General features: G+C 56.4%; 60 protein-coding genes and 2 tRNA genes (2 of these 62 cut by a window edge). 24 read left to right on the top strand and 38 right to left on the bottom strand.

The features are described from left to right. Positions 1-723: the 3' portion of a D-alanine--D-alanine ligase gene (ddlA, locus tag GIW28_RS06590; RefSeq protein ID WP_017137670.1), read on the top strand. It extends 372 nt beyond the left edge of the window; 723 of the gene's 1,095 nt are visible here — the last part of the coding sequence; its start codon lies beyond the left edge, outside the window; its stop codon occupies positions 721-723. A 179-nt stretch (positions 724-902) separates the two neighbouring features. Here the strand turns inward: ddlA and pgeF are convergent, their stop codons facing one another. From pgeF to GIW28_RS06565, 5 genes are all read right to left on the bottom strand, one after another. Further along, a complete protein-coding gene (pgeF, locus tag GIW28_RS06585; RefSeq protein WP_017137669.1) occupies positions 903-1,625 on the bottom strand; it encodes a peptidoglycan editing factor PgeF in 723 nt (240 codons plus the stop codon). A gap of 25 nt (positions 1,626-1,650) precedes the next feature. After that, entirely contained in the window at positions 1,651-3,480 is a 1,830-nt protein-coding gene (gene ggt / locus GIW28_RS06580; protein WP_050547746.1) for a gamma-glutamyltransferase, read from the bottom strand. 35 nt (positions 3,481-3,515) lie between these two features. Next, positions 3,516-4,295 (bottom strand): PhzF family phenazine biosynthesis protein, encoded by a 780-nt coding sequence (locus tag GIW28_RS06575; protein ID WP_017137667.1) that lies wholly within the window; start codon positions 4,293-4,295, stop codon positions 3,516-3,518. Positions 4,296-4,391: 96 nt separating this feature from the next. Then, complete coding sequence (locus tag GIW28_RS06570) at positions 4,392-5,225, bottom strand: EamA family transporter (protein WP_017137666.1); 834 nt, start codon at positions 5,223-5,225, stop codon at positions 4,392-4,394. A 298-nt stretch (positions 5,226-5,523) separates the two neighbouring features. Then, entirely contained in the window at positions 5,524-5,745 is a 222-nt protein-coding gene (locus GIW28_RS06565; protein WP_236447837.1) for a hypothetical protein, read from the bottom strand. A 787-nt stretch (positions 5,746-6,532) separates the two neighbouring features. Here GIW28_RS06565 and GIW28_RS06560 point away from each other — a divergent pair. The 6 genes from GIW28_RS06560 to GIW28_RS06535 all read left to right on the top strand — a co-directional run bounded on the left by GIW28_RS06560 (position 6,533) and on the right by GIW28_RS06535 (position 14,693). After that, a complete protein-coding gene (locus tag GIW28_RS06560; RefSeq protein WP_053135468.1) occupies positions 6,533-7,183 on the top strand; it encodes a hypothetical protein in 651 nt (216 codons plus the stop codon). Then, positions 7,176-7,934 carry a class I SAM-dependent methyltransferase gene (locus tag GIW28_RS06555; RefSeq protein WP_236447836.1) on the top strand — a complete coding sequence of 253 codons (759 nt, stop codon included), beginning with the start codon at positions 7,176-7,178 and terminating at the stop codon, positions 7,932-7,934. The genes GIW28_RS06560 and GIW28_RS06555 overlap by 8 nt, the downstream gene beginning before the upstream one ends. A 778-nt stretch (positions 7,935-8,712) precedes the next feature. Then, complete coding sequence (locus GIW28_RS06550; RefSeq protein ID WP_236447835.1) at positions 8,713-12,309, top strand: SIR2 family protein; 3,597 nt, start codon at positions 8,713-8,715, stop codon at positions 12,307-12,309. 86 nt (positions 12,310-12,395) lie between these two features. Continuing rightward, on the top strand, positions 12,396-13,304 hold the full coding sequence (locus GIW28_RS06545) for an MvdC/MvdD family ATP grasp protein (protein ID WP_236447834.1): 909 nt from the start codon (positions 12,396-12,398) through the stop codon (positions 13,302-13,304). A 139-nt stretch (positions 13,305-13,443) separates the two neighbouring features. Further along, a complete protein-coding gene (locus GIW28_RS06540) occupies positions 13,444-14,370 on the top strand; it encodes a hypothetical protein (RefSeq protein WP_236465620.1) in 927 nt (308 codons plus the stop codon). Continuing rightward, positions 14,367-14,693, top strand: a complete 327-nt coding sequence (locus GIW28_RS06535; RefSeq protein WP_236448057.1) for a hypothetical protein — start codon at positions 14,367-14,369, stop codon at positions 14,691-14,693. The genes GIW28_RS06540 and GIW28_RS06535 overlap by 4 nt, the downstream gene beginning before the upstream one ends. 93 nt (positions 14,694-14,786) lie before the next feature. On the opposite strand, the gene GIW28_RS06530 is transcribed toward GIW28_RS06535, so the two are convergent. The 11 genes from GIW28_RS06530 to GIW28_RS06480 all read right to left on the bottom strand — a co-directional run bounded on the left by GIW28_RS06530 (position 14,787) and on the right by GIW28_RS06480 (position 23,886). Beyond that, positions 14,787-15,644, bottom strand: coding sequence for a hypothetical protein (locus GIW28_RS06530; RefSeq protein ID WP_236448056.1), 858 nt, complete (start codon positions 15,642-15,644; stop codon positions 14,787-14,789). 86 nt (positions 15,645-15,730) lie between these two features. Beyond that, entirely contained in the window at positions 15,731-18,628 is a 2,898-nt protein-coding gene (locus GIW28_RS06525; RefSeq protein WP_236448055.1) for a DUF927 domain-containing protein, read from the bottom strand. Further along, positions 18,625-18,897, bottom strand: coding sequence for a DUF3077 domain-containing protein (locus GIW28_RS06520; protein WP_236448054.1), 273 nt, complete (start codon positions 18,895-18,897; stop codon positions 18,625-18,627). Before GIW28_RS06520 ends, GIW28_RS06525 begins: the two co-directional genes overlap by 4 nt. Then, positions 18,894-19,178 (bottom strand): hypothetical protein, encoded by a 285-nt coding sequence (locus GIW28_RS06515; RefSeq protein WP_017846196.1) that lies wholly within the window; start codon positions 19,176-19,178, stop codon positions 18,894-18,896. Before GIW28_RS06515 ends, GIW28_RS06520 begins: the two co-directional genes overlap by 4 nt. Next, positions 19,175-19,333 carry a hypothetical protein gene (locus GIW28_RS06510; RefSeq protein WP_003175981.1) on the bottom strand — a complete coding sequence of 53 codons (159 nt, stop codon included), beginning with the start codon at positions 19,331-19,333 and terminating at the stop codon, positions 19,175-19,177. Before GIW28_RS06510 ends, GIW28_RS06515 begins: the two co-directional genes overlap by 4 nt. A gap of 375 nt (positions 19,334-19,708) precedes the next feature. Beyond that, the gene (locus GIW28_RS06505) at positions 19,709-20,014 is read right to left on the bottom strand and encodes a hypothetical protein (protein ID WP_236447714.1); all 306 of its coding nucleotides are present in this window, start codon (positions 20,012-20,014) and stop codon (positions 19,709-19,711) included. After that, complete coding sequence (locus GIW28_RS06500) at positions 20,011-20,292, bottom strand: helix-turn-helix transcriptional regulator (RefSeq protein ID WP_236447713.1); 282 nt, start codon at positions 20,290-20,292, stop codon at positions 20,011-20,013. The genes GIW28_RS06505 and GIW28_RS06500 overlap by 4 nt, the downstream gene beginning before the upstream one ends. A gap of 100 nt (positions 20,293-20,392) precedes the next feature. Then, positions 20,393-21,232 (bottom strand): hypothetical protein, encoded by an 840-nt coding sequence (locus GIW28_RS06495; RefSeq protein WP_236447712.1) that lies wholly within the window; start codon positions 21,230-21,232, stop codon positions 20,393-20,395. 282 nt (positions 21,233-21,514) lie between these two features. Next, a complete protein-coding gene (locus tag GIW28_RS06490; protein ID WP_236447711.1) occupies positions 21,515-22,756 on the bottom strand; it encodes a tyrosine-type recombinase/integrase in 1,242 nt (413 codons plus the stop codon). A 166-nt stretch (positions 22,757-22,922) separates the two neighbouring features. After that, a tRNA-Met gene (locus GIW28_RS06485) sits at positions 22,923-22,999 on the bottom strand. Positions 23,000-23,334: 335 nt separating this feature from the next. After that, complete coding sequence (locus GIW28_RS06480) at positions 23,335-23,886, bottom strand: RNA polymerase sigma factor (protein WP_017137665.1); 552 nt, start codon at positions 23,884-23,886, stop codon at positions 23,335-23,337. 263 nt (positions 23,887-24,149) lie between these two features. Between GIW28_RS06480 and GIW28_RS06475 the strand changes: the two genes are divergently transcribed. From GIW28_RS06475 to sctU, 11 genes are read left to right on the top strand one after another with little or no spacing between them, the layout of a single operon-like run. Next, positions 24,150-25,247 carry a TyeA family type III secretion system gatekeeper subunit gene (locus GIW28_RS06475; RefSeq protein ID WP_236447888.1) on the top strand — a complete coding sequence of 366 codons (1,098 nt, stop codon included), beginning with the start codon at positions 24,150-24,152 and terminating at the stop codon, positions 25,245-25,247. Then, a complete protein-coding gene (sctV, locus tag GIW28_RS06470) occupies positions 25,244-27,337 on the top strand; it encodes a type III secretion system export apparatus subunit SctV (RefSeq protein WP_099549211.1) in 2,094 nt (697 codons plus the stop codon). Before GIW28_RS06475 ends, sctV begins: the two co-directional genes overlap by 4 nt. 37 nt (positions 27,338-27,374) lie before the next feature. Next, the gene (locus GIW28_RS06465; protein WP_026013747.1) at positions 27,375-28,286 is read left to right on the top strand and encodes an FHA domain-containing protein; all 912 of its coding nucleotides are present in this window, start codon (positions 27,375-27,377) and stop codon (positions 28,284-28,286) included. Beyond that, positions 28,283-29,638: a FliI/YscN family ATPase gene (locus GIW28_RS06460; RefSeq protein WP_236447887.1), complete on the top strand. Its 1,356-nt coding sequence runs from the start codon at positions 28,283-28,285 to the stop codon at positions 29,636-29,638. The genes GIW28_RS06465 and GIW28_RS06460 overlap by 4 nt, the downstream gene beginning before the upstream one ends. Continuing rightward, positions 29,625-30,053, top strand: coding sequence for a type III secretion system stalk subunit SctO (gene sctO, locus GIW28_RS06455; protein WP_177033730.1), 429 nt, complete (start codon positions 29,625-29,627; stop codon positions 30,051-30,053). Before GIW28_RS06460 ends, sctO begins: the two co-directional genes overlap by 14 nt. Further along, positions 30,050-30,505: a type III secretion system HrpP C-terminal domain-containing protein gene (locus GIW28_RS06450; protein ID WP_017137659.1), complete on the top strand. Its 456-nt coding sequence runs from the start codon at positions 30,050-30,052 to the stop codon at positions 30,503-30,505. Before sctO ends, GIW28_RS06450 begins: the two co-directional genes overlap by 4 nt. Further along, positions 30,505-31,515, top strand: coding sequence for a FliM/FliN family flagellar motor switch protein (locus GIW28_RS06445; protein ID WP_186618179.1), 1,011 nt, complete (start codon positions 30,505-30,507; stop codon positions 31,513-31,515). The genes GIW28_RS06450 and GIW28_RS06445 overlap by 1 nt, the downstream gene beginning before the upstream one ends. Further along, the gene (gene sctR, locus GIW28_RS06440; protein WP_017137657.1) at positions 31,512-32,165 is read left to right on the top strand and encodes a type III secretion system export apparatus subunit SctR; all 654 of its coding nucleotides are present in this window, start codon (positions 31,512-31,514) and stop codon (positions 32,163-32,165) included. The genes GIW28_RS06445 and sctR overlap by 4 nt, the downstream gene beginning before the upstream one ends. A gap of 7 nt (positions 32,166-32,172) precedes the next feature. Next, entirely contained in the window at positions 32,173-32,436 is a 264-nt protein-coding gene (gene sctS, locus GIW28_RS06435; protein WP_099549214.1) for a type III secretion system export apparatus subunit SctS, read from the top strand. A gap of 10 nt (positions 32,437-32,446) precedes the next feature. Next, positions 32,447-33,235, top strand: coding sequence for a type III secretion system export apparatus subunit SctT (gene sctT / locus GIW28_RS06430; RefSeq protein ID WP_017137656.1), 789 nt, complete (start codon positions 32,447-32,449; stop codon positions 33,233-33,235). Then, positions 33,232-34,329 (top strand): type III secretion system export apparatus subunit SctU, encoded by a 1,098-nt coding sequence (gene sctU, locus GIW28_RS06425; RefSeq protein ID WP_236445796.1) that lies wholly within the window; start codon positions 33,232-33,234, stop codon positions 34,327-34,329. Before sctT ends, sctU begins: the two co-directional genes overlap by 4 nt. Here the strand turns inward: sctU and GIW28_RS06420 are convergent, their stop codons facing one another. The 19 genes from GIW28_RS06420 to GIW28_RS06330 all read right to left on the bottom strand — a co-directional run bounded on the left by GIW28_RS06420 (position 34,330) and on the right by GIW28_RS06330 (position 48,659). Next, positions 34,330-34,701, bottom strand: a complete 372-nt coding sequence (locus tag GIW28_RS06420; protein ID WP_017137654.1) for a hypothetical protein — start codon at positions 34,699-34,701, stop codon at positions 34,330-34,332. Then, complete coding sequence (hrpT, locus tag GIW28_RS06415) at positions 34,698-34,901, bottom strand: HrpT family type III secretion system protein (RefSeq protein WP_017137653.1); 204 nt, start codon at positions 34,899-34,901, stop codon at positions 34,698-34,700. Before hrpT ends, GIW28_RS06420 begins: the two co-directional genes overlap by 4 nt. Continuing rightward, positions 34,898-37,039: a type III secretion system outer membrane ring subunit SctC gene (gene sctC / locus GIW28_RS06410; RefSeq protein ID WP_236458954.1), complete on the bottom strand. Its 2,142-nt coding sequence runs from the start codon at positions 37,037-37,039 to the stop codon at positions 34,898-34,900. Before sctC ends, hrpT begins: the two co-directional genes overlap by 4 nt. Before the next feature lie 14 nt (positions 37,040-37,053). After that, a complete protein-coding gene (locus GIW28_RS06405) occupies positions 37,054-37,464 on the bottom strand; it encodes a type III secretion protein (RefSeq protein WP_236445801.1) in 411 nt (136 codons plus the stop codon). Then, on the bottom strand, positions 37,454-37,687 hold the full coding sequence (locus tag GIW28_RS06400; RefSeq protein WP_099549219.1) for a hypothetical protein: 234 nt from the start codon (positions 37,685-37,687) through the stop codon (positions 37,454-37,456). The genes GIW28_RS06405 and GIW28_RS06400 overlap by 11 nt, the downstream gene beginning before the upstream one ends. A gap of 106 nt (positions 37,688-37,793) precedes the next feature. Next, positions 37,794-38,387, bottom strand: a complete 594-nt coding sequence (gene sctL / locus GIW28_RS06395) for a type III secretion system stator protein SctL (RefSeq protein WP_017137650.1) — start codon at positions 38,385-38,387, stop codon at positions 37,794-37,796. After that, entirely contained in the window at positions 38,365-38,952 is a 588-nt protein-coding gene (locus GIW28_RS06390; RefSeq protein WP_236445804.1) for a type III secretion protein, read from the bottom strand. The genes sctL and GIW28_RS06390 overlap by 23 nt, the downstream gene beginning before the upstream one ends. Continuing rightward, positions 38,942-39,721, bottom strand: a complete 780-nt coding sequence (gene sctJ, locus GIW28_RS06385) for a type III secretion system inner membrane ring lipoprotein SctJ (RefSeq protein WP_017137647.1) — start codon at positions 39,719-39,721, stop codon at positions 38,942-38,944. Before sctJ ends, GIW28_RS06390 begins: the two co-directional genes overlap by 11 nt. 7 nt (positions 39,722-39,728) lie before the next feature. After that, positions 39,729-40,094 carry a hypothetical protein gene (locus tag GIW28_RS06380; protein ID WP_099549220.1) on the bottom strand — a complete coding sequence of 122 codons (366 nt, stop codon included), beginning with the start codon at positions 40,092-40,094 and terminating at the stop codon, positions 39,729-39,731. A 66-nt stretch (positions 40,095-40,160) separates the two neighbouring features. Then, a complete protein-coding gene (locus GIW28_RS06375) occupies positions 40,161-40,373 on the bottom strand; it encodes a hypothetical protein (protein WP_236445806.1) in 213 nt (70 codons plus the stop codon). 111 nt (positions 40,374-40,484) lie between these two features. Then, entirely contained in the window at positions 40,485-41,429 is a 945-nt protein-coding gene (locus tag GIW28_RS06370) for a sigma 54-interacting transcriptional regulator (RefSeq protein ID WP_017137644.1), read from the bottom strand. A 316-nt stretch (positions 41,430-41,745) separates the two neighbouring features. Continuing rightward, positions 41,746-42,846, bottom strand: a complete 1,101-nt coding sequence (gene ychF / locus GIW28_RS06365) for a redox-regulated ATPase YchF (RefSeq protein ID WP_017137643.1) — start codon at positions 42,844-42,846, stop codon at positions 41,746-41,748. A gap of 21 nt (positions 42,847-42,867) precedes the next feature. Continuing rightward, positions 42,868-43,452, bottom strand: a complete 585-nt coding sequence (pth, locus tag GIW28_RS06360) for an aminoacyl-tRNA hydrolase (RefSeq protein WP_010213318.1) — start codon at positions 43,450-43,452, stop codon at positions 42,868-42,870. A 168-nt stretch (positions 43,453-43,620) separates the two neighbouring features. Beyond that, a complete protein-coding gene (locus tag GIW28_RS06355; protein WP_017137642.1) occupies positions 43,621-44,220 on the bottom strand; it encodes a 50S ribosomal protein L25/general stress protein Ctc in 600 nt (199 codons plus the stop codon). A 139-nt stretch (positions 44,221-44,359) separates the two neighbouring features. Then, positions 44,360-45,301: a ribose-phosphate pyrophosphokinase gene (locus GIW28_RS06350; RefSeq protein WP_003208392.1), complete on the bottom strand. Its 942-nt coding sequence runs from the start codon at positions 45,299-45,301 to the stop codon at positions 44,360-44,362. Between the two features lie 46 nt (positions 45,302-45,347). After that, positions 45,348-45,422: transfer RNA gene (locus GIW28_RS06345), tRNA-Gln, on the bottom strand. A 37-nt stretch (positions 45,423-45,459) separates the two neighbouring features. Continuing rightward, positions 45,460-46,263: a 4-(cytidine 5'-diphospho)-2-C-methyl-D-erythritol kinase gene (gene ispE, locus GIW28_RS06340; RefSeq protein ID WP_178110933.1), complete on the bottom strand. Its 804-nt coding sequence runs from the start codon at positions 46,261-46,263 to the stop codon at positions 45,460-45,462. 49 nt (positions 46,264-46,312) lie between these two features. After that, complete coding sequence (lolB, locus tag GIW28_RS06335) at positions 46,313-46,930, bottom strand: lipoprotein insertase outer membrane protein LolB (RefSeq protein WP_017137640.1); 618 nt, start codon at positions 46,928-46,930, stop codon at positions 46,313-46,315. A gap of 4 nt (positions 46,931-46,934) precedes the next feature. After that, positions 46,935-48,659, bottom strand: a complete 1,725-nt coding sequence (locus tag GIW28_RS06330) for a tetratricopeptide repeat protein (protein WP_017137639.1) — start codon at positions 48,657-48,659, stop codon at positions 46,935-46,937. 182 nt (positions 48,660-48,841) lie between these two features. On the opposite strand from GIW28_RS06330, the gene hemA reads away from it, so the two are divergent. The 6 genes from hemA (at position 48,842) to GIW28_RS06300 (ending at position 54,206) form a co-directional block, all read left to right on the top strand. Then, positions 48,842-50,131: a glutamyl-tRNA reductase gene (gene hemA / locus GIW28_RS06325; RefSeq protein ID WP_017137638.1), complete on the top strand. Its 1,290-nt coding sequence runs from the start codon at positions 48,842-48,844 to the stop codon at positions 50,129-50,131. After that, on the top strand, positions 50,128-51,210 hold the full coding sequence (gene prfA / locus GIW28_RS06320; RefSeq protein ID WP_099549221.1) for a peptide chain release factor 1: 1,083 nt from the start codon (positions 50,128-50,130) through the stop codon (positions 51,208-51,210). Before hemA ends, prfA begins: the two co-directional genes overlap by 4 nt. After that, positions 51,211-52,041: a peptide chain release factor N(5)-glutamine methyltransferase gene (prmC, locus tag GIW28_RS06315; protein ID WP_017137636.1), complete on the top strand. Its 831-nt coding sequence runs from the start codon at positions 51,211-51,213 to the stop codon at positions 52,039-52,041. Further along, positions 52,035-52,790 carry a molybdopterin-synthase adenylyltransferase MoeB gene (locus GIW28_RS06310; protein ID WP_099549223.1) on the top strand — a complete coding sequence of 252 codons (756 nt, stop codon included), beginning with the start codon at positions 52,035-52,037 and terminating at the stop codon, positions 52,788-52,790. The genes prmC and GIW28_RS06310 overlap by 7 nt, the downstream gene beginning before the upstream one ends. After that, positions 52,783-53,577 carry a glutamate racemase gene (gene murI, locus GIW28_RS06305; protein WP_236445807.1) on the top strand — a complete coding sequence of 265 codons (795 nt, stop codon included), beginning with the start codon at positions 52,783-52,785 and terminating at the stop codon, positions 53,575-53,577. The genes GIW28_RS06310 and murI overlap by 8 nt, the downstream gene beginning before the upstream one ends. A gap of 110 nt (positions 53,578-53,687) precedes the next feature. Beyond that, entirely contained in the window at positions 53,688-54,206 is a 519-nt protein-coding gene (locus tag GIW28_RS06300) for an acyloxyacyl hydrolase (protein WP_017137633.1), read from the top strand. Positions 54,207-54,338: 132 nt separating this feature from the next. On the opposite strand, the gene GIW28_RS06295 is transcribed toward GIW28_RS06300, so the two are convergent. The 3 genes in view from GIW28_RS06295 to GIW28_RS06285 are tightly spaced (at most 54 nt apart) and all read right to left on the bottom strand, a layout consistent with a single transcriptional unit that may run on beyond the window. Continuing rightward, on the bottom strand, positions 54,339-54,644 hold the full coding sequence (locus tag GIW28_RS06295) for a YkgJ family cysteine cluster protein (protein ID WP_169986814.1): 306 nt from the start codon (positions 54,642-54,644) through the stop codon (positions 54,339-54,341). 54 nt (positions 54,645-54,698) lie between these two features. Beyond that, positions 54,699-55,190, bottom strand: a complete 492-nt coding sequence (locus GIW28_RS06290; protein WP_176991533.1) for a DUF2878 domain-containing protein — start codon at positions 55,188-55,190, stop codon at positions 54,699-54,701. Next, on the bottom strand, positions 55,183-55,638 hold the final stretch of the coding sequence (locus GIW28_RS06285) for an SAM-dependent methyltransferase (protein WP_099549226.1). The gene runs 816 nt beyond the window's last position; only the last 456 of its 1,272 coding nucleotides appear in the window; its start codon lies off the right edge, out of view; its stop codon occupies positions 55,183-55,185. Before GIW28_RS06285 ends, GIW28_RS06290 begins: the two co-directional genes overlap by 8 nt.

Below are 55,638 nucleotides of genomic sequence, written 5' to 3'. Positions count from 1 at the left end.
CTGCCTTTCGTCGGCTCCGACGTGCTGGGTTCGGCGGTCTGCATGGACAAAGACATCAGCAAGCGTCTGCTGCGCGATGCCGGTATTGCTGTCACACCGTTTATCACCCTGACTCGCCGCAACGCGGCGCGTACCTCGTTTGAAGCGGCTGTGAACAAGCTCGGTTTGCCGATGTTCGTCAAACCCGCCAACCAGGGTTCTTCGGTGGGTGTGAGTAAGGTTGGCAACGAGGCCGAGTACCACGCCGCTGTTGAACTGGCCTTGGGCTTCGATGAAAAAGTGCTGGTGGAGTCCGCGGTCCAGGGCCGTGAAATCGAATGCGCCGTATTGGGCAACGACAACCCCATCGCCAGTGGCTGTGGCGAGATTGTGGTGAGCAACGGCTTCTATTCCTACGACAGCAAATACATCGACGGCCAGGCGGCCCAAGTGGTGGTGCCGGCCGATATCAGCGTCGAAGCCAGCGAGCGCATTCGCCACCTCGCCATTGAGGCGTTTGAGGTGCTGGGCTGCGCCGGCCTGGCGCGGGTTGATGTGTTCCTCACCGATGACGGTGAAGTGCTGATCAACGAGATCAACTCACTGCCAGGTTTCACACGTATCAGCATGTACCCGAAGCTGTGGCAGGCGGCGGGGATGAGTTACAGCGAGCTGGTGAGCCGGTTGATCGAGCTGGCGCTGGAGCGGCATGCCGGGCGTAAGGGGCTTAAGATCAGCCGATGAAATGACTCGAGTAACATGTGGCCTCTGTGGCGAGGGAGCTTGCTCCCGTTGGGGCGCGAAGCGGCCCCAACACCAGACAGCACGGTTCTACCTTGAAATAACGTAGTGGCTAAATTGGGGCTGCTGCGCAGCCCAACGCGGGGCAAGCCCGCTCGCCACAAAAGCGCCCTTGGCACTGATCAGGGGTTGCGAGCAATCCACGAATAGATCAACGTCTTCGCTTCTTCAGGGTGATGCGTGCGCCTGCGATAGCTGGCGAAAGTGGAGGATGTGCAATACGTACACACTTCACTGACTTCGATCTGCTCACGCTTAAGCCCTGCTGCTAACAACAACATTACCCCGAAGCCGCTCAAATCAAACCAGGCACTTCCCGTTTGCCTGGCATAGGGCGGAGCAATTTCGGGGGGCAGCAATGGCGCCGGTTGTACGAAGCTCCACGGTGCCCGGTCGTCAGGCCACAGATGGCCTTGATCCGCCTGAAACTGCGCAATAAAGTCCTCGCTCACTTCATAGCAGCACGGTTTGATTGACGGCCCGATTGCCACCTGCAACTGCTCCACGGCGATGCCTTTGTCGGCAAATTGCTGCACGGCATTGGCGATGATCCCGCCTTGCAACCCCTTCCAACCGCCATGCACCGCTGCGACCGTCGCACCGTCTTCAGCCGCGATAAGAATGGGCAGGCAATCGGCTGTGATCACCGCAATCGGCTGATGCTCGCGCGTGAACACGCCATCCGCCGCCACGCTGTTGGTTGCCAACTGCGCCTGCCATTCAATCACCGTCGCGCTGTGTACCTGCTTGCAGATGAACACTGCGTCCGGGCGCTGCGGGTCATTGATCGAGCAAAAACCATGGTCGACGCCGCCAAGGGCGCCGAGGTTATCGGCCTGTTGCACAGCACGCTCTCCGTTCGTAGAACATTCAGTCACCGACCGCTTCGCCTTCACGCCGAGGGTCGGCGCCGCCGCTCAGGGTTACCTTGCCTTGAGCATCGCGCGTGCGAACAATGGCCTGGATGCCGCTGGTCATATCGATTTCGCTCAACGCGTGGCCCTTGTCACGCAGCGCTTGTTTCAACGCAGGGCTGAACAGGCCGGCCTCCAACTCGGTCGCGCCGTTGCGGCTACCAAAGTTGGGCAGGCTGATGGCGGCTTGCGGGTCGAGGTTCCAGTCGAGCATTGCCACCAGGGATTTGCTCACGTATTCGATGATTTGCGAACCGCCCGGTGAACCCACCGTCGCCAGCAGCTCGCCGCTCTTGCGGTCGAACACCAGGGTAGGCGCCATGGCTGAGCGAGGGCGCTTGCCGGGTTCGACGCGGTTGGCCACGGGCTGGCCGTTTTCTTCAGGGAGAAACGAAAAGTCGGTCATCTGGTTGTTGAGCAAAAAGCCCTGAACCATCACGTGGGAGCCGAACGCCGCTTCTACCGTGGTGGTCATCGACACCGCGCCGCCCTGGTCATCCACTGCCACCACTTGCGAGGTGGAGATGCGCAGCGGCGAGCGGTCCGGCGCGTAGGCCACCTGGATGCCCGCTGGTGTGCCCGGCTTGGCAATGCCCATGCTGCGTTCGCCAATCAATGTGGCGCGCTGTGCCAGGTAGTTGGGGGCGACAAGGCCCGCGACCGGTACTGGGGTGAAGTCCGAGTCGGCCACATACAGCGCACGGTCGGCAAACGCCAGGCGGCCGGCTTCGGCGATCAGGTGTACGGCTTCGGGCACAGGCTCAAGGCCGGCAGGCGATGCACTCTTCAGCGGTTTCATCGGCGCGATGGCCAGGCGCGGGTCACGGGCCTCCACTGCCTGCAAGGTGCCGAGGATCTGTGCGACGGCTATCCCGCCCGACGACGGCGGCGGCATGCCGCACACCCGGTATTGCTTGTAGTCGGTGCACAACGGCGTGCGTTCCTTGGCGGTGTAGCCCTTAAGGTCAGCCTGCGAGAGGCTGCCCGCATTGCGATTGCCCTGGACCTTGCGCGCGATTTCATCGGCAATCGGCCCGTGGTACAGCGCGTCTGGCCCTTCCTTGGCGATGCGCTTGAACACAGCAGCCAGCGCCGGGTTTTTCAACAGTGTGCCGGTGGCTTTAGGCGAGCCATCGGCGTTCAGAAAGTAAGCCGCCATTTCCGGCGACTGGGGAATGTAGCGGTCGGCCGCAATCAGTGCGTGCAAGCGTGGGGAAATCGCGAAGCCTTGCTCCGACAGCCTGATCGCCGGTTCAAACAACTTGGACCATTGCAGGTGCCCGGTCTTTTGATGCGCCATCTGCAGTGCCCGCAAGACGCCCGGAGTGCCGACCGAACGCCCGCCAATCTGCGCTTCGGGAAACGCCATCGGCGTGCCGTCGGCCTTCAGGAACAAGCGCTCAGTCGCGCCGGCGGGTGCCGTTTCACGGCCGTCATAGGCGTGTACGTTCTTGCCGTCCCACAGCATGATGAACGCGCCGCCGCCGATGCCGGAAGACTGCGGTTCCACCAGGGTCAGCACCGCCTGCATCGCTATCGCGGCGTCAATCGCCGAACCGCCCTGGCGCAACATCTCCCGCCCGGCTTCGGCCGCCAGCGGGTTGGCGGCGGCGGCCATATGGCGTTCGGCGTGGCGGGTGGTGAGGTCGGTGCGGTAACCCGAGCCCAGTTCCGGTGCCGGAGGCTGTTCGTTGACAGGTGTGTGGCAGCCGGCCAGCACCAGGGCTGCGGCAACCATCGACAGTTGACGGCGGGAAATCGTGAACACGCGCTGAACTCCGTTCATTTTGAGAATGATCTGTTGTCCTTGGGCAATCCCTTTTACAGGTAAATCGTGCCTTGCAGGTAGAGTGCTGCATGGCCTGAGATGATCACGCGGTCACCTTTGAGTTCACACCGCAGTTGCCCACGGCGCCTGCCGCCCTGTTCGGCGCTCAACTGCGACTTGCCCAGGCGCTCGGCCCAGAACGGTGCCAGCGAGGTGTGTGCCGAGCCGGTGACCGGGTCTTCATTGACGCCCACATTCGGGCCAAACCAACGGGAAACAAAATCAAAGCGCGTGCTTTTGGCCGTCACTGCTATCCCGCGTTTGGGCAGGCCCTTGAGGCGTGCAAAATCTGGCGTGAGTGCCGCGACCTGGGCTTCGTCATCAACGACAACGATATAGTCATCAGTGGCATACACCTCGGCGTGTTCGAGCCCCAGCGCGCTCAACATGCCGGCTGGCGGCTCGCAACGCTCGGGCTGTTTGGCCGGGAAGTCCATTGCCAGTTCGTCGCCATTGCGCGTCACGCGAAGCTCACCGCTGCGGGTGGCAAAACGCAAGATCTCAGGGGGATTCGGGAGTTTGTGAATCAGCACCCAGGCAGCGGCCAACGTCGCATGGCCACACAGGTCCACTTCGACTTCGGGGGTGAGCCAGCGCAGCTCATACACCTCGCCACGAGGCACGAAAAATGCGGTTTCGGAAAGGTTGTTTTCGGCGGCGATGTGGTGAAGCTGCTCTGTGGGCAACCACTCGGTCAGCGGGCAGACGGCCGCCGGGTTACCACCGAAGACCTGTTGGCTGAACGCGTCGACTTGATAGATATCCAGTTTCATCACAGGTGCTCCATGTAGGGAGGCAGGACACTAGCAGTGGGTTACGTGGAGCGTCAAAGTACAGATCCTCAGTTTTTTTGCGCGCATGTGTCCTGGTCAGCCCAGGCGCAACACCATCGCCCCGACGGCAATAATGCCGGCGGCAATGATGCGAGCCTGCGTTAAATGCTCTTTGAGCACCCACGCCGAAATCACTACGCCAAACAGGATCGAGGTCTCACGCAAGGCCGAAACCGTCGCGATGGGCGCGTGTGTCATCGCCCACAACGCCAGGCCGTATGACGCCACAGTGCCTGCACCCCCGACGGCGCCAAACCTCCAGTTACGGGCGACATAGCGACAGAACGCTGCACGCCGCGCGGCTAAAGCCCACGCGGCGAGCGGGATGCCGGTCAGCAAAAATATCCACAGAGTGTAAGCCGCGGGGGCGCCGGACTTGCGCACGCCAAGGCCATCAATCAGCGTATAGCCGGCTATCACCAAGGCGTTTATCAGCGCGAGCACCAGCCCTTTTTTATGACCGGCCGAGGGCGCTGCGGCCATGCTCAAGATACCCAGGCAGATCACCCCAATGCCAAGCCAGGCAAACGCCGAGAGTGGCTCGTGCAACACCAGCACACTCACCAACGCCACCAGCAGTGGCGCAGTGCCACGCATGATCGGATAGGTCTGGCTCATGTCGGCAATGCGGTAGGTCGAGGCCACCAGTACGAAATACAACACCTGCAAAACCACCGATGCGCCGATGAAGGGCCAGCTTTCTCTGGCCGGTAGCGCCAGAAACGGGATGGCCGCCAGCGCAATCAATGAAGCGGCGGATGCAATCATGCAGGTGGTCAGCAGCTTGTCGACGCCGCCTTTGACCACCGCATTCCACGTGGCGTGAAGGGCGGCGCCCAGCAGGATGATTGCGAATACGCTCAGGCTCATGGATGGCACTCAAAGCAGCATTTTGGGGTGTTAATCGCAGAGAGTATGCCCGAGCACTTTTGTGCAGGCATAAAAAAACGGCCTACCTTTCGGTAAGCCGTTTTTAGTACTTGGTGGTACGCAGTCATTTGAACTGGTCTTGTAATGCGCTGTATTAAAAGGGTTTCATGCAATGATGATCAGTTAGGCATACATGCAGGCATACACGCTGCATGCTTCTGCCTACGGATGTAGTGGCATTCCCTCTAGGTAAAGCACTACCAGTTGGTAGGTGATGTGTAGACATTCGGCAAGGTAGTCACTTCTTTGTCCGACCTTCTGCCGACAGTGAGGCTAGGGCAAGGGTGATGAATCCTTCATTCCTATCCAGGGTTTCTAGTGCCCCTCGGATGTTCTGTGCCACTTCAGTAGATCCTCTTTGATCAACCCAGTTTGACAGCTCCTCGATAGCTGCCCCCAACGCCAGTTGGTTTTCATTCATGCGCTTGAGTAATGACGCAAGCAAAGGGGTGTCTTCCATGATGTTCTCCCGTCGTGTTGTCAGGTAGTCAATCTACCTCGAGCCAGTGGCATTGCATATCAACTGCCCCCACCACCTGGTGATCTTGATTCTCGAGAGGCCAATAAATGTGGTGCCGGGGCAATTTGGAAAGGCAGCATGAGAGTACATATCCAACCCCCCTCCAAAAACTGGTGTAACCGGTGTTACGAGTGTAACGCCCTTCACCAAACGCCCGGTTTCATTGGCTTTCACGGCTGTTACACAGCAGCGCTGCATCGCGTACATCGGATGTAACGCTGCCCGTGCGTGTAACGCTAAAGTCATCATCGAGGTGTTGTGGTCAGACGCTTTACGCTCCAGCCTACCAAGCGAATTTCGCTGGCTCCGCCTCTCTATGAGAGGAAATTACGCTGGGGACCCTGAGAGGTTTTGCTTCGCACGGGGCATGAAACCCGCGGGATCGAGTTAGTGGGAAGCGTGGGAAGTTACTGAAATTTCAATCGTTGAAATTGAAAGGATTTTGAAGAAAAGAGGGCATCGTTACCGTACTGGTAACGATGCCCTCAGATCGCTCAAACGGTAGGGCAAATGCACAGGTGAACTGGAATTCACCAGGTTCACCTGTTCACTAAGCTGGGAGGCTTCTCGCTAACAAGATTCCGCGGGTTTCATGCCCCGTGTGCGGCCGAATATCTCAGGGGCCCCCGCATATCTAACGCAATGTGCCACTATAGGAACCACCAACCCGCCACAGCTGACGCTCTGTCAAACTGAATAAGGGAAATCATCAAACAGGGATGAAGCGATGGAAGGATTTTGGGACCGCTGGGGAAATCTGATTCAACGCCTTGTTGCTTCAGTAGGATCACAGGCTTCTTTATTAGCACTTGTACTCGTCTTCATGCCGCAGCCAGTAGACCTTTACGGGTGGCCTGGTGCTCTGGCTCTTGCGGCAGGGGTGCTGGCGTTTGCCAGCATCTGCCTTGAGTTTAGGGCTGACAAAAAGGCTCACAACAACAGGAAAACGTACGAAAAGGACGATGTCATTGGCATTAAGGCCTATATGCACAGATGGATTGATGACAGCGGCAGAGCAATCATCTGGACACGCGACCTAAGCTGGGCAGACGATGACTCGACTAAAAAGCTACTCAAGGAGAAGGCGCAAGAAGGGAACTTAACTGTCTGTATGCCAAAAATGACGGAGTTAGGAGAGGTACTTAGAGCAGCCGGAGCCAACGTTTGGATCTACGGAAGACCGAGCTTTCTCGCTCCAGCATCACGCTTCACAATTGCACACTTTGGGAACGGCGGTTCTCAAGTCGCGATTGGTCGTGGAGGGCGTGGTATCCACGTGATTGAAGAAATTGACTCGAGCCATCCTGCACTTCACATGGCGGTTGATCTCGCTAGCCTAGCTGAGCTGCTCCATAAGGAGAACGCCGCCCATGTTTGATGTTCTGAACTCTCAACCAAAACCTCTGGCGGACTTGACCCAGCAATGGGATCAACTGGCGAAGGAAAGAGCGCGACAACTCAGCAGCGGGCTAGACATCAGTTTCAGTAAAGTGGTCGCTCCAACAGCGTTAAGACTCCTCCAGGGCGCAGACCTTTCAGCGCTCTTGGACATTGGCTCTGGCACTGGCCACTTCGCAACCCTTGTTTCCCCACTTGCAGGCTCCGTCATAGGGGTGGAACCTTCAGGTGCGAGCGTCGAAATTGCGATGCATCTCTGTGAGAGCCGCACCAATGTCAGGTTCATTCAAGCGGCCGTGGAAGACGTGACGGTGACTCAACTCAATGGTCTAGCTAGTGCCGCCACCGCAGTAATGGTGATGATGGCAGCTCCGGACTTGGGACGGTTCGCTGCAGCGGTGAATGCTCTACTTCGGAGCAATTCAACGTTCGTAGCGGTGATTCCCCATCCGTGCTTTTGGCCTGAGTACTGGGGCTATGCAAATGCCGAGTGGTATGACTACACCAAGGAGACCTTCGTAGAAGCACCTTTCAAAGTCTCCCGTGATCAAACTTCAATACGAACAACGCACATTCACCGTCCACTCAGTCAGTATCTATCTACCTTCGCAAAGCATGGCTTCAAATTGGTGGCCTTTGAAGAACCAATACCGGAAGAGAGCGTGCAGGCGATGTATCCAGAACCTTGGCATTTCCCTAGGTTCGCCGCGTTAAAATGGATTAAGGAATAGAGGCAAACTCAAAATTATGAATACAGCGCCTTCGTTCGTGTATCCCTACATGTATCCCTAAATGTAAAACCATGCTGTAGGGCACGAACTATATAGAACGCGCGAGTCTCCCAGGACCCTCGCCACCTTGGGGTAACGAGGCACCTGGTAGTTGGTTTTCAACATCACATTTAGCTGTACGGATGTATTCATTGACCAGCCTGAGCTACGTTGCTGCAGGGAGGAGTAACCCGGTGACCTGTTTTCATATTTCCATACGCTCGGTTGGCTTTCGAATTCTCAGTGATGTATTAAGACAAGCGCGCCCGGGTTTCTGTCGCTGAGGGATCCGAGAGAATTGGGCGAGGGGGGATTCCCACTGCCGCTAAAAAACTGTGTAACAGGTGTAATTGGTATAGCAAATTTTAATAGGTCATTGAAAAATATAGGTATTTGTAAGGTGCACCTTGCCAGTCGTGACCATGCGTTAAATGTAGCAGGGGATACGGGTGTAACGTTGTCGAAAGCGAGCAAAAGTTACATTAAATAATTGAATTTAATGGGTTTTTTAGGATTTAAACGTCGTTTAGACGGCTTTTCACTATCGAGCGCGTTGGATTAGGGTCACGTTCCTTAGAGGCAGGGTATTGAACGTTAGCTGATTAGCGTATAGCGTTCTGGAATGCTACTTGTATCGCGCTTGGAACGTTCACCGGCTCCCCGATATGGTCTGGATCCGTCTGTTTAGTGAGAGCATATCCGGTGTCTTAATCAGTTCAACTATGCAGGGAGCATTTTCTTGAGTCTTAGGTTTTCCACAGAAGGTCCAGCCTTTCCCGAGCAACTGGTCGATGCGTTACTTGCAGGGGAGGTGGTATTTCTATGCGGCGCAGGTGTGAGCGCTCCGCAACTACCTGATTTCAAAAGTTTAGTAGAGCGATGCTTTATACGACTAGGATTGGAAAAGAGTGCATCCGAAGAGCAGTCATTTAAAGACGGGCGCTTTGAAGAGGTATTGGGCTCTCTTAGCCGTCGTATTGTCGATCCGGGAGATATGACCAAGGCCGTGGTGGAGTTGCTAAAAGCCCCGGAAGAAGCAGACCTCGCTCACCACCGCACCATTTTGCGGTTATCGCGCAACCTGGAGAACCGTCCAGTAATTGTCACAACCAATTTCGATACAATGCTTGAGAGAGCTCTTCTTAGCTTCGAGGGCGTCGAGCAGGCACGACTACTAAGTTTTGCGGGACAGGATTTACCAACGCCAGGTAGTGCCGGCTTCGGTGGAATCATTCATCTCCACGGCCGTGCATCTGACGAACAAATCGGTCTGGAACAGACGCCGTTCGTTGTGACAAGTGCTGACTACGGAGACGCCTACATGCGTTCAGGGTGGGCATCCCGTTTTTTGTTCGACTTGTGTCGATGTAAAACAATTGTGCTCATCGGCTACAGTGCAGGCGATGCTCCAGTACGTTATTTCCTCAATGTGCTTGAAGCTGATCGACAGAGATTTCCAGATTTACGCGCCGTTTACGCGTTAGATTCGGTCAATGCCCGGGAGGAACCTGATGCGCGTTGGAGCGCACTGGCGGTTCAACCGATTGTGTATGAGGTAATTACCGATCCTATAAGTGGTAAGCGGGACTACAGCGCATTATGGCGTGATCTAGGTTTGCTCGCAGACGTTGTAGAGCGACCTCGTACAACCCGTCGAGCGTGGGCTCAAGCGATTTTGCGTAGAAATTTTTCTGAAGCTCAACCTTCTGACCATGATCGCATTTTGTGGTTGTTGCGAGGACGTCGCGACGTCTGGCCAGTTGCAATCTCCACTATTGACGACGTCTACTGGTTGGATTTTCTTGTAGAGCGAAATGTCTGGAGTAACGAAGATGCTGCTTGGCTCTTCGCTGCATGGCTCGCTCGTGATCTGCAGTCAGCTACTCGGTTTAAAGTAGCCATAGCTTGGCTAAAATGGCTTGGTAAACCCTTCGCGGAAGCTGTTTCTCGCCATGTTCGCCAGGCTAGAGGGCTGCCAGAGTTTTGGTTACGAGCTTGGCTCTTGTTTGCACAATGCCAGCCCCAGCGAGATAGGAGTTTAGAGGAGCAGCCCTTCGTTATACAGGAGAGACTTCGCAGTAAAGTGGTGCTTAGTTCTGATATATATCAAGCTATAGATGTTCTTGCGCCACTGCCCGAGCTGACGTCCCGTATAAGCTCGGTATCTATTCCTCCCACTCGGCTATCCGACTTAGTAAATATCAGATGGTCAGTGCAAAACGAAGGTGAAGCTTCAGATCTGATCGATACCCTTGTAGCGGTCGCGCGGCCGAACGCCATCATGACAGTTGCCACGGCGAAATTTGAAGAAATCGTATGTTCTTCGATTGACTTCGATTTGATTGACGAAGATTACGATAGTAATGAAAGTTCAGTTCCATCAATAGAGCCGCACATCCAAAACGAAAATCACGACGGGTTAGTATTTCTCGTCCAACTACTTGCACGATTACTTCCAGACGCAGCCCGAGCGGATAGAGCTGCGAGTCGATGTTTGGCGGATCGTTGGTACCAACTTCCGGGATTTCTTGGCATTCGGTTATGGTTGCACGCATTACGTAACATTACGCTCTTCACTGCGGATGAGGCTATTGCTGGGGTAGCAGCGCTGTCGCATAACGCTTTCTGGCATATACAGCGTGAGCTTGCGTTAGTTCTATCTGATCGTTCTAAATATGCGAGTCTTGAGATTGTTCGACAAGTAGAGACCCGAATTCTAACAGAAGCCGATACTTATTTTGAGCGGTACACTATCGAAGACGGACAGGTTGATTGGCGTGACCACGCTGCGGATACCGAAGTGTGGCTTCGGCTATCTATGCTGGAAGAGGCTGGAGTTTTGTCTGAGGCTGGACTGGCAAAACTAATTGCGATAAAAGAGCGTCGTGATTATCTTGATCGTAAAGTAGAAGATAGGGATCTCTTTAGATCTTACACGACAGGGGTGCAGATGGTTGTAGGCGATGTCCAACCGATTGTCGACGCTGCAGACGACGAACGTTTGGAGATTGCGAAAGCGGTAAAACAAAGTTCTGATATCAGAAAGCACCTAGGATGGAGTGTATATTGCAGCACTGATCCGAGAGGTGCATTTGATACTATTAGTCAAGCACCACTTGATTCCTCAAATGCTCCACTTTGGGGGGATCTAATTGGTTCATTGTCGTTTCGGCAAGAGGAACCTGACGCAGTCGTTCGCGAGCTTACCATCAGCGTCTTTGAAGCTCTCCTGCCAGCGTCTGACGCTTTTATTACACCGATAGTCAGTCGGCTAGCGGACCTTTATTTCAGCGCTGCAAGACAATCTTCGCCGGGTATTGTGGGCTGGTGGATACGTTTGTTTGATATTGCTGTAGCTCAAGATAGTCAGTCTTTAGATATAAGTCGGGATCTTTTCTCTGACGCTATAAATTCCCCATGTGGGCGCCTTGTCGAAGCGGTATTACTAGATATACGTAAAAATTTCCAGGCTGGAGAAGTGATCGGAAGAAGTCGGCTGGAGTTGATACTTCATGCAGCGTCTGCTGTGGGTCGGCAAGGAGCGTTCAGTCGCGCGATTCTGGTTCGAGATGCCGCTCTAATCTTATCGATGGATGATCGTAGCATTGTTAGGGTACTTGACTCTGCGCTTGATGGCATTTCAAGTGAAGCAAGAGCGTTACGTGAAGTATTAGTTATTCATTCAGCGGGGGGAGTGGTTGTGTCTTCGACATTCAGTCGGCATATTCTGTTAGGTGTAGTCGAAAATAACGGACTGCAACGAGGGGGAGTTGGTGCAGCTGCAAAGATTCTTGCTCCGGCGTTAGCGATCATTCGAAACGAACACAATGCCCACGATTGGGGTATCGGACTTGAGCAAACTGCTTCGTCATTGCGCAATGGAGCATCGGCGTTGCGCGAGGGGGCGATACAGGTACTGAGACAGTGGATTCCCAAATTAGGTGTTGGGCCAGATGATGCATGGAGGACTTGTATAGGACCGTTAATTTCTCGCGTCTGGCCGCGTGAGCGAGTGTTGTGTGACAGCCGATTAACAGTTCACTTTTCCGAACTGGCGATCGCATCTTCAGGTGCATTCCCTTACGCACTAAAACAATTGCTCCCTTACTTGACCCTGGCGGATACGCACTTTAGCCTTCACAGTATCGAGAAATCTGACTTGCCTGAAAAATTTCCTCAGGAAACTCTAGTATTACTTTGGAGGATCTTTGGTCCTGGCTCCACTGGCGTTTATGGATTGCCTAAAATTCTAGAGCGAATGATCAAGGTAGACCCTTCTATTGAGTTGGATCGTCGGCTTCAATGGCTTGATCAGAAAGCCCTGCGCTTTGAATAGAAGCAGCGCGGCCGACGTGCCCGCAGTTAGGTTTTGCTATTGCTTAGCACGAAATAATAGTTGGCTTCAGGTGCAAGGATGTTTACATGCGAAAACAGATATTGATGATTACGTCTACTAATGACTTGACATGTGATTATTTGACGAATGCATATTCTGGTGTTTCATTCTATAGACTGAATTTTGACGAGTTTTCTAAGTACTCCATAGGGGTGGATGAAAGTGGGTTTCAGATAGATTCAAGTGAAAAATCTATAAATTCTCAGTCTTGTCTGTCAATTTATTATCGCAAACCAGTTGTTGAGGATTTGGATGGAATATTTGAAGAGAAATATCATTCATTTGTTCATAAGGAATCGTATTCTCTAGTTGAGGGGATAGCCGAATCTTTCCACGGTCGCTGCTTGACACGCCCATCGGTAATGAGAAGAGCGAATAATAAAGTTGTCCAATTAATTCTTGCGAGAGAAATCGGATTTAAACTCCCGTCATCCTCAATCACTAACTGTCCTTCTAATATAGCCTCTGTCGGCAAAGGGAATAAGATAGTGAAGCCTTTGGCTGTTGGAACTATAGTCAGTGACGGTGTGAAAGAGTTTGTGCAAACTAATGTTTTGGATGAGTGTGTTTCTACGGAGTACCTAAAATATTCTCCTGCGTACTTTCAAGAGTATATAAGTAAGGATTATGAGGTTCGATCGACTTTTGTCAATGGAGAGGAGTTTTCAGTTAAGATTTTATCTGAAAATAAAGTCGACTGGAGGAAGGCAAATAATAATATAAGTTATGATCTAATGCAGCTTCCTAGTGATATTTATAATATGTGTGTTGTGTTCATGAAAAAGCTTGATATGTCGTTTGGATGTTTTGATTTTATCGTTCGGAATGGAGAGTTCTATTTTCTCGAGATGAATGCCAATGGGCAATGGGCATGGCTGGAGAAGGAGTTAGGAGTCCAAATATCAAGAGCGCTTGTGGGGTATTTAAGTGCGTAATTATTTAAATAATTGCTTTCTGTTTCTATGTAAATCTCTAAATTGGTCTCCATTTTTTCATGTTTCTTGTGATGATCTTTATGGTTCTTATAGGCCTAGTTATACAGTAAGATTTTCAGTCTTTGCATTGTCAATTGGCATGTTTAAGATTTATTTTTTAACTATTATAGGTGGAAGGGTTTCATTTTATTCTACATTGTATTTTCGCTCAGTAATGGCGTATCCATCCGCTCAATTAGTTGACCAGAAAGCCGAAAGCTATTTTTTGGAAATGCAGAGAGAGAATCGTTCTGAAGAGGATCTTAAGGTCCAATACGAATTTCTTAAGGAGGCTTATAATAATGCTTGCACAGCTAAATCCTCAATGCTGTCTAAAGTTTCCTCTCATGCTTCAACTTATCTAGTTCTAGCTGGATTTTATGCATTTGTATTTAATGAAATTTGGAAGCTTGACGGTTGGCAAAGAAATTCCGCAGTGGTATTTATTTGCATAGGGGTGTTGTTTTTGCTAACGGCAGGTGTTTTTATATTCTCATTTTTGCAAGTTTCGAGTGAAGTAAGGGCTCGTTTTGCGGAAGTTAGAGCTAAAGGAGGGTCTAGCTATCTCGCTCAAGCTAAGCATGCGTATGTTAATTGGTATGCGTCTAAGTTTGAAAATATGGTATTGGCCTCGAAAATAAAAAATATCGAACTAAACTTCGTTCTTGCTTTTTTGCTGGTTGTGAGTTTATGGATCTTTGTATTTGTCTACGGCGGAAAAGAAGGGGTTTCGAATGAGGCCAAGTATGTAGATGATTTTGAACTCCAAATTCTAAATGGTGATGGTGTATTAGATAAAGAGGGGCTAGGGAAGTTTTTTGATGTTATAAGTAGTTCTAAGGATCGGTCTGTTGATCGGTATGTTGTGCTGAGTAGTGACTCTGTGGATGCTGATATTTACTCCGGATTGGTGAGTGTCGCTAAATCTGTGGTTGGAGATTCTTATGTGTCTGAGCTCCGGCTTTCAAGTTCTTCTGGTTTGAAAAATAGTATTATTATTAAGATAAAAAAAGGAAGGGTGAAATGAAACCTTATGTATTGAATTACAGTGAGTCAGTCGTGTTGTCATCAGCTAGTAATATCAGGCATTTTGCTGATAGTACATTGGTGACAAGTGTTGTGGAATCAAGTGATCCTGACGAGATTTATGCAGATTCGACTTTGGTTACTAGAACTCTAGAGTCGGATGATAGTGATGAAATTTTGTTCGGGTCAACTATTCTTACGAAAACGCTTGAGCCAACAGATGATGATGAACTAATTTCTATGGGGTATGTTAGTAATAATAGTGTTAGTACAATGATAACAGAGACTATAGAGCCAGCCGATCCGGATGAAATTTTCTATTAAGTTGAAAGTCATAACATTGTTATTATCTATATGATTCATAGATTAAGGATAGTCTGTTGGGAAAGCAGCCCGCATGTGCGGGCTGATTCGGAGTTACGCGGCTAGAAGGTCGTCTAGAGAGAAGTTGCGGGCGACCGCTGCCAAATCGGAGCGTTCAAGTCTCGAATGGAAGGGACCGAAGCGGGGCACCTCAAGCCCAGACAACGCATCACCCATTCCGCCTTTTTGATAGCTGACGGCAAGTATCCGTGCGCCTACAGCGAGCAGTTGCTCGGTCGCCGCGTTCCACTCCTCATCCAATGCAAACCCAAGCGCGCTCAATGCTGCTGTCTTGGCTTCATCTCCATGTTGGCGTGCATTCGTGATTTGGATGTCGAGGGTATCAAGCTCGACTTGCAGAGCACCGAGAATCAGGTCTTGCCTTCTGACTTGCTCGTCCGTCGTTGTCAATTGCTTAGCCGCCTTTTGCATTTCGCTGCTTGCTGATTTTTCCCCTTCGGCATCACCGCTCGCGAGGCATTTGGCGTAGGACGTTGCAGCATCGCGCTCAGCTTGTTGCGCCTTTTCCAGGGCTTGATCGGCTTCTGATTGAATTGTCAGAAACCGCTCGCTCAGGTGCGATTTTTTCCGTTCCAGCGCTTCGACTTCAGCGGTTGCATCGGTCATCGCTTGAATAGCGGCAGCTTTGATCTGACCAATTTTTTCTAACCTCTCCAGGTGTTGAAGCTTGCGATCAATTGATGCTAGCTCACCGGGAATTGCATCTATGCGGGCTTTGACGCTTGATAGTTTTTCCATAGCCTCGCGGCTTTCAGGGCTTCCAATTACGTTGCCATTCGCACTGAATCCGCTAGGTGCATTGCGCCATTCGGCTTCCCTTTGTGGCAGGCTTTCTTCCAGTGTTTCCAGTTCTTGAATCAAGGCGGCTTGTTGCTGTTTTAGCTGGTTCATGATGAGATCCTAAAGGCGAAAGGTTGATTTTTTTTCGTTGGCGGGCCAGGCCAAGGTGAGCCTGCATTCCTCATGGTGCAGCCCTGTTAGGCCGCCTGGGCGCCGTGATCACCTTGTTCTGGCACTGCGACAACCACATAGCAGCGCTGCAAGCCCAGTCCGGGTAGTCGCACTGCGGTTGAGGCTTTGCCGTCCTTTCCAGGCTCTAGAACACCCCTCCGCAAAAGCTCTTTGTTGACCGCACTCAGGTTCATGCCTCGGAAGATCTCGGAGCGCCATGCTTCCGGCAGCACGTAGTAGGTGTTGGTGGTGTGAAGGGCGTCGCCCATGCCGTGTTCCATCGTCTTGCGAAAGCCCAACCGATCAATCGTGCGTGGGCCGTGTTCATCGATCTTTGCTGCGGCAGATTCCCAGCGGGTGAAGCGGCTTTCTCCGAATCGTTCGATCACCTGGCGCAGTCGAGCCAAGATCGCATCACCCTCGAAGTTACCGGCGCCGCCACGTTCGGCCAGCCACGCATGCAGACACACCCGTGCGGCGGTCGTAGCCGTGCCATCGGGCCAGCCGGTGACGCCGAAAGCGGTGGCCAACTCTCCGGCCGCTGCTGCGAGGCCAAAGCGAAGGGCTGCACGCTGGGCCTGACCACTGGCCGAGGCGGGCAGGTTTTGGGTGATGAACTGCTCCACCGTGCGGCGAACGATCACCGACCACCTGAGCATTTCTCCAGGCGCGCACAGTGCGTGCAGGAAGGCGGTGAGGGGTGTGCCGTAGTATTTTGCTACACGGGCCTTGAGCGCATCGGAGAGGGCAGCAGCATCCTCAAAACCGTTCAGCACATCGAACATGCCGAGACCTTTGCTCGCATCCGCAGGCACGGCGAGCATGCGCACCTCCATACCTGCTTTCAGCTCCTTGTTGGCATCCGCCATGTGTTGCGCCAACGTCTTCTCGCCCGTCGAGAGAAACAGCAAGCGCCACTCCTGAACCTGTCGGCCCGCTTGTCCTCGATCATTCGCCCGTGCCTTACCAGTACCGTTGCCGAGCATGTAAACCGTCTCGCCAATAATGCGCGGGTCGCACATGCCGATTTCATCCAGGACCAGGAGGCCGTCTGAGTGGGCTGCGGCAATGGACTCCAGGGCGTTATCCGTCGATCGCCATGAGCGCACCAGACGCGGCCCGCCATAGACCGAGGCGGCTACTTGCAAGTGTGTGGTCTTGCCGCCAGAACTGTCGCCGTAGAGGTGGAAGCCGCCCGACTCATGTCCGAGCAGGTTCAGCAACGGGCCTGCAAAGGCCACAGAGACGACAAACGCCAAGCGATGGTTACCAACGCACAGTGCGCCGATTTGCTGCTGCCACTGCCCCAGAGAGCCCGCCTCGCTGATCGGTGGCAGTTGGGCACCGGCCTCATAAAAATGCAGATGTTCAGCGTGCGAGCCGATCTGTTGTTCGGGCAGAAGGAAGGCGTTGTGGTGCCAACCCAAGCGCGTTACCAAACGTGCGCGCTGGGCGCTATCGAAGCCGCCGAGATAACTCTGCAGGTCGTTGCGGGCATTGCGTCCTGATCGGCTTCCGGCGAGGCGCAGCCCCATGTCGACCAGTGGCCCGAGTACGTCTTTGCCGAAGTCGCCAGTCATGGTTCGGGCCGGAATGTTCCAGCGCTTTTTGGCGCCGTCTGGGTCGTCAAATTCGACCAGCAAGCCCCAGTTGTGGCCCTTGTTGTCGCGAGTGCGAGCGATGATTTCGAGAGGCGAACACACGGGACGCGCCTCGCCATCATCGCCGGAATAAAACACCCCTTCAGGCGTCAGGCGAAAGCCGCCCGGAAACAGGTCATTTTTCGATTTCGCAGGACGTTTGGCGGATGCCTTGGCCTTCGGTTGTTGAGGCTCAGTGGGCTCAGTGGGCTCAGTAACACTGCCTAAAAACTCGCCGTTGCGCATCAGCTCGGCGACGTGGTCAGCGGTCCAGCCTTTGGCTAACGCATCCGCTGCATCATCGCCATCCGCCCATTTACCACCCTTGATCAGTGTCGGCTTGCCACCTTTGCCGCTGGGCTTGAGCTTGAACACGTCGAGCGAGATCCGTTGCACTGAAGCGGCGCCCAGGTCAATCAGCTTGAGCTCGATGGCGTCCATGCACGCCGTGCCGCTGGCGTCGTTATCCGGCCACAGCACCACAGCGCGCCCTTTGAGTGGCGTCAGGTCGGCCTTGTGCCACGAGTTGGAGCCGTTGGGCCAGCAGGTGGCTACGTGGTCGGGCATCAGTTCAGCGGCGGCGTCAGCAGCCTTCTCGCCTTCACAAAGCACCACAGGCGCATCTGCACGCTGTGTCAGCTCATCCAGACGCAGCAGTGGCCGAGGCTCGGGCAATCCTTGCCAGCGCCATTGTGTGGTTTGCCCATCGGAGCGCTTGCACCAGGTCAACGGCGCAAAGACCTTCCTTAGTTTGCCGTCTTCGTCTGGGTCCAGGTCGAAGCGATACAGCGTCATGACTGGTTGGCCCTGTGCATCGCGATAGATCCACGCCTTGGATGGAGCGCCGTGTTGCCGGTGTTTGGCTGGGCACTTGTTCATGGCCTCGGTCGGGATCGGCTGAATTGCGATCCACTCCGGCGTTGCGCTCTTGGCCGGTGTGCTTTTAGTGGTTGCAGATCCTGCGGAAACGCTGAGCAGATCTGCCAGCTTTTTGCAGGCCTCAACGTCCGTGCCGCCATCGATGTAACGCACCAGGTCGATCAGGTCTCCGCCCTTATCGCCGGTGGCAAAATCCGCCCAGGTGCCTTTGCTCAAATTGACCTTGAGTGAGCCCGCACGTTTGTCCGTGCGTGTGGGGTTCGGTGCGGTGTATTCCTTGCCGCCATCAACACGTTTGCCGTTTGGCAGCCAGTGAGCAAGCACACGGTCGATGTTCTTCAGGGCCGCGCTTTTTACGTCGGCAAAACTAGGTCGTTTTGAGGTGTTGCCGGTGCGTTGAGTCATGGGGCGGTCCTCGACTCAAGCAACGCCTCGTTCACGTCATCGATCAGTGCTTTGGCCATCTCGCCGAGGTACAACGCAGGCCAACTAAAACGCTCGCCCGCATCGCTGATGGCGGCATCGAGGATCAGTTGATTGGCGTGGTGAAGAATCTGGGAGACGGCTTCAAGTGCGTCCTCCAGCGGGATACCGGCATTCACCCGAAACAGGTTTTGGCCGTTACCGTTGGCAGGGGAAAACTCAGAGCGTCCACGCGTGCTGGAGTTGGTCACAGTGCACCGCCTTTCTGGCCCATCGGCACAGAGGAGGCATCACCGTACATGGTGAGTGTTTTGATCAAGCCCAAGGTGCCGCGCACATCCCAAATAACCGACGACAGCACGCGGTTGGAGAGCAGTGGTTTGTCCCCGTCTAAGTGGTCTTCTAGCAGCATGAGAACTGAATCGGCACGGTCGAGCGCACAGGTGATGGCGTCGATAGGCAGACCGGCTTCGGCGTCTTGGCTGACGCAGAGGAGATCCTCGGGTAGTGCAAAGCCTGGGAGCATGCTCATTGGGCACCCCCTGCGGCTTCCAGGGCGCGAGCCTTGGACATATGGGCGTTGTAACGGGACAGACGTGTGGCGAGGCTGGAGTTGGCGTGTAAAGCGGCGAGAGCCATTGCTCGATGAGCGGCGGCGCGAATTTTGGACGGATTGAGGGCGTGCATCTGGTGAAGCTCCTGTATGTGAGGAGCTGCCACGGTTCGCCGCTAAACGAATTAGGGTGGCAGCTGTGCGCGGGTTAGCGGACCGGGCATACAGGACCCCGGCAGACCCGAAGGTCTCCCACGCACAGCCACCATAAACGAGAGTCGCAGGCACAAAAAAAGCGCATGCAATCGAGTCGGAAGCGCTTGTGCGCCTGTATGTGCTCGGGCCGCTAAACCCGGTCGTTGAATTTGCAACGACGGCCAGAGAGTAACGTCGGTTTTTTGAAAGTGCAACCGTGCGGATCGCTTGCGGATTTTTTCGATGGGGCATAAATTGGTCAGGCATGTAGATTTACCTCAACGCCTCCGGTTGCCGCCGGGGGCGTTTTCGTTTCAGGCATGGACGTCCCAGCGCAGGGAGACAAAGGGCAACAGGTCGCCTTCGAGGCAGGCGCGCGCATCCTCGTAGGCATCGATTTGTTGGCCTTCGTCGACGATGATTGCTTGGGGGGCTTGGCAAGGAACTGACAATGCGCACCAGGTGCCATCTGCCCATCGCATCACCATCACATCCCGGTTTAGACGTTTTTGCTCTGTGCGGTGGCGCTCAAAACGCTGCATACCTCGTGATGAGAAACCGACTTTTCTGAGTACAGAAAAGGGCTGCAAGATGGCCCTGTTGGTGGCACGATTTTTCATGCTGCCACCTGATCGCGAGCCTCTATGCGACTTCGTGCCCATGTTTGGATTTCAGATAAAACCCAAGCTACGGGTGCACCGCGAGCGTTGCTGTTGCTCAATTTGACGGGCAGGGGAAAGCCGCTATCTGTGCGCTGCATGAGTTTGTAGATGGTGGAACGCTTCATGCCCACTATCCGCTCGACCTCGGGCATACGGATCAATGTCGACGATGCGTCAAAGATGGGGTTTGGAATGGTTGGGCTAAAGCGGGGAAGTTCGGTGATAGATGCTTTCATAGGTCTTGCTCTCGACTGGTTAGGACTGAGAGCAATGATCTAGGTGCAGGTCGGAGGTGAGCAGTTCACTTCCAATTGAAATCCGATTGAAATTTCTGGCTTACAGCACGAAATAGCGTTTGAGAATGGCCTCAACTCTTTTGCGAGTGAGGGCTTTTTCGGTCTCAAGCGCAATCCACTCAGGCCGTTGTTTTGGAGGTTTTGCTACCTCACCTTGTAGCCAGGCATGCACCTTCGTTGCAACGTTGCGTTTGGACATCCCCGCTGCGCGGTAGTGAAGTCCCTGTTTAACTATCGCGGCGTCTCGAACGCTAATTTCCTCGTTACGCTCCATACCGCTGATGAGGCCGCCTTTTTTGCGGATAGCATTTTTGATCGCTCGGTCGGCGATGGGTCTTAGTTCATCGTCGGTCAGGCAGGGTAGGGATGTGATCGGTTTCAGATAGAGGGCGTAATCATCAAGTGTCTGAATGCGCTCATCCGGATCGACCTGCATCTCGACGAACTGGCAGTAGAGATCCCTGGGCCAGTCGGTGAGAGGTTCAGAGACATGAGACCAAGCCTCTTGATCAACTGTCTGCATCCAGTTGGCTAACGTTTCCAGCGCATTTACGGCACAAGCCATGATGTATGCAGAATGAGTATCACGCTCTGATGCCGAGTAGCAATTGCTGTACATGCGGACCCAATGCGCAAGGCGTGCCCTGGTGTCGGTGGAGGCATATTGAAAAATTGCCTCCTCATGGATCGTCGTCTGAATGCACATGCTGGCAAGATCTTTGTTGATATCGTCACCATGAATGCGCAGACAGCATTGGTCGATCAAACGGCAGGCGTCAGCTACCTGCTCACGGCAGAGGTCATAGAGCGGTTGCGCTGAGAGATAACTGAACAAACCCCGGCTTAACGCCAAATGCAAAATGGTTTGGTGATCATTCATTGCCAACTGTCTCAGGCACTGTGTAATGGGGAGTCCCGCGCCCTGCATTCAAAGCGAGTAACCAGCGAAAGCCGTTTTGTCGGCTCAGGTTTAGAACGCTTGCCCACAGCAGGCGTGTGCTGACTTTGGCGTTACACGCAGGGGCAGCGTTACATCGCATGTACGTTAAACTGCTGAACTGTGTAACGGGCGTGAAAGCCAATGAATCCGGGCACTTGGCGAGTGGTGTTACACGAGTAACACGCGTTACACCGGATTTAGAGGGGGGCAGTGTAAGTGCTCTCACACTGCCTTTCCAAATTGGCCCTGTACCACATTGTTTGCCTCTAATGAGTCAAGGTGATCGGCGTACCACTGCATCATCTGTGTGCGTTGCTCAAGGTACTGAGCCTTGTTGTAAATCCCTCGAACACCTTGTGCCTTGTGGCTAAGTTGGGCCTCGATGTGGTCAGCAGGATAGCCATGCTCGTTGAGAATAGTGCTGGCGATGTGGCGGAAGCCATGGCCGGTCTGGCGCCCTTCGTAGCCAAGGCGTCTGAGTGCCATTAGGAATACGGTATCGCTGCGAGGTTTAGTGCGATCGCTTCTACCGGGAAATAGGAATGGGTAAGCGCCGGTGAATTGCCGAAGTTCCAATAGTGCTTCGATTGCTTGAGTGCATAGTGGTACCAGGTGCTCACGACCTTTCTTACGACCCTTGCGCTCGACTGGTACGGTCCACAGCTTCTTATCGAAATCGAACTCTACCCAATGTGCCTCTCGCAGTTCGCTGGGGCGCACAGCCATCAGGGTCAGCAGCCTTAGGCCGAGCTGAACATCTTTGGCGTGGGGGTAGGAGCGTATCGCTCGAAGTAACCCTGGAAGCTCATCGGGAGATACGTGGGCGTAGTTCTCTGCCTTTCCTGAGGACAGAAATTTATGCACACCCTCCAACGGGTTGTTAACGGCTCTGCCGGTCACTCGAGCCAGGTCATAGATATCTTTGCAGTAAGCCCTCACACGGCTCATCTGTTCCAGAATCCCCTGACGCTCAAGCCCTCTCAATAGCTCCATCCACTCCATCGACATGATTGAGGTGTAAGGGCGTTTACCGAGCGAGGGGAATACATGGCGTTCGAGTGCGCCAAGTATCCTTTTGGCCGTACCAGCATCCCAGCCGCTAAGGCGAGACGTATGCCACTCCCTTGCCAATGCTTCAAAGGTGTCATTGGACGCATCGATCTCGGCGGCTTGGCGAGCTTTCTTGGAGGTGATCGGATTCTTACCTTCCGACGCATCTGCGCGTAGATCAGCCGCTTTCTGCCGAGCGAAAGCGCCGCCCACTTCCGGGTAGCCGCCGAGACCAAGCCACGACCATTTGCCGTCCGGCTTCTTGTAGCGTAATTCCCAGGATTTTTGGCCGTTTGGCTTGACCCTGAAATACAGCCCTGGGCTGTCTAGTTCGCGGTATGCCCCGGCCTCAGGCTCCAGGCTGGAAAGTGTAGTATCAGCGAGAGGGCGCCGCTTGATATCGGTGCGTTTCATCCTTGTATGCCTTCAGTTCAATTATTTATGAAGCATACACGTGGGCATACACGGAGGGGAAGGATAGGGGTAGATAGAGGTGGACAGCCAGAAACAAGAAAGCCCGCACTAGGCGGGCTTCTTGAGGTGATTCATAGACTGCTGTAGACATCTATTGATCGGTACTTGGTGGCTACGCAGGGACTTGAACCCCGGACCCCAGCATTATGAATGCTATGCTCTAACCAACTGAGCTACGTAGCCAAGTGGCGCGCATTATTCGCGTAGAACGCATATGCGTCAAGCGTTTATTTTAAAAATTTATCTACGCTTTCAACTGTTTAAACAAAATAAGGCCAAACGGCGACGAGTGGTGTGGCGGATACGGGTATTTCAGCCACGAAGATCCCACATGGGTTTTGCGGTGTTCTGCTGACGGTATTCAACGCGTGGTCGCAAGGGCGTGGCGCTGTAAACACTTTGACGATGACCCCCAAGGTGCCATTCGGCGCGGCTTGTGATCCTGTTCTGCGCACGGTAAAGCGTCATTCGGTTGGGCAGATATCCCTGCCGCCCAACGCTTGCCCCCCAGGGCTTGCTTACGGATGCTGCGGTGTGTGGGTGACGCGCTTCAGGTGTTCGCGCGCCCGTGACAGACGTGAGCGAACGGTACCGATGGGGATGTCCAGCACGTCGGCGGTGTCCTGGTAACTGCCATCGGTTTCCAGGGAGGCATATAACGTCTTGCGCATCTCAGCCGGCAAATGATCGATGGCGTTCAAGGTTTTTTCCAGCCGGCGGTTGACCTCGAATTCCCAATCCAGATTCTTGTTTTCTTCCTGGCCGTGCCACAGCGATTCATCGAACTCGCAATGCACCGGTTTGGCATACAGGCGCCGGAAATGGTTGCGGACCAGGTTCTGCGCAATGCCGCACATCCAGGTACTGAGGGTAGCCTGGCCACTGAACCGCTCTCTGTTACGCCATGCCTCCAGGTAGGTCAGTTGCAGGATGTCGTCGGCGTCTTCGGGATTGAGTACGCGTTTATGAATAAAACGCCGGAGTTTTTTTTGCTGGTCGTCCGTCAGTTGGAGCATGAATTGAGGCGAGTCGCCAACGAGCTGCGCTAAAGCTTCAATAGGAATATTCACGATTTTTTCCTCAGGGTAGACGCTATCGAAATAATTTCGACGGGAACCCCTTTAGCACTGGCTGTGCCAAACAAAAAAATCTTATAACTTGCTGATTTATATATATAAATAAATTGAAATAGTGTGATTTTGCGCAGGTACTTGCAAAACGATTGGCGGCTTTGTGCAGGTATTTTCAAAGCGGGGAGTGTGGGTGGTTTTTATGGAACCGTATGGCACCGGGTTGCCACATAGAGACACAAACTCCCTGTCCTGGCATGCCCATGAAAGTCGAATTCAACCCCGATCTGCACAGAATCCAGCGCTTGGACCCATCCGTTTCAGAGAAGGTCGCCACGACCCCATCGCAGGATGCCGCGCCAGGTTTTGATGCGCTCGCGGGCATCTTCAGCCAGGAAGCTGCGGCCCATGGCACTGCGTTGACCCGACGTGCCATTGGGGGGCCTGTGACGCCGGTCGAGCAGCTCGCGCAGTTGTATGATCGACTGGGCCATCCCGCCCAGAAAAGCCTGGCAAAGATGGTCATCGTGGCCAGGCAGTATCTGGAGCGCCAGCTTAGTCTCGAAAAATTGGTGGACCTCACGGGTGGAGACCCTGCACGTACCTATGTCGTGCTTCGTCAGCTTACGGCGCAGGCCGAGGCGCAGGTGCGCCAGACCCAATCCGCGTTGACGCGTGATGCGCAAGTCAAGAGCGAGGCAGCGTTGGCTCGGGCAGCGCTGGCGAGGCTGGAGATTCAGTACAAGAGGGAAATACAGGCGGGCCTTAATATTGCCCTGGCGTTGCAGTCAGGCAGTGACGATCCGGCGCAATGCCAGGCGATACGTACGCTCTACTACGCCAATGTGGTCGTGCGCCAATCCCTGGCCAGCATGATGCAGGCGCTTTTGAAAGAGTACGGTGGCGAGCAGTTTACGGTCGGGCTCAACCTCATGCGCCGGGCCCTGGCGGATGATATTGCGGCGTACGTCTCATCGATTCCCACCGCCAAATTGCGCACGCTTTTGTTGGGGTTACAGAGCTGCGGTCAATTGGGCGGGGTACTGTCCAATTGCCAGGACCTGGTTCAGCGTCTGAACGTTGAGCACGACGCCGTTGACCTGTTGCAGCGTCTGTTGGGTTATGCCGGCAATGGCATTGCCCCCTCCGAGGTTCAACTGCTGGCGGATGAATTGGCTGGGGATGCGGCGGCCCGCCAACTGGCCTCTCTCAATGCGCTCTATCCCGTGATCAAAGGTTTGCCTGCGGCCTTATGGCGCGACTCGCGGGGGCGCGAGGAGGCTTTGCATAACTTCCTGCTGGTGATGGATGAGTTCACGCGCCTGGAGAAGGGCCAGAATGAGCCGAGGGCGTTGATGTGACGGTGCTGGCGTTTATCAACCACTGGCTGCTCAAGGTTGCACAACGTGCTGAAGTCCTTGGTGCTGTGGTGGTACTGGCCATCGTCTTTATTTTCATCGTGCCGCTGCCGACCTGGCTGGTGGACATCCTCATTGCGCTCAATATCTGTATTGCCTGCTTGTTGATTGTGCTGGCGTTGTACCTGCCCGGGCCTTTGGCGTTTTCGTCATTCCCCTCGATTCTGCTGTTGACCACGATGTTTCGCCTGGCACTGTCTATCGCGACCACGCGTCTGATCCTGCTGGAGCAGGACGCCGGCGACATCGTCGAGGCGTTCGGCAACTTTGTGGTCGGTGGCAACCTGGCGGTAGGGTTGGTGATCTTCATGATCCTCACCCTGGTCAACTTCCTGGTCATCACCAAGGGCTCGGAGCGGGTTGCCGAAGTGGCCGCACGCTTCAGCCTGGACGCGATGCCCGGCAAGCAGATGTCCATCGACAGCGACTTGCGTGCGGGACTGATCGACGGCAATCAGGCGCGGGACAAGCGTGACCAGTTGTCCCGCGAGAGTCAGTTGTTCGGGGCCATGGACGGCGCCATGAAGTTCGTCAAGGGTGACGCTGTTGCAGGCCTTGTGATCGTGCTGATCAACCTGTTGGGCGGTTTTTCCACGGGTATGTTCCAGCATGGCATGAGCGCCAGCGAATCCATTGCGTTGTATTCGGTGCTGACCATCGGTGATGGTTTGATTGCGCAAATCCCTGCGCTGCTGATCTCGCTGACGGCGGGCATGATCATCACCCGCGCCGCACCGGATGGGCGCCGGGGCGTGACTAACATGGGCGCAGAAATTGCCCGTCAGATGACCAGCGAACCCAAGAGCTGGATGATTGCGTCAGTGGGCATGCTCGCGTTTGCGGCGTTGCCCGGCATGCCGACCCTGGTATTTATTCTTATCTCACTGATGACCGGCTCCCTGGGCTATTACCTTGCGCGCCAACGTCAACGGCAAGAGGCGCCCGAGGCCGAGGCCACGCAGGCCGTGCGCCCGGAAGAAAACGGTGACGAGGACTTGCGCGGGTTTGACCCGTCGCGCCCCTATCTCTTGCAATTTTCTCCCGTCTTGCGCGGAACGCCTGAGGTGATCGAGCTGGTTCATGGCCTTCGTCAGACGCGTAATGCACTCGTTGCGAATATCGGGCTCACGCTGCCGCCGTTTGAAGTCGAACTCAACGACTCGTTGGCGGACGACGAAATGCGCTTCTGCGTACACGAGGTGCCGATGATCAAGGCCTCGGTTGTCACCAATGTGGCCGTAGAGCGTAAAGCCTTGGCACAGGTGCCTGAGCACGCAATACCAGGCCTGGCTGAACGCGATGAGCAAGATTGGGTGTGGTTGGCGCAGGATGATCCTTTGCTCGATGACCCCCTGCTGGAGCGCTTCAGTGCGACGAGCTTGATCGTCGAACGCATGAAGCAAGCGATGATGCTGTCCGGCCCCCAGTTTCTGGGAATCCAGGAGAGTAAGTCGATCCTCAGTTGGCTTGAACATAACCAGCCGGAATTGGTACAGGAGCTGCAGCGAATCATGCCGCTGTCGCGTTTCTCGGCAGTCCTGCAACGCCTGGCAGGCGAAGGCGTACCGCTGCGTGCTGTGAGGCTGATCGTCGAGTCGCTGATTGAATACGGCCAGCATGAGCGAGAGCCGGACGCGTTGGCGGACTACGCGCGCATTGCGCTTAAAGCGCAGATTTTTCACCAATACAGTGAGGCCGACGGCCTGCATGCCTGGTTGCTGTCTCCACAGACCGAAAACGTGCTGCGCGAATCGCTGCGCCAGACCCAGACCGGGGTGTTTTTCGCCCTTGATAATGACAGCAGTGCTTCACTGATCAACCTGCTCAACCAAGCCTTCGTGGCCCGGCCAAAAAGCAAAAGCGTGATGTTGGTTGCACAGGATTTACGCAGCCCTTTGCGCACTCTTTTGCTCGAAGAATTCAACCATGTACCTGTGATGTCTTTTGCCGAATTGGGGAGCACCTCAAAGGTAAAAGTGTTGGGGCGTTTTGACCTCGGTCAGACTGACCTGATGCGTGGTACTGCGGCATGAGAAGTGCGCCAGTTTCTGCACAGGAGAGCGCTCAATGATGTTTGAGCTGCGTGTTCTCGATGGCCTGCACCAAGGGGCTGCGCTGCCGCTGTTTGGTGAACAGTGGAGCATCGGTGCTCATGCAGAGGCTGACTTGGTGCTCAGCGATCCGGGGATCGCCGAGCAGCATGCGTTGTTGCGGCTGGTCGGATCCAGTTGGTCGGTGCAGGCCCAGGCAGGGCTGTTGCAGGATGCGAAAGAGCAGGTAGTGGCACAGATCACGAATCTGGCGCTGGGCGAACAGTTTGGCGTGGGCGCCATACGGTTGTATGTCGCCGTGGCGGATCAGCCCTGGCCCGAAGCACCCGCCCCGGCCACACCGGCCAAGGTTTCGGCCAAGGTGACGGCCAGGAAAACGTCCCCGCCGTTGACGTTGTCGTCGTTGGGACACTCGCAGCAAAAGCGCCTGATCAGTGTGGTGCTGGTGGTTGCCGTCATCCTCATGGTGGTGGGTATTGCCTCCACGGGTGAGCGTGATCCCCAGGCCTCGTTGATGCCGGCAGTGCCCCACAGAGTCGAGCTGGCCTCGCCATTCGAGGTGCGCCAACAGTTGCTGAATATGCTCAGTGAGCGTGATTTGAGCCAGCGGGTCAGTTTGCAGGTCATCAATGGCCAGGTTGCACTCAACGGCGATGTTTCCGAGGAGGATCTGGCGTTGGTGACGCGCATGCTCGACCGCTTTGGTGAGCAGTTCGACAGCGTTGTGCCGGTGATCAGCCGGGTGCGTGCGCGTAACAATGAGTTGCCGTTCAAGATCGTTCAGATTATCGGAGGGGCGAACGGTCACGTTGTGCTGGAGGACGGAACCCGACTGTTTGTGGGGGACCAAGTGGACGACTTGCGCCTGGTGATGATTGACAACAGCAAGGTGGTTTTCGAAGGCGCGCAGCGTTATGAGGTGCGCTGGTGATTAAGGATTTGCAGGCGCGTCTCGACACTTGGCAGCGGCACCAGACCCAGACGTTGGCAGGTTTTGCTCCGGTGACAATGCGCGGGCGCGTGCAGCGTGTGAACGGCATGTTACTGCAATGTCGGCTGCCTCAGGCACGTATAGGCGACTTGTGCCAGGTGGAAAAACAAGGCGATTACATGCTCGCCGAAATTATTGGTTTCGACCAGCAGGATGCCGTGCTCAGTGCGCTGGGTAACCTGGAAGGTGTGCGTGTGGGGGCCAGCGTAGAGCGCCTGGGCATATCCCATCAGGTACAGGTCAGCGAGAAGCTGCTGGGCCAGGTACTGGATGGATTTGGGCGGCCAATTACCGGCGAAGGCGCCAGCGCTTTTGCACTGGTCGACTCACCGGATACCAGCGCTGTGTTGTGCGAAGCGCCTTTGCCCACCGATAGGCCGCGAATCAACCGCGCGTTGGCCACCGGCGTGCGTTCGATCGATGGGCTGTTGACGCTGGGGGAGGGGCAGCGTGTCGGCCTGTTTGCCGGGGCCGGCTGCGGCAAGACCACATTGCTGGCGGAGATAGCCCGCAACGTTGAGTGTGACGTGATTGTGTTCGGCCTGATCGGCGAGCGAGGCCGAGAGCTGCGCGAGTTTCTTGATCATGAACTCGATGATCAACTGCGCGCCAAAGCGGTGTTGGTGTGTGCCACCTCTGATCGTTCGAGCATGGAGCGGGCACGCGCAGCCTTCACGGCGACAGCCTTGGCCAAAGGCTTCCGAAGCAAGGGCAAGCGCGTGCTGCTTTTGATCGATTCCCTCACACGGTTCGCCAGGGCCCAGCGAGAAATTGGCCTCGCCGCCGGCGAGCCTCTGGGCCGTGGTGGCCTGCCACCTTCGGTATACAGCCTGCTGCCGCGGTTGGTCGAGCGTGCCGGGTTGACGCGCGAAGGCGTGATCACGGCGATCTACACGGTGCTGATCGAGCAGGACTCCATGAACGACCCGGTGGCCGATGAAGTTCGCTCGCTGCTCGACGGCCATATCGTGCTGTCTCGCAAGCTGGCCGAGCGTGGGCACTATCCGGCGGTGGACGTATTGGCCAGCCTTTCGAGGATCTTGAGCAACGTCGCCGAGCCTGGGGATATCCAGGCTGGCACGGCGTTACGTCGGCTGTTGTCGGCGTACCAGCAGATCGAGCTGATGCTCAAGCTGGGCGAGTACCAGCCGGGTAGCGATGTATTGACCGACTTGGCGGTAGACAGTCGCAGCGCAGTGGACAGTTTTCTGCGCCAGGACTTGCGTGAACCCTCGCCAATGGCGGAAACACTGGAGCAACTCAAGGAGCTGACGGCCTATGTCCCATTCTGACGTGTCGATGGCTGAAATCGAGACCCTGCGGCGCCTGCGCCGTCATCGGGCCGATCGCGCTGAGCGTGCATTGCGTGAGGCCAAGCGAGCACGGCAAACCCTGCAGGCACATATCCAGGATGCCCAGCAAACCCTTGAGCAAACCCGCCAGGAGGAGGCTCGGCAAAGTGCGCAGTTGCTCAGCCAGCATCAGGGCCAGGTGCTGACGCTCAAAGCGCTGAAGTCCTGGGGGTTACAAGAACGTTCATTGTCGGCAAGCACCCTGCGGGACGAAGGCCAGGTGCAAGCACTGCGAGCGCAGCACACGGAAAAGGAAATAGAGGTTGGCAGTGCCCAGAAGTACGCCACGGAGTGTTTGCGCCAGGTGGAAAAACTTCAGGAACTGTCCAAATTGCTCGCTCAGGAATCGATATGAAACAGGTTTCAAATGCCGCTCCTGAGCAGCGACGCATGCGCGAACTCCGGGAGGAGCGCGAACCCTCCGTGGCGGCCTACGTTCCCGTGGAGCAAGGGCGACTGTTTGCTTATCTGCTTGCAGGCGGTGCTGCAGAGAAACGTTTCGGACATTCGCGCATGGACATCAAGGCCTCAGTCGAGGCGGCCAGGGCCGATATGTTGGTTGAACAATTGGTGGCGCCTATACAGGCCGGTGGGCAGTGGCCGCTGCAGTTTGTGCTGTGCATGCCGCGCCTGGGGCGGGTTAACGCACTTGTACACCGTGAGCAGAACACCTGGGCCATTGAACTGGACGCAGAGGAAGAGGCAACCAACCGTTGGCTGCGTGGCGTGCGGCAGCAATGCCAGGAACGATGCACGCAAGCCTTGGGGCAGCCGGTCAAGTTCTACCTGCCAGGTACCCGTTCATGATGAAGGTGCCCTTTTTGACATTGCCTGTGGTCAAGCACAGCACGGTCGCTGCGCGCCGCAGGCTGGGGCGTGGGCTGCGCTTGCCGTTTAAGGTCGCCGGGCAAGAGGGTGAACTGCTCATTGAACCCGGGCGTGCCCCTGTTGGCGGCGAGGCGTTGTGCTTCGAAACCACCCTCGGTGTATTGGCGCTCGCTGAAGCGGGGCCGCTGTTGAGCCTGCTGGGCGAATGCCCTGTGCCATTGGCCAAGGCAGGAAACGATCCACATTCTTGGTTCTGGCCGCTGTTTGAGCAGCACCTCAGTCCCCAAGTCAAAGCGCTGTTTGGCTATATGCGATTGCTGGTGACTGCGCGTCCCGCAGGTTTCGGCTGCAGGTTGAGCGTGACGTTGGGGGCCTCTCGGGTCGTAGGTTATGTGTGGCTGGCTCACCAGAGCTTTCTAGCGTTGTGCGATGCCGCACCTTGGCGCTCTATCGCCGCGCCGATGCCGGCGTCGTTCAAGCTGGCCATTACCGTGCCCCTTGGGCGCGCGCAGTTACCGCTGGCACAAGTGCGCAACCTGCGGGCTGGCGATGTGTTGGTGCTTGAGCAGGCTTTTTTTCAACCCCAGGGCAATGGCTACGTGCAGGTTGGCAGGCAGCGCCTTCATGGCTGCATTGACGACGACACCGGGCCGCTGTGCCTGACCCTGACTTCTATAGAGGACACGAGTGTGGACGAGGACTTTTCAGCAGCCTATTACGCTGAGCCGGAAGACGAACCAGTGATGGAAGTGTTCGGGCATGAACCGTTCGATGAGCTGAGCATGTCGCTGAGCGTGCGTTGCGGTGTGCTGAACCTGACCCTGGGCGAACTGCGCAACCTGGTTGAGGGTTCAGTATTGGGTATTACCGGTTATGCGCCGGGAATGGCCGGCCTGTACTACGGTGATCGGCCGATCGGCCAGGGGCAGTTGGTGGAAGTGGATGGGCGCTTGGGCCTGCAAGTGACGCGAGTGGTTTTTTCTCGATGAGTATTCAGGGCATAGATCCCTTCGTACTTGCGCTGTTCCTGGGGGCATTGTCGCTGATGCCCATGCTGCTGATCGTGTGTACGGCGTTCTTGAAGATTGTCATTGTGCTGATGATCACCCGCAACGCTATCGGCGTGCAGCAAGTGCCTCCCAGCATGGCTATCAATGGCATCGCGCTGGCGGCGACGCTGTTTATCATGGCGCCTGTGGGTTACGAGATCGCCGAGAGCGTCAAGGTTTCGCCGCTGGATTTGAGCAGTGTGCAGATGGCTCTGCACACCGGCGGTGAGGCAATCAAACCCTTGCGTGCATTCATGCTGCGCAATATTGACCCGGATGTGTTGACGCACTTGCTGGAAAACACCGGGCGCCTGTGGCCGGCAGCCATGGCGCAGGAAGTCCAGCGAGAAGACTTGATTCTGTTGGTGCCTGCCTTTGTGCTGTCGCAATTGCAGGCGGGGTTCGAGATCGGCTTCCTCATCTACATTCCGTTCATTGTGATCGACCTGATTGTCTCCAATTTGCTACTGGCATTGGGCATGCAAATGGTCTCGCCGATGACCATTTCCTTGCCGCTCAAACTGTTGTTGTTCGTGATGGTTTCCGGGTGGTCACGGCTGCTCGACAGCCTCTTCTTTTCTTATCTCTGAGTGGCGTATGGAACCGATCGTGCTGTTCAAGCAGGGCATGCTGCTGGTCGTGGTGTTGTCGGCACCGCCGTTGATTGTGGCGGTGGTGGTCGGCGTATTGACCTCCCTTGTACAGGCGCTGATGCAGGTACAGGACCAGACCTTGCCGTTTGGCATAAAGCTGGTGGCAGTGGGTGTCACGCTGGTCATGACGGGGCGTTGGATCGGTGTGGAGTTGATTCAGCTGATCAATCTGACATTCGACATGATCTCTCGCTCTGCGCTGAACTGAGGTCTTGCCTGTGCTGCAGTATCTTGACTACCTGCCCAGCCTGTTGATTGGCATGGCGCGAATCTACCCTTGTGCCTTTCTGGTCGCGGCGTTTTGTTTTCAACATATCCGCGGGATGCCGCGCCACGCCATTGTGGCAGTACTGGCACTGCTGCCTGCACCGGGTATATATGCCACCTTCGCCGACCAGGAACTCTCTACGCTGATGCTCAGCGCGTTGGTGCTCAAGGAGGCGGCCCTGGGGACCTTGCTGGGCGTATTACTGTCGATGCCGTTCTGGATGTTCGAGGCGGTGGGGGCGCTGCTGGATAACCAGCGGGGAGCCTTGGCGGGTGGCCAGCTCAACCCTTCGCTTGGGCCGGATGCCACACCCATCGGGCATCTGTTCAAGGAGCTGGCGATTTTTTTGTTGATGGCCACCCTGGGGCTTGGAGCACTGACGCAGGTGATCTGGGACAGCTACTCGGTCTGGCCGCCTACCGTTTGGTTTCCACTTCCGCACGCCAATGGGTTTGGCGTGTTTCTCAACCTGCTCGGCGACACGTTCACCCACATGATGCTCTACGCCGCACCTTTTATCGCGGTGCTGCTGTTGTTGGAGTTTGGCGTTGCCCTGTTAGGACTTTATAGCCCGCAGCTGCAGGTGAGTACGCTGGCCCCACCGGTCAAGTGCCTGGCGGGTATTGGTATTTTGCTGTTGTATTTTGAACTGTTGCAGGACCTGATCGTCGGCCGCTTAAGCCTGCTGGGCGAGCTCAAGCACGCCCTGGGGCTGATGTTCAAGGTGGCGATGCCATGAGTGATTCCGGTGAGAAAAAACACCCGGCCAGTGCCAAGAAACTGCGTGATCAACGCAAGAAAGGCCAGGTTGCCCAAAGCCAGGATGTCGGCAAGCTTCTGGTGCTGACAGCCATCAGCGAGATCGCGCTATGGACCGCTGACCGCAGCCTGCAGCGGTTTCAGGAAATGATGCTGCTGCCGATATCCCGCATCAGCCGACCCTTTGTGTCAGCCTTGGAGGAGGTGCTGCTCGACGCCATGGTGGTGTTTTTTTCCTTTGCGTTGCTGATGGCTTCAGTGGCAATCGCCGTCAAGCTGCTCAGTAGCTGGATGCAGTTCGGCTTGCTGTTCGCGCCGGAAATCCTGAAGTTGGATTTCAAGCGCCTCAACCCCCTTAATCAGCTCAAACAGATGTTCTCCGCCCAGTCGCTGATGAACCTGTTGATGGGGGTCGCCAAGGCGGTGTTGTTAGGCGTGGTGTTGTATGCGGTGATCGGTCCTTCCCTTGGGGCCTTGATCAACTTGGCCAACAGCGACCTGTCCAGTTATATCCTGGCGCTGATTGATCTGTTTCGTTACCTGTTGCATGTGTGCCTGGGCCTGTTGCTGGTGTTGGCACTTCTCGACCTGACGCTGCAGAAACACTTCTTTGCCAAGCGCATGCGCATGACCCAGGTCGAGGTGGTCAAGGAATACAAGGACATGGAAGGCGACCCCCATGTGAAGGGCCAGCGACGGTCGCTGGCGCAGCAATTGGCTCAGGAGGAGCCAAAGGTCAAGTTGCCCAAGCTGGAAGAGTCCGACATGTTGGTCGTCAACCCGACGCACCTTGCCGTCGCGTTGTATTACCGCCCCGGCAAGACACCGCTGCCGTTGCTGGTGGACAAAGGCACGGATGCCGACGCGCGTGAACTGATCAAAAGGGCTAAAGCGGCTGACGTGCCGGTCATTCAGTGTGTATGGCTGGCCCGCACGCTCTACACCAATAAGCTCGGCGCCAGTATCCCTCGTGAAACCCTGCAGGCTGTCGCGCTGATCTACCGCACCTTGCGTGAGTTGGATGATGAAGCCAAGCGCGAAACCCTGGAGTTGCCTGAGCTGGAACAACGCTGATCAACGCGTGGCGCGGGCATCCAATGCATCAAGGTTGGCCAGTGAAAGCAAGCGGCTGACGGCACTATCAAGCGCGTTGTGGTGCGTAGGCAGCGAGCGCCAGATGACCAGGGTCCCTTGGGCGTCGAGATAGACAAAGCAACCGTCGTACCTCACTGCTTGTTCAAAACGTCGCTCCAGTGCCCGCTGCACCTGCCCGGCTTGCAATGCTTCGCGCGCGATGTGCAAGGCTAACCCCGGGCGGGTGCCGGCTTGCAGCGTACACAGGTGGATACCTGGGAGGAGTTGCAGGTGGGCGGCAACGCCTCTGCGCACGTCGGCCAAAAAAACCTGACGATGCAATGCATCGTCAGGCTGTGTCGTGAGGCTCATCGTTCCAGGGAAATGGTCTGGTAGTCTGCCCGCTCCCCAGAGGGGCCGGAGTCTACGCGCATCTCTGGTGGCCACCAGACCACCATTTTGTCACTGCTCGATTGCGGGCGCGTGCAGGAGTCGCCCTTGCAGGTTGGCGTACAGCCGGCGGCGATCATTGCTGCGCCGATCAGGATAATACTCAAGAGTCCGTGCTTCATGGCGTGGTCTTCAAGGGGGCGGTGAGAAGGGAAGGGCGGGGTACGCCGATGTGTTCATCTTTCACAACGGGGCGCATGGCGATAAACACTTCAGCTTCTTCACCCGGTTTAAGCCAGGCGCGTGGCCAGACACTGACCGCCAGCGTTTGTGAGTTGCTGCATTCTTTTTCATCGATGCGCACGTTGCGTTTGATCTGGTTGCGCACGACCACCACCGCCACATTGAACTGCGCGCCGGTATACCACTGGCTGCGCTCGCTGTTGAGCGCCAACAGATCGCGCGTGGCGCACAACGTGTCCAGTTGCAGGGGCATTGGCCCTGCCTTGAAACCGTCTGGGACTTCGCCGCTGACCAGGTGCGCCAGGGTGCTGGTGATATCGCTTCGGTTTATGGGCGGCTGATGGGCGGCTTGCCGGCGCGCCAGAGGCTTGAGGGCAGCCTGCAATTGGGCCTGGTCCTCCTGGGGCAAGTAACGCGAAGGGTCAGATTGGTCGCCGATGACCCGTGGGGTGAGGATGAACAGTCGCTCGCGTCGACTGTTCTGTCGTTCAGTCGAGGAGAACAATGCCTTGCCCAGCAAAGGAATATCGCCCAGGAGCGGCACCTTGCTTTGTTTGTCCTTGTTGTCTGTGACATGGAAACCACCGACCACCAATGAGCGCTTTTCCGCCATTACCGCCTGGGTGCTCACCTTGCCACGGCGAACATCGAGGTCATCGGGCTGTAGGTTGAGTTCGTCGAAGTTACCGTCTTCAATATCCACCACCAAATGGATCTGGTGGCCACCACGGCTGGTGATCACCCGTGGCACCACCTGAAAGCTGGTGCCGACGGTCACGGGTAAAATGGTTGCGTAGTCTCTGCCGGCCTTCAGGTATCGCGTGCGGTTGAAATCGATGACCGCCGGCTGGTTCTCCAGGGTGAGCACGGAAGGGTTGGAGACCAGGGTTGCCAGCCCTTGGGATTCCAGGGCACGTATGTGAGCGTAGAAGCGCCCGGGGTTGCCAATCGACAACTGAGAAGTCGTGCCCGGTGCCACGTTGACGCCGCCGCGCCAACGGCTGTTTTGAAAGCCCCATTCAACCCCGAACTCTTGCAACTTTGTGCGTTCGATGTCGAGGATGATGGCGTCTATCTCCACCAGCTTGCGTGCAACGTCGAGTTGGGTGATCAACTCGCGGTACATCGTTTGGCGCTCAGGCAGGTCGTAGATCAGAATCGCGTTATTACGCACGTCGGCTTCGACCCGGATTCGGCTGGTTGCGCGTGGGGCGCGAGGGCCGAGTGAGGCGCCCGTCGACAGCCCTCCTGCATTCGTGGGGTTGGCGAGCATCTGCTCCAGCAGAGGGTTGTTCAACCGCGGGACGTTGGGCGTAATCAGGGCCGACGGTGAAGAAGCGCCGGAAGATTGGGTGGCGTTGGCAACTGTGGAGGTGGAGCGCGGCTCCAGTAACCCACGCAGCACGCTGGCCACGCCCGCGATGGTCAGCTTCTCTCCGCGATAATCGATGATCCGGTCCGCCGCGTTGGCGTACTTGAGCGGGTAAGTCAGCACGCTCTGTTTTTCATCCGGAGATCTGCGTTGGCTGCTGAACTGTTTGATCTGCTCGATATAGCGTTTAGGACCGGAGACGAGTACAACCCCATCGTCCGGCAATTCACCCCAGCCAAATCGGCTGTCGAGCAGGCCGATATCGGTCAGGGCCTTTTTAAGGTCTGCGATCGTTTCCGACGAAACTTCCAGCCGCGCAGACTCTTGCTGATCCAGCGTGCTGATGTACAGGGTGTTGTTGTACAGGTACCACTGGAAGCGGTGTTCGACCCCCAGCCTGTCGAGCATGGACTGGGGAGTATTAGCGCGTATTTTGCCATTGACGACGCCCTCCAGCAGGCCCTCGATTTGCAGTTGGGTGCCGAAGGTCTGGGCGAAGTCTTCGAGCACTTCGCGTACAGGCTTGTACTGGGTTTCGTAGGCATACGCCGTGTTTTTCCATTCCGCTGGAATGGCGGCAAGGGGGCTTTGCAGAGGTATCAACAGGCACATCAGAACTATTGGAATACGCCAGTCGGCGTGTTTGAAACGCGCACAGGGCGAGCTGATAGACAAGCGTAAACGCTTGTAAATGAGGGTGTTCATATAGGATTCTCTAGTTAATAAAACTGCGCACGCAGTGGAGTTGGCCCAGATTTTTTGGGCGTTCTGGCCAGCCGCTTGGCCGTGGAACGCCAGGTGTCGCGCTGATTGAGAAGGGATTCGAGTTGGTTAAACAGAACGGCCTGATGGTCTTCCTGCGTGACGCATTGAAGTAGCCAGAGCTGCCCCGTGGAGGGCTCGACTGAAAGCGCTCCCTGAAAGTACGCCAGGCTTGCTCCACCCAGTTGTAGCCAGGTTTCCATTGTTGTTTGTGCGTGCTTTGGCTGATGGGTAAGTTGAGCGCTGAGCAAAAAACACTGCGGGTAACGACGCAGGGTTATGGCGTCGTCGCCCTCCAGCAGCGTGATTTCTTGCTCTGCCCCCGCCAGCCACTGAGTGAGCCGCGCGCTGAAACACTCAGGTCCCATTGAAAATGATTTTTCCCATCTCGGCTCGGTGGCCGAGAACCGCTCCGGCGGCAGTCGTCTGTAGCATCAAGTTTTGTTTCAGCCTGAAGTGTTCACCCAGCAGTGATGAAAACTCTTTCGAGGTTATTTCATCAGGGATGCCCTGACCGAGTTGTTCGAACTGCCGGTTGTTTTTGCTTAAATCCCTGAAGATTTGCCCGCCCTCGCGTGCGTCGAGTTTCATATGCTGATCTCCGTTGAACGTGTATTTTTTATGTGGTTTGCCTTTGGGATCCGTTCCACGATTTTTTAAATATCTGGATAAAAAATGCAGCAGGCCGGTTGAGAAGTTAATCCTCTGAAACAAAGTCTGTGTGAGACACCAACAGGGCATTGATCGAAGAGGCCCAGTCGATACGAAAGCTGCCTTCCTCTGCCTCCAGGATCAACATCTGTGGCTGAACAGACTCGTCACACAGCAGGCGCCAGGGCGCTTCGGTATGTTGATCCAGCCAATGTTCCACATCCGCCTGATCCTGCGGGTTGCAGACCAACTTTGCGCGGATCGCCGGGGCCTGGGCTGCGAGCATTTGCTTGAGCATGGCAGACACCCGTTGAGTGGGCGTTGTGTCCTCGAGCAAGCTGCGAATGGCACTGTGGGTGACTGATGTGGCGATGCGTTCGATGTTGTCGAGGACCGCTTGCTGCTGCGTGTGCCACAGATGCAATTGGCGATTGGCGCGTTGCCAGAACTCATGTTGAGCCTGCAGCAGCAATTGGTCGCGTTGCACATAGGTCTGGCGCAGGATTTCATCAGCTTGAACCTGGGCACTGTTTAACAATTCGGTGTCGCGGGCGCAGTCCGCCAACGTTTCCAAGGGAATCAGCGAGCAGGTCCGTGAAGGAAGCGGCTTGCGTAGCTCAATCGTGCGTTTGCACAACATCGTCCTGGGACTCCTCGGCGAAGGAAAACACCGGCTCGTTGTTTGACGCACCGGTGCGCCATATTGCGGCCTTCCAAATAGTTTCAAGCTTGTCGTGGGCATCGATCAGTCGAGGGTTCTTCTCTAGGGCGAGCACCCGATGGTGGTCAAAGCTCAACCGCAGCCGCTGCCACACAGAGGGTTCTACCCAGGCGCGTAGATAGTGCAGGGGGTCTTCAGTGTTGATTTGCAGGCTGTTGGGCAGCAGTGCCTTGGAAAGGCGTACGCACCAGAGTTGCAGGTCTTGGCTCAATGGCGTGCGGTTCTTGATCTGGTAAACACCGCCGACCAGCGCGAGGATGAGGTCTCTGCGTTGTTCAGGTTCAAGTACCAACTGCAACAGTGCTGGAGACGGTTCGACAGGCAGGCATGGATCAATTCCCAACGCCGTTGCCATTGCCGCGTGCTGGCTCTGGCAGAGTGTTCTCGAATAGGGCACTGAAGGGACGAAAGGCGTCCAGTCATGGGGCGAATCGAGCCATGGGCAGGCCCACCACTTGGCCCAACTGAGGCTGTCATGCGTCATTCGTGTTCGGCTCGGCTTGTTGGGCGCCGCGCGCCTTTTTCACCCAGAACCCCGCTGCAGCGCACCCCACTAACAGGGCGATAAAGAACAATGTCACCATGGTCTGCCAAAAAGCGAGGTCCCCGGGCTTAATCAGAAACGGCCCGAAGTAGGCGAGTTGCTGCTTTTCCTTGTAGGCGGTAGCCGGTACGAAGATCACGGTCAGTTTTTGCGGGTTTGCAACGGCTGTTGTCATGCCCGGTATGCTACTGGCGACCATCCGCCGAATGCGCGGCAGCAAGCTGTCGGGTTCCAGCCGTGGATCATGCTTGATGAAGACCGATGCCGAGGCCGGCTGTACCGGCTCTCCCGGTGCGACCCGCTCGGGCAGTACCACGTGTACCCTGGCGACAAGAACCCCATCGATATTGGACAAGGTCGCTTCCAGCTCCTGAGACAAGGCATAGATATAGCGCGCCCGTTCCTCAAGCGGTGTCGAGATGACACCTTCCTTGCGAAATACGTCGCCCAGCGTAGAGCGCGCAGTCTTTGGTAACCCGGCGGCGGCAAGCGTGTGGACCGCGGCAGCAATATCATCTGTGCGCACGCGAACGACCACGCCGTCTTTCTCCAGCTGTTTTTGTGCCCGAATGTGCTTGTCTGCCAATTCAGCGATTACCTCATTGGCTTCCTGCTCGGATAACTTGCGGTGCAGTTCGACGCTTTCACCGCATCCGCTCAGTACCGATAAGAGGGTCAGCCATAAGAGAATAAAGCGGCAGCGGCGCATGGTTCACCTATTGCAGGTTAGTGGTTTTCTCAACAAACGAAGTGCAGTGTTTTATTACCTTGACGCCGATGTTGAGGATTTCTTTTGATTCAATAATGGTCTGTGTGGCGTCCGCCATTTTCAGCTCGTTTTGGGTCTTGGTATATTCACGCAGGAGCTTGGGGATTTTTTCGTTGTTGGATTTCAACCGCTCTGATTGGCTCACCAGCGACCGACTGTTTCCTGGGGCGGAGGGGGCCGACGGATAGGGATTGTTCTGCTCCAGTGCTGCACTGAAGAAATGCGCGTCGTGGGCGCTATCACTGCTTTTTTCGACGGGAAACACAGGGGCACCTGAATAGGTTTCCCGCTCTTTTTCAAGCGTTGTGCGCATATAAACCTCCCTCAGGAAAATAGACAGGCTTTCTCTATTTAATACACTAGAGAAAGCCTGTGTTGCTTATTGTACTTTGTTAATTACCTGGCTCCACTTGCTGGCAATCGAAGCATCTTTATCCAGCTTTGCCATCTCGAGCGTTTCTTTGTTTTTTTCCTCAGTGAGCGTTTTCATTTGATCAAAAAGTTGTTTGCTGGTAATGCTGCCACCGCTGCCGACTGGAGATGTCATGGTTTCACCTTTGGGTTGTCTATCGGATAGTTGAGTATTCGTCATGAGGCATTCGATTAATCGTGCTACATCGTTATTTGATAATCGATGCTCGTACACTGAGTGGCGATGCCTCTGGAAACAGTTCCATCGGCCTATTTCTACTTGTTTCAGCGTTTATTGCACTTCCTGAGCGTGCAAACACGCGTTGAGTGAAACACCCAGTTGCTTCATTCGGTAGTAGAGCGTGCGCTTGGCAACCCCCAGTTCCAACGCCACACAATCCACGCTGTAAGTGTGACGATGTAAAGACTCTTCAATGAGCGTTTTCTCAATACGCTGCAGACGGTCTTTCAGGCCCAGTTCCAGCGGTTCTGCATTCGATGCCGATAAAGGCGGCAGCCCAAGGACAAAACGCTTGGCCGTGGAGCGTAGTTCGCGGACATTGCCCGGCCACGTATGACACAACAACTGCTGGAGCAGTTCGGTTGGGGGGTGAGGGGCTGTGCAGTTGAAGTGCTCCGCCTCTTGTTTAATCATCTCCAGAAACAACGGTACGATACGCTCACGTCGGTCACGCAGCGGCTGCAGCTTGATGTTAATAACGTTCAGGCGAAAATACAGGTCCCGCCTGAAGCTGCCTTGCTCGACCATGTCATGCAGTGATTGTTGAGCGGACGCGATGACGCGCATGTCGACGGGGATGAAGCGTGTTGAGCCCAGCCGTTCAACCCCTCGTGATTCGAGCATACGCAATAGCTTGGCCTGCAGCGAAAGCGGCATGCTGTCGATTTCATCCAAATACAACGTACCCAGGTGAGCCGCCTCGATAAACCCTGCGCGTGATTGTACAGCCCCGGTATAAGCACCACTGTTGACACCGAATAATTGGCTTTCGGCGAGGCTCTCCGGAATGGCGGCGCAATTGACCGCAACAAAGTTACCTCGACGGCCGGACAGGCGATGTATTCGTTGTGCCAGGGTATCTTTGCCAGTGCCGGTTTCCCCCAGCAACAAGATGTCAACATTCAGTGTCGCGGTGCTATTGATCGTGTTCTCAATATCCGAGCCTTCAATGAATGGCGTATCGGTTTCGCTTTCTTTTTGATCGGCGGCCGACATCGGGTGGGTGCTCCACTAGCGTGATTGTTTACGATTAAAAGGCTGTGATTTAGACGGTGTTTGGGCAGAGCGTAAAGTATAAGATTTATCATCGAGTATGCAGGTAAGAGTAAGCCAGGCTTGCGTAGGAAAAGTCATTAACTTGTCGCTTAACGTCACTCGAGGTTGTTGGGCTGTTTTTGTTACGACAAATAGGAAACGTCTTAAGGTTTCAAATAGATAAGAGGATAGCTATTGTCGAAATACAAACAACCGCCCACAAAAAAGCCGATGCAGTGCATCGGCTTTTTTGTGGGCGGCAAAACTGCGATGGCGCTTAGACGTTGAAACGGAAGTGCATCACGTCGCCATCCTTGACGATGTACTCTTTGCCTTCCAGGCGCCATTTACCGGCTTCCTTGGTACCGGCTTCACCCTTGTACTGGATGAAGTCGTTGTAGGCGATGACTTCGGCGCGAATAAAGCCTTTTTCGAAGTCGGTGTGGATCACGCCGGCGGCCTGTGGTGCAGTGGCACCGACCTTGACGGTCCAGGCGCGGACTTCTTCAACACCGGCGGTGAAGTAGGTCTGCAGGTTGAGCATTTCGTAGCCGGCGCGGATCACGCGGTTCAGGCCAGGCTCTTCCAGGCCCAGGGCCTCGAGGAACATGTCTTTTTCTTCGCCGTCATCGAGCTCGGCGATTTCCGCTTCGATCTTGTTGCACACCGGCACCACGATAGCGCCTTCTTCGTCGGCGATGGCCTTGACCACATCCAGCAAAGGGTTGTTCTCGAAGCCGTCTTCGGCAACGTTGGCGATGTACATCACAGGCTTGGTGGTCAGCAGGTGGAAGCCTTTGATCACGGCTTTCTCGTCGACACCCATGTTCTTCATCAGGCTGCGTGCCGGCTTGCCTTCGGTGAAGTGTGCGATCAGTTGTTCCAGCAGGCCTTTCTGAACCACTGCGTCCTTGTCACCGCCCTTGGCGTTACGCGCGACTTTCTGCAGTTGCTTTTCGCAGCTGTCGAGGTCGGCGAAGATCAGTTCCAGGTCGATGATCTCGATGTCGCGTTTCGGGTCAACGCTGTTGGAGACGTGAATCACGTTCTCGTCTTCAAAGCAGCGGACCACGTGGGCGATGGCATCGGTTTCACGGATGTTGGCCAAAAACTTGTTGCCCAGGCCCTCACCTTTCGACGCGCCGGCTACCAGGCCCGCGATGTCGACGAACTCCATGGTGGTCGGCAGGATACGCTTGGGATTGACGATCGCCGCCAACGCGTCCAGGCGCGGGTCTGGCATCGGCACGATACCGCTGTTGGGTTCGATGGTGCAGAAGGGGAAGTTCTCCGCCGCAATACCGGACTTGGTCAGGGCGTTGAACAGGGTGGATTTGCCGACGTTGGGCAGGCCGACGATGCCGCAATTGAATCCCATGGTGTTTCCCCTCGGTAAGAGTCAGGCCTTCTGGCTGTGCAGGTTTTTCATCGCGCGGTTCCATTCACCGGCGAAGATATCCGGCAGCACGCCGAGGGCAAAGTCGATGCTGGCATCGAGTTTTTCCTGTTCGGCGCGTGGCGCACGACCCAGGACGAAATTTGAAACCATACTGGCAACGCCTGGGTGGCCAATGCCGAGCCGCAGACGGTAAAAATTATTCTGATTACCCAACTGCGCAATGATGTCGCGCAGGCCATTGTGGCCGCCATGCCCGCCGCCTAACTTGAGTTTGGCAACGCCGGGTGGCAGGTCCAGTTCGTCATGGGCCACCAGGATTTCTTCGGGTTTGATCCGGAAGAAGCCCGCAAGCGCCGCGACAGCCTGGCCGCTGCGGTTCATGTAGGTGGTAGGAATCAGCAGACGAACATCCTGACCCTGGTGCGAGAAGCGCCCGGTCAGGCCAAAATATTTGCGATCGGCCACAAGGTTCACACCTTGTGCGTGGGCGATACGCTCAACAAAAAGGGCCCCCGCGTTATGCCGGGTCTGTTCGTATTCGGCGCCTGGATTTCCCAGGCCAACGATCAGTTTAATGGCAGTCACGACAGGGGCCCTTCCTTTGGAGTTGTGGATAACATCGCCGCAACCTGTGTGCGGCGAAAGCGGTCAACAAAAGATCATTTACTCAAGAGTAAACGCCGCGTTATCGCCCGCTTTCTCGCTACGTTCCGGTCCGCGATGTTTCCTCAAGCTCCGACATTACAGAGTGAATTACTCTGCAGCGCCTTCTTCAGCTTCTGGTGCAACGCGTGGAGCGTGAACGTTTGCAACAGCTTTGTCATCACCGTGAGCCAGTGCAACAAACTCAACGCCTTTAGGGGCTTTGAGGTCGGACAGGTGAACGATGTCGCCGATTTCCAGAGCCGACAGGTCGACTTCGATGAACTCAGGCAGGTCTTTCGGCAGGCAGGTCACTTCGATCTCGGCAACAACGTGCGAAACTTCGCCGCCTTTCTTGACCGGAGCTTCTTCACCAACAAAGTGCACAGGCACGATAGCGGTCAGTTTCTGACCGGCTACTACGCGTACGAAGTCAGCGTGCAGCACGTGGCCTTTGGCTGGGTGACGTTGCAGGGCCTTGATGATGACGTTCTGCTTCTTGCCACCAACATTCAGCTCGATGATGTGGCTGTAGGCCGCATCGTTTTCGAGCAGTTTGGCGATTTCTTTGGCCAGCATGCTGATGGATTCAGGGGCTTTGTCGCCACCGTAAACTACAGCTGGAACCAGGCTTGCGAGACGACGCAGGCGGCGGCTCGCACCTTTCCCCAGGTCGGAACGCGCTTCAGCATTCAGAGTAAAATCGTTCATGTTGTATCTCCAAAATAACCACATTCGCCCCAGCGTTTGCGACCAGCGCTAAAGGCGATATGGGCAAAAAAGCCCCGCCCCAACAGAATGCTGGGGCGGGGCGCTTTTCGTCAGTGGGATGTTTCGTAAGGTTTGACCCTTATCGGAACATCGCGCTGATCGATTCTTCGTTGCTGATGCGGCGAACCGCTTCGGCAACTACCGGTGCGATATCCAGTTGACGGATACGCGAACAGGCTTGAGCTGCTGCGGACAACGGGATGGTGTTAGTCACCACCAGTTCGTCCAGCATGGAGTTCTCGATGTTCTCGATCGCTCGGCCCGACAGCACAGGGTGTGTGCAGTAGGCGAAGACTTTTGCTGCACCGTGCTCTTTCAAGGCTTTCGCCGCGTGGCACAGGGTGCCGGCGGTGTCGACCATGTCATCAACCAGAATACAGGTACGCCCTTCGACATCACCGATGATATGCATCACTTCAGAGTGATTGGCTTTCTCACGGCGTTTGTCGATGATCCCGAGGTCCACGCCCAGGGATTTGGCAACAGCCCGTGCACGCACGACGCCACCAATGTCCGGGGACACGATCATCAGGTTTTCAAAGCGCTGGTCTTCAATGTCATCCACCAATACTGGGGAGCCGTAGATGTTATCTACCGGAATATCGAAGAACCCCTGGATTTGGTCAGCGTGCAGGTCAACCGTGAGAACACGGTCGATGCCTACCACGGTCAGCATGTCAGCAACGACTTTCGCGCTGATAGCCACACGTGCGGAACGCGGACGGCGATCCTGACGGGCATAACCAAAGTAAGGGATTACAGCTGTGATTCGAGTCGCTGAGGAGCGGCGGAAGGCATCAGCCATCACGACGAGTTCCATCAGGTTATCGTTGGTCGGAGCGCAGGTCGGCTGAATAATGAAAACATCTTTACCGCGGACGTTTTCATTGATCTCGGCTGTAATTTCGCCGTCGGAGAATTTACCGACAGAGATGTCACCGAGAGGGATATGCAGCTGACGTACGACACGTCGAGCCAGATCGGGGTTGGCGTTCCCCGTAAAGACCATCATCTTGGACACGCGCAGTACCTAGAGGCTGAGGGTAACCTGGATGAGTATTAGAAAATGGCAGGGGCGGCTGGATTCGAACCAACGCATGGCAGGATCAAAACCTGCTGCCTTACCGCTTGGCGACGCCCCTGTATCTGTTGCAACGAGTACCCAGTACTCGGTTCCTTTTAGAGCAGACTTTGCAGCTTGCGATGCAACATCGAAACGTTGCTTCCCTTTGCTACAAACCCTGTAAGGGTCTCTGTAAGAAGGGCCGAGACTTTATCAGCTTCAGCTTTGCTTGGGAAGCCCCCAAACACACAACTTCCAGTTCCGGTTAATTTTGCTTCGGTAAATTTACCTAACAAATTCAAAGCGTTACGTACCTCTGGATAACGCCTTGCTACAACCGGTAAGCAGTCATTTCGACTGTTTCCCTTGGGAACGGGGCGCACTTTAATGGGAGGAGAGTTACGTGTCAACAGTGGATCTGAAAAAATTTCTGCTGTACTTACAGATACTTGCGGAACAAGCACAACATACCAAGGCTCTTCGGGGTATTCCGGGGTGAGTTTCTCCCCGACGCCTTCGGCAAAAGCCGCGTGCCCACGCACGAAAACCGGCACGTCGGCGCCCAGTGTCAGGCCCAGCGTGGCCAGGCGATCGTGGTCCCAGCCCAGTTGCCACAAGTGATTCAAACCGAGCAGCGTGGTCGCGGCATTTGAGCTGCCGCCACCGATGCCGCCGCCCATGGGCAAAATTTTATCGATCCAGATGTCGATGCCGAGTGAGCAACCGGATTGCGCCTGAAGTTTTTTCGCGGCCCTGACGATCAGATTGCTGTCGTGGGGCACGCCTTCGAATTCGGTGTGCAGCTGGATCACGCCATCGTCGCGCACGGCGAAGGTGAGTTCATCGCCGTAATCGAGAAACTGAAACAGCGTCTGCAACTCGTGGTAGCCGTCTTCACGGCGACCCAGAATGTGCAGCATCAAATTGAGTTTGGCCGGGGAGGGCAGTGTCAAGGTGGTGGCGGTCACGTTATTGCCCCAGCTTGCGCGGTTGCCATTCCTTGATCACCAGCGTGACGTCAAGGTCGGTGCCATGCAGTTTGATGCGCTCGGGCAGCCAGTAGGCGCCCTGTTGCACGTAGCTGAGGTATTCAACCTGCCAGCCATCCTGCTCAAGCGTGGCCAGGCGGCTGTCGCCGTTGAGGCTCAGCCTGCTTTTGCTGTCCGGCGCAGGCAGGCCGCGTACCCACCACACAAGGTGCGAAACGGGGAGCTTCCAGCCAATCTGTTGTTCCAGCAGTTCTTCCGGCGTGGCTGCCTCATAGCGGCCTTGATTGGCCACTTCCAGGCTCACTTGCCCTGGCCGGCCGGTCAGGCGCGCAGCACCGCGGCCAAGTGGCCCGGACAAACGGATATCGTAATAGTCCTGGCGCTGCAGCCAGAACAACGTGCCGCTGCCGGAATCTTTCGGCGCGCGAACCCCGACCTTGCCGTCGATCTGCCAGCCGTCGATGCTGCTGAGCTGCTCTTTGTGCTGTTTCCATTGCGCCGGGTTGCCCTGGCCTTCAACGGATTCACGACTGCCGATGCCCGCGCAACCGGCGAGCAGGGCGATGAAACTGAAAACAATAACGTGGCGCAAAAACATAAGCTTAAAGGGTCTCGGATCCGGTCAGGCGCTTGATGGTGCCGCGCAGGATGGGGCTTTCGGGTTGTTCCTTGAGGAATTTTTCCCAGATTTGTCGCGCTTCGCGCTGTTTGCCATTGGCCCACAGCACTTCACCCAGGTGGGCTGCCACCTCTTGGTCAGGGAAACGTTCGAGTGCCTGGCGCAGCAGGCGTTCGGCTTCGTCCAGATTGCCCAGGCGGTAATTCACCCAACCCAGGCTGTCGAGCACGGCCGGGTCTTCCGGGTTGAGCTTGTGGGCTTGTTCGATCAGCACCTTGGCTTCGGCGTAACGCGTGGTGCGGTCCGACAGGGTGTAGCCCAGGGCATTGAGCGCCATGGCATTGTCCGGGTCGCGCTTGATGATCAGGCGCAGGTCTTTTTCCATCTGCGCCAGGTCATTGCGTTTTTCCGCCTGCATGGCGCGGGTGTACAGCAGGTTCAAATCGTCGGGGTATTGCAGCAAGGCTTGTTGCAGCAATTTCCAGGCGCGTTCGCCCTGCTTGTTGGCCGACAGTGTTTCGGCCTGGATCAGGTACAGCTGGATCGCATAGTCCGGTTCGGCATCACGTGCCGCCGCCAGGCGTTTTTCCGCTTCGTCGGTGCGGCCGTTGCTCATCAGGATATCGGCCTGACGCAGCTGGGCCGGCAGGTAATCGTTGCCGGGGCCGACCTGGGCGTACTCAAGCAGCGCAGCCTGCGGGTCGTTGCGTTCTTCCGCGATGCGGCCGAGGTTCAGGTGCGCCGAATCCACATGGCTTTCGCGCTCGATCAGCTCCTCCAGATAACCCTTGGCCTCGTCCCAGGCCTTGGCTTCCAGGCAGACCAGTGCCAGGGAGTAACGCAGCTCGTCGTCGTCGGGGTATTGCTGGACCAGGTTGGCGAACTGCACTTTGGCGTCTTCCATGCGGTCTTGCTCCACCAGCATTCGCGCATAGGTCAGCAGCAAGCGCTTGTCGCCCGGGTATTTCTTGATGCTTTTTTCCAGCAGTGGAATCGCTTCCTTGCCGCGATTAAGGTTCTGCAGCAAGCGTGCGCGCAGCAGAATCGGGGCGATCTCGCCGTCTTCCGGCGGGTTCTGCTCCAGCAGCTTGAGGGCGGCATCGGCTTCATCATCCTGCTGCAGCAGCAAGGCTTTGCCGAAAATCAGTTGGCTGTTCTTCGGATGCTTTTGCAGCAGGCGGTCAAAACTCTTCATCAAGCCATTGCGCGTGTCCTGGTCAGTGTCGGCAGCCGACAGCGCGAGGAAGTCGAAATGCGTGTCGCCCTTGCCCTGCAGGACTTTCTCCATATACACCATGGAGTCGTCATAGCGCCCGGCGCGTGCCAGTTGCACGGCCGCCGCACGTTGCGCTTCCAGGTCTTGCGGAGCGTTTTTCGCCCAGATCAGCGAAGTATCCAGCGCGGCCTGGTCAGCGCCCAGGTATTCGGCGATGCGAAACGCACGCTCCGAAATGCCCGGGTCCTGGGTGTTGATGGCCTGGGTCACATAGTTATCCAGGGCAATATCGAAACGATTGCGCTGGCCGGCGAGTTCCGCGGTCAGCAGGCTGTAGATCGTTTCTTCATTGAACGAGGAGTAAACCTTGGGCTTTTCAGGGGCTGGGGCGCTGTCTTCGACCGGCGGCGTACCGTCCGGCGACACGGGTGCCAAGGCCTGGCAGCCGCTGAGGAAGACAAAAGCAAGGAGCAACGCGGAAGATCTATTCATATAGGAAGAGGACGACTAACCTGCGGTCGGATCATCATGACACAAGCCTTCGGCCAAACATAACCGAGTCTCAGTGGGCGCCTTTATAGGCACAAGCTACTAGGACAATAGACGACGGTGGTTGTTCTGGATCTTTCGAAGTAGGACAATTGTCGGCTTCCCGACATCATCAGCGATATTGAATGGCCTTCCTCGCACTCGGTATTAACCACAAGACTGCAACCGTAGACGTGCGCGAGCGCGTGGCGTTTACGCCAGAGCAGTTGGTTGAGGCCTTGCAGCAGCTCTGCCGGCTCACCGACAGCCGCGAAGCTGCGATCCTTTCGACCTGCAATCGCAGCGAGCTTTATATAGAGCAGGAACATCTCTCAGCGGATGTGGTGCTGCGCTGGCTGGCCGATTATCACCATTTGGATCTCGAGGACCTGCGCGCCAGTGCATATGTGCACGAAGAGGATGCGGCAGTTCGTCACATGATGCGCGTCGCCGCAGGGCTCGACTCGCTGGTGTTGGGCGAGCCGCAGATCCTCGGCCAGATGAAATCCGCCTACGCCGTGGCCCGCGAGGCTGGCACCGTCGGCCCGTTGCTTGGCCGTTTGTTCCAGGCTACGTTCAATTCGGCCAAGCAGGTGCGCACCGACACCGCCATCGGTGAAAACCCGGTGTCCGTCGCGTTCGCCGCCGTGAGCCTGGCCAAACAGATTTTCAGTGACTTGCAGCGCAGCCAGGCGCTGTTGATCGGCGCCGGTGAAACCATCACCTTGGTCGCTCGCCACCTGCATGACCTGGGCGTCAAGCGTATCGTGGTCGCCAACCGCACCCTGGAGCGCGCGAGCATCCTGGCCGAGCAGTTTGGCGCCCACGCGGTGTTGCTCTCGGACATCCCGGCCGAGCTGGTGCGCAGCGATATCGTCATCAGCTCCACCGCCAGCCAGTTGCCGATCCTGGGCAAAGGCGCGGTCGAGAGCGCGCTGAAGCTGCGCAAGCACAAACCGATCTTCATGGTGGATATCGCTGTTCCCCGTGATATCGAGCCTGAAGTCGGCGAGTTGGACGACGTTTACCTCTATAGCGTCGATGATCTGCACGAAGTGGTCGCCGAAAACCTCAAGAGTCGCCAGGGCGCAGCCCAGGCCGCCGAGGAAATGGTCAGCACCGGCGCCGAAGACTTTATGGTGCGCCTGCGTGAGCTGGCGGCGGTCGACGTGCTTAAGGCGTATCGTCAGCAGGGTGAACGCCTGCGCGATGAAGAATTGATCAAGGCCCAGCGCTTGCTGGCCAACGGCAGCAGCGCCGAAGAAGTGCTGATGCAATTGGCACGTGGCCTGACCAACAAATTGCTCCACGCCCCCAGCGTTCAGTTGAAAAAGCTTACCGCCGAAGGCCGCCTCGATGCGCTGGCCATGGCCCAGGAACTCTTTGCCCTCGGTGAGGGCGCGTCAGATAGCTCTTCGGATAAAAAACCGCAATGAAAGCGTCACTGCTCAATAAACTGGACGTGCTCCAGGACCGTTTCGAAGAACTGACCGCCTTGCTCGGCGATGGCGAGGTCATCTCCGATCAGACCAAGTTCCGCGCCTATTCCAAGGAATACGCCGAAGTTGAGCCGATTGTGGCCACCTATAAAAGCCTGATGAAAGTGCAGGCCGACCTCGAAGGCGCCCAGGCGCTGCTCAAGGACAGCGACCCGGACATGCGTGAAATGGCCGTGGAAGAAGTCCGCGAAGCCAAAGAGAAGCTGGCCGAGTTGGAAGGCGACCTGCAACGCATGCTGCTGCCCAAAGACCCGAACGACGGGCGCAACGTGTTCCTCGAAATCCGCGCCGGCACCGGTGGCGACGAGGCGGCAATCTTCTCCGGCGACCTGTTCCGCATGTACTCGCGCTACGCCGAGCGACGTGGCTGGCGGGTCGAGATTTTGTCCGAGAATGAGGGTGAGCACGGCGGCTATAAAGAAGTCATCGCCCGGGTCGAAGGTGACAACGTCTACGGCAAGCTTAAATTCGAGTCCGGCGCGCACCGCGTGCAGCGGGTTCCGGCGACTGAATCCCAGGGCCGTATCCACACCTCGGCGTGCACCGTGGCCGTGTTGCCCGAGCCGGACGAGCAGGAAGCCATTGAGATCAACCCGGCGGACTTGCGTGTCGACACCTACCGTTCGTCGGGCGCCGGTGGTCAGCACGTGAACAAGACCGACTCGGCGATCCGGATCACCCACTTGCCGTCGGGCATCGTGGTCGAATGCCAGGAAGAGCGTTCCCAGCACAAAAACCGTGCGCGGGCCATGTCCTGGCTGTCGGCCAAGCTCAACGACCAGCAGACCAGCGCCGCCGCCAACGCGATTGCCAGCGAGCGCAAGCTGCTGGTGGGCTCGGGCGACCGCTCCGAACGCATCCGCACCTACAACTTCGCCCAAGGCCGGGTCACCGACCACCGGGTCAACCTCACGCTTTACTCCCTCGACGAAATTCTCGCCGGCGGCGTTGATGCGGTGATCGAGCCTTTGCTGGCCGAATACCAGGCCGATCAGTTGGCGGCGATAGGTGAATAAATGACCATTATTGCCAGCCTCCTGCGCGCCGCTGACCTGCCTGACTCGCCCACCGCGCGTCTGGATGTGGAACTGTTACTGGCCGCTGCCTTGGGCAAATCGCGCAGCTACTTGCACACCTGGCCGGAAAAAATCGTCAGCAGCGAAGATGCGCTGACCTTTGCCGATTACCTGCAGCGTCGCCGCACGGGTGAGCCGGTGGCCTACATCCTCGGTCAGCAGGGTTTCTGGAAGCTCGACCTGGAGGTCGCGCCGCACACGCTGATCCCGCGCCCGGAAACCGAGCTGCTGGTGGAAGCCGCCCTTGAATTGTTGCCGGCCACGCCTGCCAAGGTCCTCGACCTGGGCACCGGCAGCGGCGCGATCGCCCTGGCCCTGGCCAGCGAACGCCCGGCCTGGCAGGTCACCGCCGTTGACCGTGTGCTCGAAGCCGTGGCCCTGGCCGAACGCAACCGCCAGCGCCTGCACCTGAAGAACGCCACGGCGTTGAACAGCCATTGGTTCAGCGCGCTGCAAGGCCAGCGCTTCGATTTGATCATCAGCAACCCGCCTTACATTGCCGATAATGATCCGCACCTGGTGGCAGGCGATGTGCGCTTTGAACCGGCCAGCGCCTTGGTGGCGGGCCATGATGGGCTGGACGATCTGCGGTTGATCATCGCCCAGGCCCCAGCCCACTTGAATACCGGTGGCTGGCTGCTGCTCGAACACGGTTACGACCAAGCTGCGGCGGTACGTGATTTGTTGTCGGGTGAGGGCTTTGAAGAGGTCCACAGCCGCATCGACCTCGGCGGCCACGAACGCATCACGTTGGGGCGCCGCCCGTGCTGACCGACCAGGAGCTGTTGCGCTATAGCCGACAGATTCTGTTGCAACATGTCGACATCGAAGGCCAGCTGCGTCTTAAAAACGGCCATGCGCTGATTGTCGGCCTCGGCGGCTTGGGTGCGCCAGTCGCGTTGTACCTGGCCGCTGCCGGCGTGGGCGAGTTGCACCTGGCAGACTTCGACACTGTCGACCTGACCAACCTGCAACGCCAGATCATCCACGACACCGACAGCGTCGGGCAGGCCAAGGTCGATTCGGCCATGCGTCGCCTGGCCGGCATCAACCCCGAAATTACGTTGGTCGCCCATCGCACTGCGCTGGATGCCGATTCACTCGCCGCCGCAGTGGCCGCAGTAGACGTGGTGCTCGATTGCAGCGACAACTTCGCCACCCGTGAAGCCGTCAACGCCGCTTGTGTTGCGGCTGGAAAACCATTGGTCAGCGGTGCGGCCATTCGCCTGGAAGGGCAATTGTCAGTGTTCGACCCGCGCCGCGACGAAAGCCCGTGCTACCACTGTTTATATGGGCACGGCAGCGACACCGAGCTGACCTGCAGCGAAGCCGGTGTGGTCGGTCCGTTGGTCGGGCTGGTCGGCAGCCTGCAAGCACTGGAAGCGCTGAAGTTGCTGGCAGGCTTTGGTGAACCCTTGGTGGGGCGCTTGCTACTGATCGACGCCTTGACCACGCGTTTTCGCGAACTGCGCGTCAAGCGCGACCCCGGCTGCAGCGTTTGCGGGACGGCCCATGGTTAAGGACGCGCCCATCGGTGTGTTCGATTCCGGCGTCGGCGGCCTGTCGGTGCTGGATGAAATCCAGCAGTTGTTGCCCCATGAGTCACTGCTGTACGTGGCTGATGGCGGGCATATCCCCTACGGTGAAAAATCCCCGGCGTTCATTCTTGAGCGTAGCCGTTTGGTCGCCGAGTTTTTTCGTGAACAAGGCGCCAAAGCCTTTGTGATTGCCTGCAACACCGCAACCGTCGCCGCCGTGGCTGATTTGCGCCAGGACTATCCCGACTGGCCTTTGGTGGGTATGGAGCCGGCGGTCAAGCCAGCCGCCGCTGCCACCCGCAGTGGCGTGGTCGGCGTGCTCGCCACCACCGGCACATTGCAAAGTGCCAAGTTCGCAGCATTACTCGACCGCTTTGCCACCGACGTGCGGGTGATTACCCAGCCGTGCCCGGGCCTGGTGGAGTTGATCGAAACCGGTGACCTCAACAGCACCGCGCTGCGCCAGCTGTTGCAGGGCTATGTCGACCCGCTGCTGAGCGCCGGTTGTGACACCATCATCCTCGGCTGTACCCATTACCCCTTCCTCAAGCCGCTTCTGGCACAGATGCTTCCCCCTAGCATCATCCTGATCGACACCGGCGCTGCCGTGGCGCGTCAGCTCAAGCGTCTGTTGTGCGAACGTAACCTGCTGTCGCCCGGCAAGCCTGAGCCAGCGCAGTTCTGGACCAGCGGCGACGTCGATCACCTAAGAAATATCCTACCGACACTCTGGAAATCTCCCGGTGTTGTGCGTAATTTTGGCTTGTGAAAAATTCGTGAAACATCGCGGTTAGAAGCTGAACTTCTGGCATCGCGCAAGCTTCTATAGCGTTAGCCTGTACAAAACCATACGACTTCGATCTCAAAGGATGTGCTCTTATGAAGCGCTTGTTCTGTTTGGCTGCGATTGCGGCCGCTGTGGTGGGACACTCGGTTTCGGCCCAGGCCGCCGGCCTGGAATTTGGGGTGGGGGGCACCAGCGATTCGACCATGACCTATCGATTGGGGCTGACGTCGGATTGGGATAAAAGCTGGTGGCAGAGTGATACGGGCCGACTGACCGGCTATTGGAGCGGCGCTTACACCTACTGGGATGGCGACAAACGCGCGAGTGTCAGCAGCCTGTCGTTCTCGCCGGTGTTTGTGTACGAGTTTGCCGGGGAGAAGGTCAAGCCCTATATAGAAGCCGGGATCGGTGTCGCGGTGTTTTCACGTACGCGGGTTGAAGACAACAACATCGGCCAGGCCTTCCAGTTCGAAGACCGACTGGGCTTTGGTTTGCGCTTTGCCGGTGGGCATGAAGTGGGCATTCGCGCCACGCACTATTCCAATGCGGGCATCAGCAGCAATAACGACGGGGTAGAAAGCTACTCGTTGCACTACACCTACCCGTTGTAACTCTCAAGCCTGCGCAAAACCATGTGGGAGCTGGCTTGCCTGCGATGCAGACACCTCGGTTTATCAGTTACACCGAAGTGATGCTATCGCAGGCAAGCCAGCTCCCACATTTTATATCCACCACATTTTGGCTCAGCGATACGCCGTCGCAATGCCCTGGCGCTCTTCCAGGCACTCCGGCGCACCCATCTCGAATTCCCGACAGATCAACGGCCGCCGCTCGTAGATCGTGCACATCATCGTGTCCCGATCCAGCGCCGCGCACCAGCCGTCATCCAGGCGCAGCATCACTTCACCGCCCCAGTCGTCGGTATCGATATAGCGTTGCGGCACACCCGTGTCGGTAATCAGCATGACTTCCAGCTGGCAGCAGCAGGCCGCGCACGTCGAGCAGGTGACGGCGGGTTCGGAGATTTGAGTGTGGGGGATGTTGGTCATAGGCGCGCAGTGTAAGGCAAGCGCGCTGGGTGCGCATGAATGCTCTGACGGACGTCAGTGGCCAAGCTGTCGCGCCACCCAGTGCATGACGGGGAACAGGATCGCCCAAAGCAGCGCCAGGCCGATCAGCGTTAGCGTTGTGTCGTAGCCGAAACGCACACCGGCCAATTGGCTGCCGGCGTAGTAAGACAACGGCCCGCCCACCGCACCCAGCAGGCTGGCGCGCCACCAGGGTTGTGCGCTCCAGGCCAGGCAATGGCGCAGCGTAGTCGCGAGCAGTGCCCATAGCATGATTAGCCAGAAGGGAATCAGCGGCCCTGGAAAACCGAAGTGAAACACGCCAAAGGTGCGCAACGAGGTATCGACCACGGTGCCCAAAAGGGTCACGGCCAGGAGCACTTGGCCGTCTTCAGACCATGAGCTTGTCCACAGCAGGTGGATGACCAGCACACCAGCGCCCACCCATAACCAGCGGGTGTCACCGCCCAGCACACAGGCAAACCAACCGCACTGGAACAGCACGGCATTGGCCAGCGTTTTAAGCACTGAAACGCCCGAGCAACGGCGGGTTGATCGCCGCAGGCTTGGCCAGCAGCAACTGCGCGGTACCGATCGTTCGCTCCATAAACCCACCTTCGCAGTAGCACAAGTAGAATTCCCACAGGCGCAGGAAGTATTCATCGTAGCCCAACTCGGCAAGGCGGCCATGGGCGCGACGGAAGTTCTCATGCCACAGGCGCAAGGTGCGCGCGTAGTGCAAGCCGAAGTCTTCCATGTGCAGCAGGTTCATGTCGGTGTCGCGGCTGACGATCTGCAACATGTTCTGCACGGATGGCAGGGCGCCACCGGGGAAAATATAGCGCTGGATAAAGTCGACGCTGTTCTTGGCCTGCTCAAAACGCTGCTCACGAATGGTGATGGCTTGCAGCAGCATCAGGCCGTCGCTTTTGAGCAGGTGCGCGCATTGCTTGAAGTAGGTGGGCAGGAAGCGATG

The organism is Pseudomonas sp. PA-5-4B (genome assembly GCF_021606215.1).
GTDB classification, from domain to species: Bacteria; Pseudomonadota; Gammaproteobacteria; order Pseudomonadales; family Pseudomonadaceae; genus Aquipseudomonas; species Aquipseudomonas edaphica.
The sequence above is the reverse complement of the archived record's forward strand: the minus strand, read 5'-3'. Positions and strand labels throughout refer to the sequence as shown.

Excerpts from the sequence above, each read along its gene's own strand:
- GIW28_RS06405 (WP_236445801.1), bottom strand. The coding sequence starts at position 37,464 with ATGGGACCTGAGTGTTTCAGCGCGCGGCTCACTCAGTGGCTGGCGGGG.
- GIW28_RS06475 (WP_236447888.1), top strand. The coding sequence starts at position 24,150 with ATGAAAGTCGAATTCAACCCCGATCTGCACAGAATCCAGCGCTTGGAC.
- lolB (WP_017137640.1), bottom strand. The coding sequence starts at position 46,930 with ATGTTTTTGCGCCACGTTATTGTTTTCAGTTTCATCGCCCTGCTCGCC.
- ggt (WP_050547746.1), bottom strand. The coding sequence starts at position 3,480 with ATGAACGGAGTTCAGCGCGTGTTCACGATTTCCCGCCGTCAACTGTCG.
- murI (WP_236445807.1), top strand. The coding sequence starts at position 52,783 with ATGGTTAAGGACGCGCCCATCGGTGTGTTCGATTCCGGCGTCGGCGGC.
- sctO (WP_177033730.1), top strand. The coding sequence starts at position 29,625 with ATGTCCCATTCTGACGTGTCGATGGCTGAAATCGAGACCCTGCGGCGC.
- GIW28_RS06570 (WP_017137666.1), bottom strand. The coding sequence starts at position 5,225 with ATGAGCCTGAGCGTATTCGCAATCATCCTGCTGGGCGCCGCCCTTCAC.
- GIW28_RS06555 (WP_236447836.1), top strand. The coding sequence starts at position 7,176 with ATGTTTGATGTTCTGAACTCTCAACCAAAACCTCTGGCGGACTTGACC.
- hemA (WP_017137638.1), top strand. The coding sequence starts at position 48,842 with ATGGCCTTCCTCGCACTCGGTATTAACCACAAGACTGCAACCGTAGAC.
- hrpT (WP_017137653.1), bottom strand. The coding sequence starts at position 34,901 with ATGAAGCACGGACTCTTGAGTATTATCCTGATCGGCGCAGCAATGATC.
- GIW28_RS06495 (WP_236447712.1), bottom strand. The coding sequence starts at position 21,232 with ATGAATGATCACCAAACCATTTTGCATTTGGCGTTAAGCCGGGGTTTG.
- GIW28_RS06490 (WP_236447711.1), bottom strand. The coding sequence starts at position 22,756 with ATGAAACGCACCGATATCAAGCGGCGCCCTCTCGCTGATACTACACTT.
- prmC (WP_017137636.1), top strand. The coding sequence starts at position 51,211 with ATGACCATTATTGCCAGCCTCCTGCGCGCCGCTGACCTGCCTGACTCG.
- GIW28_RS06545 (WP_236447834.1), top strand. The coding sequence starts at position 12,396 with ATGCGAAAACAGATATTGATGATTACGTCTACTAATGACTTGACATGT.
- GIW28_RS06380 (WP_099549220.1), bottom strand. The coding sequence starts at position 40,094 with ATGCGCACAACGCTTGAAAAAGAGCGGGAAACCTATTCAGGTGCCCCT.
- GIW28_RS06445 (WP_186618179.1), top strand. The coding sequence starts at position 30,505 with ATGAAGGTGCCCTTTTTGACATTGCCTGTGGTCAAGCACAGCACGGTC.
- GIW28_RS06505 (WP_236447714.1), bottom strand. The coding sequence starts at position 20,014 with ATGAAAAATCGTGCCACCAACAGGGCCATCTTGCAGCCCTTTTCTGTA.
- ispE (WP_178110933.1), bottom strand. The coding sequence starts at position 46,263 with ATGCTGCACATTCTGGGTCGCCGTGAAGACGGCTACCACGAGTTGCAG.
- sctC (WP_236458954.1), bottom strand. The coding sequence starts at position 37,039 with ATGAACACCCTCATTTACAAGCGTTTACGCTTGTCTATCAGCTCGCCC.
- GIW28_RS06530 (WP_236448056.1), bottom strand. The coding sequence starts at position 15,644 with ATGAACCAGCTAAAACAGCAACAAGCCGCCTTGATTCAAGAACTGGAA.
- GIW28_RS06450 (WP_017137659.1), top strand. The coding sequence starts at position 30,050 with ATGAAACAGGTTTCAAATGCCGCTCCTGAGCAGCGACGCATGCGCGAA.
- GIW28_RS06330 (WP_017137639.1), bottom strand. The coding sequence starts at position 48,659 with ATGAATAGATCTTCCGCGTTGCTCCTTGCTTTTGTCTTCCTCAGCGGC.
- GIW28_RS06465 (WP_026013747.1), top strand. The coding sequence starts at position 27,375 with ATGTTTGAGCTGCGTGTTCTCGATGGCCTGCACCAAGGGGCTGCGCTG.
- GIW28_RS06390 (WP_236445804.1), bottom strand. The coding sequence starts at position 38,952 with ATGACGCATGACAGCCTCAGTTGGGCCAAGTGGTGGGCCTGCCCATGG.
- GIW28_RS06575 (WP_017137667.1), bottom strand. The coding sequence starts at position 4,295 with ATGAAACTGGATATCTATCAAGTCGACGCGTTCAGCCAACAGGTCTTC.
- GIW28_RS06525 (WP_236448055.1), bottom strand. The coding sequence starts at position 18,628 with ATGACTCAACGCACCGGCAACACCTCAAAACGACCTAGTTTTGCCGAC.
- GIW28_RS06420 (WP_017137654.1), bottom strand. The coding sequence starts at position 34,701 with ATGAGCCTCACGACACAGCCTGACGATGCATTGCATCGTCAGGTTTTT.
- sctU (WP_236445796.1), top strand. The coding sequence starts at position 33,232 with ATGAGTGATTCCGGTGAGAAAAAACACCCGGCCAGTGCCAAGAAACTG.
- prfA (WP_099549221.1), top strand. The coding sequence starts at position 50,128 with ATGAAAGCGTCACTGCTCAATAAACTGGACGTGCTCCAGGACCGTTTC.
- sctS (WP_099549214.1), top strand. The coding sequence starts at position 32,173 with ATGGAACCGATCGTGCTGTTCAAGCAGGGCATGCTGCTGGTCGTGGTG.
- GIW28_RS06400 (WP_099549219.1), bottom strand. The coding sequence starts at position 37,687 with ATGAAACTCGACGCACGCGAGGGCGGGCAAATCTTCAGGGATTTAAGC.
- ychF (WP_017137643.1), bottom strand. The coding sequence starts at position 42,846 with ATGGGATTCAATTGCGGCATCGTCGGCCTGCCCAACGTCGGCAAATCC.
- GIW28_RS06535 (WP_236448057.1), top strand. The coding sequence starts at position 14,367 with ATGAAACCTTATGTATTGAATTACAGTGAGTCAGTCGTGTTGTCATCA.
- sctJ (WP_017137647.1), bottom strand. The coding sequence starts at position 39,721 with ATGCGCCGCTGCCGCTTTATTCTCTTATGGCTGACCCTCTTATCGGTA.
- GIW28_RS06295 (WP_169986814.1), bottom strand. The coding sequence starts at position 54,644 with ATGACCAACATCCCCCACACTCAAATCTCCGAACCCGCCGTCACCTGC.
- GIW28_RS06560 (WP_053135468.1), top strand. The coding sequence starts at position 6,533 with ATGGAAGGATTTTGGGACCGCTGGGGAAATCTGATTCAACGCCTTGTT.
- GIW28_RS06515 (WP_017846196.1), bottom strand. The coding sequence starts at position 19,178 with ATGAGCATGCTCCCAGGCTTTGCACTACCCGAGGATCTCCTCTGCGTC.
- GIW28_RS06510 (WP_003175981.1), bottom strand. The coding sequence starts at position 19,333 with ATGCACGCCCTCAATCCGTCCAAAATTCGCGCCGCCGCTCATCGAGCA.
- sctL (WP_017137650.1), bottom strand. The coding sequence starts at position 38,387 with ATGTTGTGCAAACGCACGATTGAGCTACGCAAGCCGCTTCCTTCACGG.
- GIW28_RS06540 (WP_236465620.1), top strand. The coding sequence starts at position 13,444 with ATGTTTAAGATTTATTTTTTAACTATTATAGGTGGAAGGGTTTCATTT.
- GIW28_RS06370 (WP_017137644.1), bottom strand. The coding sequence starts at position 41,429 with ATGTCGGCCGCCGATCAAAAAGAAAGCGAAACCGATACGCCATTCATT.
- GIW28_RS06500 (WP_236447713.1), bottom strand. The coding sequence starts at position 20,292 with ATGAAAGCATCTATCACCGAACTTCCCCGCTTTAGCCCAACCATTCCA.
- GIW28_RS06565 (WP_236447837.1), bottom strand. The coding sequence starts at position 5,745 with ATGGAAGACACCCCTTTGCTTGCGTCATTACTCAAGCGCATGAATGAA.
- GIW28_RS06375 (WP_236445806.1), bottom strand. The coding sequence starts at position 40,373 with ATGACGAATACTCAACTATCCGATAGACAACCCAAAGGTGAAACCATG.
- GIW28_RS06355 (WP_017137642.1), bottom strand. The coding sequence starts at position 44,220 with ATGAACGATTTTACTCTGAATGCTGAAGCGCGTTCCGACCTGGGGAAA.
- GIW28_RS06300 (WP_017137633.1), top strand. The coding sequence starts at position 53,688 with ATGAAGCGCTTGTTCTGTTTGGCTGCGATTGCGGCCGCTGTGGTGGGA.
- sctR (WP_017137657.1), top strand. The coding sequence starts at position 31,512 with ATGAGTATTCAGGGCATAGATCCCTTCGTACTTGCGCTGTTCCTGGGG.